At 71.6% G+C, this 56,061-nt stretch carries 54 protein-coding genes (1 of these 54 running past the window's edge); 32 read left to right on the forward strand and 22 right to left on the reverse strand.

Going from position 1 to position 56,061, the window contains the following annotated elements; genetic code table 11:
* A protein-coding gene (locus AB0M18_RS00855) for a Zn-dependent alcohol dehydrogenase (RefSeq protein WP_365754384.1) crosses the window boundary here: on the forward strand, window positions 1-918 show its 3' portion. Its footprint begins 132 nt before the window's first position; only the last 918 of its 1,050 coding nucleotides appear in the window; the start codon falls outside the window, past its left edge; the stop codon is at window positions 916-918.
* Between the two features lie 19 nt (window positions 919-937).
* Here the strand turns inward: AB0M18_RS00855 and AB0M18_RS00860 are convergent, their stop codons facing one another.
* Window positions 938-1,924: a helix-turn-helix domain-containing protein gene (locus tag AB0M18_RS00860; protein ID WP_365754386.1), complete on the reverse strand. Its 987-nt coding sequence runs from the start codon at window positions 1,922-1,924 to the stop codon at window positions 938-940.
* 144 nt (window positions 1,925-2,068) lie between these two features.
* On the opposite strand from AB0M18_RS00860, the gene AB0M18_RS00865 reads away from it, so the two are divergent.
* From AB0M18_RS00865 to AB0M18_RS00875, 3 genes are all read left to right on the forward strand, one after another.
* Window positions 2,069-3,289, forward strand: coding sequence for an MFS transporter (locus tag AB0M18_RS00865; protein WP_365755012.1), 1,221 nt, complete (start codon window positions 2,069-2,071; stop codon window positions 3,287-3,289).
* A 99-nt stretch (window positions 3,290-3,388) separates the two neighbouring features.
* A complete protein-coding gene (locus tag AB0M18_RS00870) occupies window positions 3,389-4,681 on the forward strand; it encodes an MFS transporter (RefSeq protein WP_365754388.1) in 1,293 nt (430 codons plus the stop codon).
* Window positions 4,682-4,705: 24 nt separating this feature from the next.
* Window positions 4,706-5,236 carry a hypothetical protein gene (locus tag AB0M18_RS00875; protein ID WP_365754390.1) on the forward strand — a complete coding sequence of 177 codons (531 nt, stop codon included), beginning with the start codon at window positions 4,706-4,708 and terminating at the stop codon, window positions 5,234-5,236.
* 5 nt (window positions 5,237-5,241) lie between these two features.
* On the opposite strand, the gene AB0M18_RS00880 is transcribed toward AB0M18_RS00875, so the two are convergent.
* The 6 genes from AB0M18_RS00880 to AB0M18_RS00905 all read right to left on the reverse strand — a co-directional run bounded on the left by AB0M18_RS00880 (window position 5,242) and on the right by AB0M18_RS00905 (window position 11,596).
* Window positions 5,242-5,844, reverse strand: coding sequence for a flavin reductase family protein (locus AB0M18_RS00880; RefSeq protein WP_365754391.1), 603 nt, complete (start codon window positions 5,842-5,844; stop codon window positions 5,242-5,244).
* A 52-nt stretch (window positions 5,845-5,896) separates the two neighbouring features.
* On the reverse strand, window positions 5,897-6,100 hold the full coding sequence (locus AB0M18_RS00885) for a hypothetical protein (protein ID WP_365754393.1): 204 nt from the start codon (window positions 6,098-6,100) through the stop codon (window positions 5,897-5,899).
* 126 nt (window positions 6,101-6,226) lie between these two features.
* The gene (locus tag AB0M18_RS00890) at window positions 6,227-7,015 is read right to left on the reverse strand and encodes an enoyl-CoA hydratase-related protein (protein WP_365754394.1); all 789 of its coding nucleotides are present in this window, start codon (window positions 7,013-7,015) and stop codon (window positions 6,227-6,229) included.
* A gap of 14 nt (window positions 7,016-7,029) precedes the next feature.
* Complete coding sequence (locus AB0M18_RS00895; RefSeq protein ID WP_365754396.1) at window positions 7,030-9,264, reverse strand: acetate--CoA ligase family protein; 2,235 nt, start codon at window positions 9,262-9,264, stop codon at window positions 7,030-7,032.
* A 139-nt stretch (window positions 9,265-9,403) separates the two neighbouring features.
* The gene (gene bla, locus AB0M18_RS00900; RefSeq protein WP_365754398.1) at window positions 9,404-10,300 is read right to left on the reverse strand and encodes a class A beta-lactamase; all 897 of its coding nucleotides are present in this window, start codon (window positions 10,298-10,300) and stop codon (window positions 9,404-9,406) included.
* 84 nt (window positions 10,301-10,384) lie between these two features.
* The gene (locus AB0M18_RS00905) at window positions 10,385-11,596 is read right to left on the reverse strand and encodes an NAD(P)/FAD-dependent oxidoreductase (protein WP_365754399.1); all 1,212 of its coding nucleotides are present in this window, start codon (window positions 11,594-11,596) and stop codon (window positions 10,385-10,387) included.
* A 181-nt stretch (window positions 11,597-11,777) separates the two neighbouring features.
* Between AB0M18_RS00905 and AB0M18_RS00910 the strand changes: the two genes are divergently transcribed.
* Together AB0M18_RS00910 and AB0M18_RS00915 are read left to right on the forward strand one after the other, a co-directional pair.
* Window positions 11,778-12,239: a DoxX family membrane protein gene (locus tag AB0M18_RS00910; RefSeq protein WP_365754401.1), complete on the forward strand. Its 462-nt coding sequence runs from the start codon at window positions 11,778-11,780 to the stop codon at window positions 12,237-12,239.
* Window positions 12,239-12,649 (forward strand): OB-fold domain-containing protein, encoded by a 411-nt coding sequence (locus AB0M18_RS00915; RefSeq protein ID WP_365754402.1) that lies wholly within the window; start codon window positions 12,239-12,241, stop codon window positions 12,647-12,649. The genes AB0M18_RS00910 and AB0M18_RS00915 overlap by 1 nt, the downstream gene beginning before the upstream one ends.
* On the opposite strand, the gene AB0M18_RS00920 is transcribed toward AB0M18_RS00915, so the two are convergent.
* A complete protein-coding gene (locus AB0M18_RS00920; protein ID WP_365754404.1) occupies window positions 12,630-13,514 on the reverse strand; it encodes an AraC family transcriptional regulator in 885 nt (294 codons plus the stop codon). The genes AB0M18_RS00915 and AB0M18_RS00920 overlap by 20 nt on opposite strands.
* A gap of 202 nt (window positions 13,515-13,716) precedes the next feature.
* Between AB0M18_RS00920 and AB0M18_RS00925 the strand changes: the two genes are divergently transcribed.
* Window positions 13,717-13,935 (forward strand): hypothetical protein, encoded by a 219-nt coding sequence (locus tag AB0M18_RS00925; RefSeq protein WP_365755046.1) that lies wholly within the window; start codon window positions 13,717-13,719, stop codon window positions 13,933-13,935.
* Between the two features lie 121 nt (window positions 13,936-14,056).
* On the opposite strand, the gene AB0M18_RS00930 is transcribed toward AB0M18_RS00925, so the two are convergent.
* The 4 genes from AB0M18_RS00930 to AB0M18_RS00945 form a co-directional block, all read right to left on the reverse strand.
* On the reverse strand, window positions 14,057-14,680 hold the full coding sequence (locus AB0M18_RS00930; protein WP_365754405.1) for an HAD-IA family hydrolase: 624 nt from the start codon (window positions 14,678-14,680) through the stop codon (window positions 14,057-14,059).
* Window positions 14,681-14,736: 56 nt separating this feature from the next.
* Window positions 14,737-15,249, reverse strand: coding sequence for a DUF664 domain-containing protein (locus tag AB0M18_RS00935; RefSeq protein WP_365754407.1), 513 nt, complete (start codon window positions 15,247-15,249; stop codon window positions 14,737-14,739).
* A 17-nt stretch (window positions 15,250-15,266) separates the two neighbouring features.
* Window positions 15,267-17,246 carry a serine/threonine-protein kinase gene (locus AB0M18_RS00940; protein ID WP_365754408.1) on the reverse strand — a complete coding sequence of 660 codons (1,980 nt, stop codon included), beginning with the start codon at window positions 17,244-17,246 and terminating at the stop codon, window positions 15,267-15,269.
* Between the two features lie 91 nt (window positions 17,247-17,337).
* Window positions 17,338-17,742 carry a DUF1992 domain-containing protein gene (locus AB0M18_RS00945; protein ID WP_365754409.1) on the reverse strand — a complete coding sequence of 135 codons (405 nt, stop codon included), beginning with the start codon at window positions 17,740-17,742 and terminating at the stop codon, window positions 17,338-17,340.
* Between the two features lie 170 nt (window positions 17,743-17,912).
* Here AB0M18_RS00945 and AB0M18_RS00950 point away from each other — a divergent pair, with 170 nt between their 5' ends.
* Window positions 17,913-18,758, forward strand: coding sequence for a M23 family metallopeptidase (locus AB0M18_RS00950; RefSeq protein ID WP_365754411.1), 846 nt, complete (start codon window positions 17,913-17,915; stop codon window positions 18,756-18,758).
* A 144-nt stretch (window positions 18,759-18,902) separates the two neighbouring features.
* Here the strand turns inward: AB0M18_RS00950 and AB0M18_RS00955 are convergent, their stop codons facing one another.
* On the reverse strand, window positions 18,903-19,106 hold the full coding sequence (locus AB0M18_RS00955) for a cold-shock protein (RefSeq protein WP_046908818.1): 204 nt from the start codon (window positions 19,104-19,106) through the stop codon (window positions 18,903-18,905).
* A gap of 350 nt (window positions 19,107-19,456) precedes the next feature.
* Here AB0M18_RS00955 and AB0M18_RS00960 point away from each other — a divergent pair, with 350 nt between their 5' ends.
* The gene (locus AB0M18_RS00960; RefSeq protein ID WP_365754412.1) at window positions 19,457-20,326 is read left to right on the forward strand and encodes a menaquinone biosynthesis protein; all 870 of its coding nucleotides are present in this window, start codon (window positions 19,457-19,459) and stop codon (window positions 20,324-20,326) included.
* A gap of 23 nt (window positions 20,327-20,349) precedes the next feature.
* Here AB0M18_RS00960 and AB0M18_RS00965 read toward each other — a convergent pair whose 3' ends face one another.
* Complete coding sequence (locus AB0M18_RS00965) at window positions 20,350-21,426, reverse strand: alpha/beta hydrolase-fold protein (RefSeq protein WP_365754414.1); 1,077 nt, start codon at window positions 21,424-21,426, stop codon at window positions 20,350-20,352.
* A gap of 169 nt (window positions 21,427-21,595) precedes the next feature.
* Here AB0M18_RS00965 and mqnC point away from each other — a divergent pair, with 169 nt between their 5' ends.
* The 4 genes from mqnC (at window position 21,596) to AB0M18_RS00985 (ending at window position 25,551) form a co-directional block, all read left to right on the forward strand.
* Window positions 21,596-22,795 carry a cyclic dehypoxanthinyl futalosine synthase gene (mqnC, locus tag AB0M18_RS00970; protein WP_365754416.1) on the forward strand — a complete coding sequence of 400 codons (1,200 nt, stop codon included), beginning with the start codon at window positions 21,596-21,598 and terminating at the stop codon, window positions 22,793-22,795.
* Window positions 22,796-22,802: 7 nt separating this feature from the next.
* Window positions 22,803-23,402 carry a hypothetical protein gene (locus tag AB0M18_RS00975; protein WP_365754418.1) on the forward strand — a complete coding sequence of 200 codons (600 nt, stop codon included), beginning with the start codon at window positions 22,803-22,805 and terminating at the stop codon, window positions 23,400-23,402.
* Window positions 23,403-23,480: 78 nt separating this feature from the next.
* On the forward strand, window positions 23,481-24,173 hold the full coding sequence (locus tag AB0M18_RS00980) for a demethylmenaquinone methyltransferase (protein WP_365754420.1): 693 nt from the start codon (window positions 23,481-23,483) through the stop codon (window positions 24,171-24,173).
* 88 nt (window positions 24,174-24,261) lie between these two features.
* On the forward strand, window positions 24,262-25,551 hold the full coding sequence (locus AB0M18_RS00985; protein WP_365754422.1) for a geranylgeranyl reductase family protein: 1,290 nt from the start codon (window positions 24,262-24,264) through the stop codon (window positions 25,549-25,551).
* Here AB0M18_RS00985 and AB0M18_RS00990 read toward each other — a convergent pair.
* A complete protein-coding gene (locus AB0M18_RS00990; RefSeq protein WP_365754424.1) occupies window positions 25,517-25,753 on the reverse strand; it encodes an AraC family transcriptional regulator in 237 nt (78 codons plus the stop codon). The two genes, AB0M18_RS00985 and AB0M18_RS00990, sit on opposite strands and share 35 nt — an antisense overlap.
* 216 nt (window positions 25,754-25,969) lie before the next feature.
* Here AB0M18_RS00990 and AB0M18_RS00995 point away from each other — a divergent pair, with 216 nt between their 5' ends.
* Window positions 25,970-26,905: a hypothetical protein gene (locus AB0M18_RS00995; protein ID WP_365754426.1), complete on the forward strand. Its 936-nt coding sequence runs from the start codon at window positions 25,970-25,972 to the stop codon at window positions 26,903-26,905.
* Between the two features lie 57 nt (window positions 26,906-26,962).
* Here the strand turns inward: AB0M18_RS00995 and AB0M18_RS01000 are convergent, their stop codons facing one another.
* Complete coding sequence (locus AB0M18_RS01000; protein ID WP_365754427.1) at window positions 26,963-27,790, reverse strand: C40 family peptidase; 828 nt, start codon at window positions 27,788-27,790, stop codon at window positions 26,963-26,965.
* 696 nt (window positions 27,791-28,486) lie between these two features.
* On the opposite strand from AB0M18_RS01000, the gene AB0M18_RS01005 reads away from it, so the two are divergent.
* Genes AB0M18_RS01005 through nuoN form a run of 14 tightly spaced genes read left to right on the forward strand, consistent with a single transcriptional unit; the run spans window position 28,487 to window position 44,263 of the window.
* Window positions 28,487-28,846 carry an NADH-quinone oxidoreductase subunit A gene (locus AB0M18_RS01005; protein ID WP_030494815.1) on the forward strand — a complete coding sequence of 120 codons (360 nt, stop codon included), beginning with the start codon at window positions 28,487-28,489 and terminating at the stop codon, window positions 28,844-28,846.
* 17 nt (window positions 28,847-28,863) lie between these two features.
* Window positions 28,864-29,418 carry an NADH-quinone oxidoreductase subunit B family protein gene (locus AB0M18_RS01010; protein ID WP_265863904.1) on the forward strand — a complete coding sequence of 185 codons (555 nt, stop codon included), beginning with the start codon at window positions 28,864-28,866 and terminating at the stop codon, window positions 29,416-29,418.
* Entirely contained in the window at window positions 29,415-30,146 is a 732-nt protein-coding gene (locus AB0M18_RS01015) for an NADH-quinone oxidoreductase subunit C (protein ID WP_365754429.1), read from the forward strand. The genes AB0M18_RS01010 and AB0M18_RS01015 overlap by 4 nt, the downstream gene beginning before the upstream one ends.
* Entirely contained in the window at window positions 30,143-31,468 is a 1,326-nt protein-coding gene (locus AB0M18_RS01020) for an NADH-quinone oxidoreductase subunit D (protein WP_365754431.1), read from the forward strand. Before AB0M18_RS01015 ends, AB0M18_RS01020 begins: the two co-directional genes overlap by 4 nt.
* A complete protein-coding gene (gene nuoE, locus AB0M18_RS01025) occupies window positions 31,465-32,205 on the forward strand; it encodes an NADH-quinone oxidoreductase subunit NuoE (protein WP_365754433.1) in 741 nt (246 codons plus the stop codon). Before AB0M18_RS01020 ends, nuoE begins: the two co-directional genes overlap by 4 nt.
* Window positions 32,205-33,554, forward strand: coding sequence for an NADH-quinone oxidoreductase subunit NuoF (nuoF, locus tag AB0M18_RS01030; RefSeq protein WP_365754435.1), 1,350 nt, complete (start codon window positions 32,205-32,207; stop codon window positions 33,552-33,554). Before nuoE ends, nuoF begins: the two co-directional genes overlap by 1 nt.
* A complete protein-coding gene (locus AB0M18_RS01035) occupies window positions 33,551-36,034 on the forward strand; it encodes an NADH-quinone oxidoreductase subunit G (protein WP_365754436.1) in 2,484 nt (827 codons plus the stop codon). The genes nuoF and AB0M18_RS01035 overlap by 4 nt, the downstream gene beginning before the upstream one ends.
* 8 nt (window positions 36,035-36,042) lie before the next feature.
* Complete coding sequence (gene nuoH, locus AB0M18_RS01040; protein ID WP_365755014.1) at window positions 36,043-37,404, forward strand: NADH-quinone oxidoreductase subunit NuoH; 1,362 nt, start codon at window positions 36,043-36,045, stop codon at window positions 37,402-37,404.
* A complete protein-coding gene (gene nuoI, locus AB0M18_RS01045; RefSeq protein ID WP_365754438.1) occupies window positions 37,379-37,975 on the forward strand; it encodes an NADH-quinone oxidoreductase subunit NuoI in 597 nt (198 codons plus the stop codon). Before nuoH ends, nuoI begins: the two co-directional genes overlap by 26 nt.
* Window positions 37,972-38,814: an NADH-quinone oxidoreductase subunit J gene (locus tag AB0M18_RS01050; RefSeq protein WP_365754440.1), complete on the forward strand. Its 843-nt coding sequence runs from the start codon at window positions 37,972-37,974 to the stop codon at window positions 38,812-38,814. Before nuoI ends, AB0M18_RS01050 begins: the two co-directional genes overlap by 4 nt.
* Complete coding sequence (nuoK, locus tag AB0M18_RS01055; protein ID WP_362523502.1) at window positions 38,811-39,110, forward strand: NADH-quinone oxidoreductase subunit NuoK; 300 nt, start codon at window positions 38,811-38,813, stop codon at window positions 39,108-39,110. The genes AB0M18_RS01050 and nuoK overlap by 4 nt, the downstream gene beginning before the upstream one ends.
* Before the next feature lie 10 nt (window positions 39,111-39,120).
* Entirely contained in the window at window positions 39,121-41,022 is a 1,902-nt protein-coding gene (gene nuoL, locus AB0M18_RS01060) for an NADH-quinone oxidoreductase subunit L (RefSeq protein ID WP_365754442.1), read from the forward strand.
* 5 nt (window positions 41,023-41,027) lie between these two features.
* Window positions 41,028-42,617: an NADH-quinone oxidoreductase subunit M gene (locus AB0M18_RS01065; protein WP_365754444.1), complete on the forward strand. Its 1,590-nt coding sequence runs from the start codon at window positions 41,028-41,030 to the stop codon at window positions 42,615-42,617.
* Window positions 42,614-44,263 (forward strand): NADH-quinone oxidoreductase subunit NuoN, encoded by a 1,650-nt coding sequence (gene nuoN / locus AB0M18_RS01070; protein ID WP_365754446.1) that lies wholly within the window; start codon window positions 42,614-42,616, stop codon window positions 44,261-44,263. The genes AB0M18_RS01065 and nuoN overlap by 4 nt, the downstream gene beginning before the upstream one ends.
* A gap of 57 nt (window positions 44,264-44,320) precedes the next feature.
* Here nuoN and AB0M18_RS01075 read toward each other — a convergent pair whose 3' ends face one another.
* Window positions 44,321-44,890, reverse strand: a complete 570-nt coding sequence (locus tag AB0M18_RS01075) for a hypothetical protein (protein WP_365754448.1) — start codon at window positions 44,888-44,890, stop codon at window positions 44,321-44,323.
* A gap of 187 nt (window positions 44,891-45,077) precedes the next feature.
* Between AB0M18_RS01075 and AB0M18_RS01080 the strand changes: the two genes are divergently transcribed.
* Window positions 45,078-45,557 carry a hypothetical protein gene (locus tag AB0M18_RS01080; RefSeq protein ID WP_365754449.1) on the forward strand — a complete coding sequence of 160 codons (480 nt, stop codon included), beginning with the start codon at window positions 45,078-45,080 and terminating at the stop codon, window positions 45,555-45,557.
* Here AB0M18_RS01080 and fahA read toward each other — a convergent pair.
* Complete coding sequence (gene fahA, locus AB0M18_RS01085) at window positions 45,554-46,783, reverse strand: fumarylacetoacetase (protein WP_365754450.1); 1,230 nt, start codon at window positions 46,781-46,783, stop codon at window positions 45,554-45,556. The two genes, AB0M18_RS01080 and fahA, sit on opposite strands and share 4 nt — an antisense overlap.
* A gap of 302 nt (window positions 46,784-47,085) precedes the next feature.
* Here fahA and AB0M18_RS01090 point away from each other — a divergent pair, with 302 nt between their 5' ends.
* Entirely contained in the window at window positions 47,086-48,357 is a 1,272-nt protein-coding gene (locus AB0M18_RS01090; RefSeq protein ID WP_365754451.1) for an LPXTG cell wall anchor domain-containing protein, read from the forward strand.
* An 83-nt stretch (window positions 48,358-48,440) separates the two neighbouring features.
* Here the strand turns inward: AB0M18_RS01090 and AB0M18_RS01095 are convergent, their stop codons facing one another.
* The gene (locus tag AB0M18_RS01095; RefSeq protein ID WP_365754452.1) at window positions 48,441-50,471 is read right to left on the reverse strand and encodes a CocE/NonD family hydrolase; all 2,031 of its coding nucleotides are present in this window, start codon (window positions 50,469-50,471) and stop codon (window positions 48,441-48,443) included.
* A gap of 208 nt (window positions 50,472-50,679) precedes the next feature.
* Between AB0M18_RS01095 and AB0M18_RS01100 the strand changes: the two genes are divergently transcribed.
* Both AB0M18_RS01100 and AB0M18_RS01105 read left to right on the forward strand, forming a co-directional pair.
* Complete coding sequence (locus tag AB0M18_RS01100) at window positions 50,680-51,690, forward strand: polyprenyl synthetase family protein (RefSeq protein WP_365754454.1); 1,011 nt, start codon at window positions 50,680-50,682, stop codon at window positions 51,688-51,690.
* A 158-nt stretch (window positions 51,691-51,848) separates the two neighbouring features.
* The gene (locus tag AB0M18_RS01105; RefSeq protein WP_365754455.1) at window positions 51,849-53,060 is read left to right on the forward strand and encodes a DUF2092 domain-containing protein; all 1,212 of its coding nucleotides are present in this window, start codon (window positions 51,849-51,851) and stop codon (window positions 53,058-53,060) included.
* 87 nt (window positions 53,061-53,147) lie between these two features.
* Here the strand turns inward: AB0M18_RS01105 and AB0M18_RS01110 are convergent, their stop codons facing one another.
* From AB0M18_RS01110 to AB0M18_RS01120, 3 genes are all read right to left on the reverse strand, one after another.
* Entirely contained in the window at window positions 53,148-54,485 is a 1,338-nt protein-coding gene (locus tag AB0M18_RS01110) for a M28 family metallopeptidase (protein ID WP_365754456.1), read from the reverse strand.
* 354 nt (window positions 54,486-54,839) lie between these two features.
* Window positions 54,840-55,820: a HEAT repeat domain-containing protein gene (locus tag AB0M18_RS01115; RefSeq protein ID WP_365754458.1), complete on the reverse strand. Its 981-nt coding sequence runs from the start codon at window positions 55,818-55,820 to the stop codon at window positions 54,840-54,842.
* Window positions 55,821-55,858: 38 nt separating this feature from the next.
* Window positions 55,859-56,056 (reverse strand): hypothetical protein, encoded by a 198-nt coding sequence (locus tag AB0M18_RS01120; RefSeq protein ID WP_365754459.1) that lies wholly within the window; start codon window positions 56,054-56,056, stop codon window positions 55,859-55,861.
* Window positions 56,057-56,061: the final 5 nt, after the last annotated feature.

Raw genomic sequence — 56,061 nt, forward strand, 5'->3', positions numbered from 1 at the left:
GACGGGACCATTCCCTTCCCCGCGCCCGTCGTCCTCGGCCACGAGGGCGCCGGGGTCGTCGAGGCCGTCGGCCCCGGCGTCACGCACGTCGCGGCCGGCGACCACGTCGCCCTGTCCACGCTCGCCAACTGCGGCGCCTGCGCCGACTGCGACCGCGGCCGCCCCACCATGTGCCGCAAGGCCATCGGCAGGCCCGGCCGGCCCTTCTCGCGGGCCGGCAACCCCCTCTTCCAGTTCGCCTCCAACTCCTCCTTCGCCGAGCGGACCGTCGTCAAGGCCGTCCAGGCGGTCAGGATCCCGGAGGACATCCCGCTGACCTCCGCCGCCCTCATGGGCTGCGGCGTCCTGACCGGCGTCGGCGCCGTCCTCAACCGGGCGAAGGTGGCGCACGGCGAGACCGTCGTCGTCATCGGCACCGGCGGCATCGGCCTCAACGTGATCCAGGGCGCGCGGATCGCCGGCGCGGGCACGATCGTCGCCGTCGACACCAACCCGGCCAAGGAGGACCCGGCCCTGCGCTTCGGCGCCACGCACTTCCTCACCTCGACGGACGAGGTACGGGAGGTGCTTCCCACCGGCGCCGACCACGTCTTCGAGTGCGTCGGCCACACCGGACTCGTCCGCACCGCGATCGACCTGCTCGACCGGCACGGCCAGGCGATCCTGCTCGGGATGACCGCGCCCGCCGCCGAGGCGAGCTTCCCGCCCGCCGCGATGTTCCTGGACAAGTCGATCCTCGGCTGCCGCTACGGCTCCTCGCGTCCCCAGAAGGACATCGCGCTGTACGCCGAGCTCTACCGCTCCGGCCGGCTCCTGCTCGACGAACTCGTCACCGCCACCTACCCGGTGGAGGAGTTCGCGCGGGCCGCGGAGGACGCCGAGCAGGGGAAGGTGGCCAGGGGCGTGCTCACCTTCTGAGCCTCACGGACCCGCGGGCTCAGGCCGCCGGCGCACCCGCCGTCGCCGTACGGAAGGTGCGCCGGTACGCCGTCGGCGTGACCCCGATCGCCGCCTGGAGGTGCGTCCGCAGCGACTGGGCGGTGCCGAAGCCGGCGTCACGGGCGATCTGGTCGACCGGCAGGTCCGTGGACTCCAGCAGGTGCCGGGCGCGCTCCACCCGCTGCTGGGTGAGCCACTGGCCGGGGCTGACGCCGACCTCCTCGCGGAAGCGGCGGGTGAAGGTCCGTACGCTCATCGACTCCCGTACGGCCAGGTCGCGCAGTTGGATCGGCTCGTGCAGGTGGGCGAGGGCCCAGGCCCGGGCGGCGGTCGTGGTCGAGCTCCCCGGCTCGGGCACGGGCCGCGCGATGTACTGCGCCTGCCCGCCGTCCCGGTGCGGCGGCACCACCGTGCGCCGGGCCACCTCGTTGGCGACGGCCGTGCCGTGGTCGCGGCGCACGATGTGCAGGCACAGGTCGATCCCGGCGGCCACCCCGGCCGAGGTCAGCACGTCCCCGTCGTCCACGAACAGCACGTCCGCGTCGACCCGCACCTTCGGGAAGATCCGCTGGAAGTGCTCGGCGGAGGCCCAGTGCGTGGTCGCCGGGCGCCCGTCGAGGAACCCGGCCGCGGCGAGCACGTACCCGCCGGTGCAGATGGAGACCAGGCGCGTGCCGGGCCGGATCCGCGCGAGCGCGGCGGCCAGCTCGTCGGTGAGCCGCCCCTCCTCGTACACCGGCCCCAGCTCGTACGAGGCGGGCACGACCACCGTGTCGGCGGTGGCCAGCGCCTCCGGGCCGTGCTCGACGTGGATGGCGAAGTCGGCGTCCGTCCGGACCGGGCCGGGGACCGGGGCGCAGGTGACGATCTCGTACAGCGGCCGGCCCTCCGGGTCCTTGGCGCGGCCGAAGATCCGGTGCGGGATGCCAAGTTCGAAGGGCAGCAGCCCGGGCAGGGCGAGGACGGCGACGCGGTGCGCCCGCATGGCGAGCTCCCTCCGGAAAGCGGTTGCGTAAAGCAGTGGTGGTCCAGACCACCTTGCTGGTACGTGTGTGTGTTCGTGACGGACAACACGTTCAAGGACAACACGTTCAAGGCCAACACGTACAAGTCTGGGACCACCGAGCGGATTCCCGAAGCGGCCTCTGCCGCGGCGGGGCCGCCCGCGCTCTGGAACCGCGACTTCCGGCTCTTCTTCGTCGCCCGCGCCGTCGCCGTCCTCGGCGAGGGCATGGTCCCGGTCGCCTTCGCGGCCGGACTCATCGGCGCCGGCCACTCCGGCTCCTCCGTCGGCTACGCGCTCGGCCTGTGGACGGCGGCCTTCGCCGTCTTCGTGCTGTTCGGCGGGGTCCTCGCGGACCGCTTCACCGCCCGCCGGATGATGGTCATCGCCGATCTGCTGCGCCTCCCCGGGGCGCTGCTCCTCGCGGTCGCCTTCGCGCTCGGCAGCCCGCCGCTGTGGGCGGTGTACGTGCTGTCCGCCGTCGCCGGCGTCGGCGCCGCGCTGTTCCAGCCGGGCGTCGCGTCCACCATCCCGCGCATCGCGCCCGACGTGCAGCGCGCCAACGCCGTGCTGCGGGTCGTCGAGGCGCTGATGACCATGGCGGGACCGGCCCTCGCCGGTCTGCTCGTCGCGCTCTGGAACGCGGGCGCGGCCTTCGCCGTCAACGCCTCCACCTTCGCCGTCAGCGCCGTCTGCTTCGTCCTGCTGCGCGTTTCCCCGGTGCCGTCCGACGCCGCCCCGCGCGGCTCGCTGCTCTCCGAAATGGCCCTCGGGTGGCGGGAGTTCCGGGCCCGGAGCTGGCTGTGGGGGGTCATCGCGATCTGGACGGTGTACGGCCTGACGGTCGCCGGGCCGATGGTGCCGCTCACCGCGAGCCTGATCACCGAGGAGTACGGCTCCGCCACCTACGGCGTGCTGATGGCCGTCAACGGCGCGGGCAGCGCCGCCGGCGGCCTCCTCGCGCTCCGGCTGCGGCCGGTGCGCCCGCTCGCGGCCGGCGCGGTGGCGCTGCTCGGCCTGCCGGTGAACCTGCTGCTGCTCGGGATCGGGGCGCCGGTGGCGTGGCTGCACTCGGGCGCGTTCCTGGCGGGTGCGGCCTTCGCGTTCTGGCTGGTGATGTGGTCGACCTCGGTGCAGACCCATGTGCCGCAGGACGCGCTGAACCGGATGCACGCGTACGACGTGGCCGGATCCCTGCTGATGATGGGCGTGGGCCGGGCGCTCTCGGGTCCGGTGGCGGCGGTGGTGGGAGCGGAGCGGGTGCTGGTGGTGGGGGCGGGGATCGCGGTGCTCGTGGTGGCGGCGCTGCTGGTGGTGCGCCCGATCAGGACGCTGCCGCGCGTCTGAGTGGCCCGATCCCTAGGCCCGATCGTTTGGCCCGATCCTTTGGAAAGCTGTCATTCGGGCCAATGGCGGGAGCGGGGGTCCGCTCGGGATGCTGGTGACGTGACCCAGACAACCGAGCCCCTTGCCGCCTCAGTCCGCCCGCCGGTCCGCACCCCTCGTATCCACCGCGCATGGTTCGTCGCGGCCGTCACCTTCGTCACGATCATCGGCGCGGCGGCCTTCGCCTCGCTCCCCGGACTGCTCATCGAGCCGCTGCACGGCGAGTTCCACTGGTCGCGGGGCACGATCGGCTTCGCGGTGTCGGTGAACCTCGCGCTGTACGGCCTGACGGCGCCGTTCGCCGCCGCGCTCATGGACCGCTTCGGCATCCGCCGGGTCGTCGCCGTGGCGCTCACGGTCATCGCGGCCGGCTCACTGCTGACCGTCTGGATGACGGCGGCCTGGCAGCTGATCCTCTTCTGGGGCGTCCTGGTGGGCCTCGGCAGCGGCTCCATGGCGCTCGCCTTCGCCGCGACCGTCACCAACCGCTGGTTCACCGCCCGGCGCGGTCTGGTCACCGGCATCCTGACGGCGGCGGGAGCCTCCGGCCAGCTGATCTTCCTGCCGCTCCTCTCCTGGCTGGTCGAGCACCACGGCTGGCGCCCGGCCGCCGTGACCGTGGCGCTCGCCGCGCTCGCCGTCGTCCCGTTCGTCTGGCTGCTGCTCCGCGACCACCCGGCGGACGTCGGGCTCGCCCCGTACGGCGGGGAGTACGCCGAGAAGCCCGCGCCCGTCACCGGAGCCGCCCGCCGCGCGGTCACCGTCCTCTTCAAGGCGGCCCGCACCGGCCCCTTCTGGCTGCTCGCCGGCACCTTCGCGATCTGCGGCGCCTCGACGAACGGCCTGGTCAAGACCCACTTCGTGCCCGCCGCCCACGACCACGGCATGCCGGTGACGGCGGCCGCCGGACTCCTCGCGGTGATCGGCGTCTTCGACGTCGTCGGCACGGTCGCCTCCGGCTGGTTCACCGACCGCTTCGAGGCGCGCCGCCTGCTCGCCGTCTACTACGCGCTGCGCGGCATCTCGCTGCTCTTCCTCCCGATGCTGCTCGCGCCCGCCGTGCACCCGCCGATGCTCTTCTTCATCGTCTTCTACGGCCTCGACTGGGTCGCCACCGTCCCGCCCACCATCGCGCTGTGCCGCGAGCACTACGGCGAGGACAGCGCCATCGTCTTCGGCTGGGTCCTCGCCTCCCACCAGGTCGGCGCCGCCGTCATCGCCTTCGCGGGCGGCCTGGCCCGCGACCTCTTCGGCTCCTACGACATCGTCTGGTACGCCTCGGGCGCGCTCTGCGCGGCGGCGGCCCTGATGGCGCTGGTGATCCGGCGCAGGCCGGTGGGCGCCATGGCGTAGGCTGCGGTGCCGGAGGGGATTTGAATGCGTTCAGAACAGGAAGACCGCACGTTCTGGCGGATGCTCCGGGTCTCGATGCTCGTGCTGTTCCTGGAAGCGGCGCTCGCGCTGGTCCTGGGGGTGGTGTTCGGCGAGACCCGGGAGCCCGAGCCGGGGGAGGAGGGGATCAGCGCGTGGTCGTTCGTGTTCTTCCCGTTCTTCACGGTGTTCGCGCTGCTGGCCACGGCCGCGGTGTCGGCGGCTGTGGTGGCGCCGTCCGTGCTGCTCGGCGAGGCCGCCGGGCGCCGGGCCGGGGGCCGGGCCGGGGGGCAGGTCGGGGGCCGGCCGCTCGGGTGGCAGCTGCTCCTGACGGGCGTCGCGTGCGTGCTCCTCTGGCCGTTCGCCGGATGGCGCGGCTGGCTGGTGGCGTGGGCGTGCCTGGGCGTGGCGACGGCCGTGGCCCGGCACGCGCGGCGGGGGTACTTCGTGCGGGTGCTGGTGTGGGGGACGCTCGTGATCCTCGCCGTGTTCGGCCTCGGCGGCATCGGTCTGTGGGCGGGCGTCATCGACTCCTGACGGCGTCAGCTCTCGAAGCGCCCGAAGCGGCCCCGGTGGAAGAGCAGCGGCTCGCCCTCCTCGTCCGTAGCGCCCAGGGACTCCACCCGGCCCACGACGAGCAGGTGGTCGCCGCCCGGGTGGACCGCCGCGATCGTGCAGTCCACCCAGGCCGGGGCGTCCGGCAGACGGGGTGAGCCGGTGGTCGGGGCCGGGGTCCACGGCACGCCCGCGAACTTGTCCGCGCCGCTCACCGCGAAGGCGCGGCACAGTTCGGCCTGCCCCGCGCCGAGGATGTTCACGCAGAAGCGGCCCGCGCGGGCGATCCGGGGCCAGGTGGTCGACGTGCGGGCGACCATGAAGACGACCAGGGGCGGGTCGAGCGACAGCGAGGAGAAGGACTGACAGGCGAAGCCTGTCGGGCCGCCCTCGTCCAGGGCCGTCACGATCGTGACACCGGTCGCGAAGTGCCCGAGGACGCGCCGGAACCCGCCCGGATCGACGGGCATCCGCTCGTCGTCCCGAACCGCCCGGAGCGCCGGGCGGGGCAGTGGCTCCACGGCCGTGGGCGCTCCGGCCGACCTGAGGTATCGGACGGCGGTGGCCGCCATCCCAGCGTGTCCCATCATGTCCGCCATTGAAGCTGACGCATCGTCAGATGAGAAGGTCCGTGCGAGCGGTTCAGAAACTCCGCACGATGAACCAGGCGGCGACGCCCAGTACCGCCAGGACGCCGCCGATCGAGACGATCCGCCCGAGGACGTCGTTCACGTACTCGCCGATCACATTCCCGAGGATGCCGACGAGCGGCGCCCCGAAGATGATCAACATGATGCCGATGAAGTGGTACGCCATGGCCGGCTTGCCCTCTCCGGAAAGGACCACCCCCCGTGATCCAGGAGCAAGATCGTAAGGCCGCCTGTACGCATTCGGCCAGGCCCGGGAGTGCGGCGTCCCGAGCTCGGAGGGCTCGGAAGGCTTGGAGGGGCTCGGAGGCCTCGGAGGAATCGGTCAGCGGCCCTCGTACGACGGCGTCCGCCGCTCCACGAACGCCGCCACCCCCTCCCGCGCGTCCCGGGTCGTCATGCACAGCTCCTGCGCCGTCGCCTCCGCCGTGAAGGCGGTGGCGCGGTCGGTGTCCAGGGAGGCGTTGACGAGGTGCTTGGTGAGGGCGAGGGCGCGGGTGGGGCCCTGGGCGAGGCGTTCGGCCCACGCGCGGGCCGTCTTCTCCAGGTCCTGCGCCGGGACCACCCGGTTCACCAGGCCCATCGCCCGGGCCTCCGCCGCCGGCAGGGCGTCGCCGAAGAACATCAGCTCCTTCGCCCGCTGCGGGCCGACGAGCCGCGGGAGGAGATACGCCCCGCCGCCGTCCGGGACGATCCCGCGTCGTACGAACACCTCCACGAACGTCGCCTGCTCCGCCGCGAGCACCAGGTCGCAGGCGAACGCGAGATGCGCGCCGAGCCCGGCCGCCGTGCCGTTCACCGCCGCGATCACCGGCTTCTCGCAGTCGAGGACGGCGGAGACGAAGCGCTGTGCGCCCTGGCGGATCATCCGGGAGACGTCGCCCTGCACCCTCTCCCCGCTCGCCGAAGGCCCGCCCCGCAGGTCCGCGCCCGCGCAGAAGCCGCGGCCGGTGGCCGTGATCACCACCGCGCGGACCGCCGGGTCGGCGGAGGCCTCCGCAAGGAGCGTGATGATCCGCTCCCGCTGGTCCCAGGTGACCGCGTTCATCGCCTCCGGGCGGTTGAGCGTGATCCACGAGACGCCGTTCTCGACGGCATGCAGCACATCCGGCACGGGAAGCCCCTCGGTTATCGGCAGACCGCGAGCGCGTCCAGGGCCACCGCCCCCTGCCCCCGCGGCAGCACCATCAGCGGATTGATGTCCAACTCGGCCAGGTCCTCGTCGAGTTCGAGCGCCATGCGCTGCACCCGCAGGACCACCTCCACCAGCGCGTCCACGTCCGCCGCCGGCGCCCCCCGCACCCCGTCGAGCAGCGCCCGGCCGCGCAGCTCGCCGAGCATGCCGCGGGCCTCGCGCTCGCCGAACGGCGGCACGCGCACGGCCGCGTCGTTCAGGACCTCCACCAGGACCCCGCCCAACCCCACCGTGACCGTGGGCCCGAAGAGCCGGTCGTGCGTGACGCCCACCACCATCTCGACCCCGCGCCCGACCATCTGGCACACCAGGATGCCGTCGAGGTCGATGCCCTCGTAACGGGCGATGTCGGTCAACTCCCGGTAGGCGTCCCGGATCTGGCTCGCCGAGGTCAGTCCGACCTTCACCAGGCCGAGCTCCGTCTTGTGCGCGAGCCGCGGCCCCGAGGCCTTCATCACGACCGGGTAGCCGACGAGCCCGGCCGCCCGCACCGCCGCCGCGGCGCTGGTCACCAGCTGCTCGCGGGGCACCCGTATCCCGTACGCGCGAAGCAGCTGCTTCGCCGCGTGCTCGCTGAGCCGGTGGCCGGGCCGCATCAGGGCCCGTGCCTTGCGCAGGGACGGGGACGGGGTGCGCGGGGCCTCGTCGAAGGGGGAGCGGTAGCCGGTGGTGAAGCGATGGTGGTCGAGATAGGCCTTGACCGCGCCGATGCAGTTGCCGAAGGTCCGGAAGGTGGCGACGCGGGAGGAGCCGAGGAGGGTGGTGCGGTAGGCCTCCTCGGTCCCGACCGGCGACCCCCACACCACGCACACCAGCTTGTCCGTCTGCTCGGCGGCGTCGACCAGGTCCTGTGCGAGTCGGTCGCTCATGGGCGGGAAGGGGCCGGTGATGGGACAGATCAGCACCCCCACCGCCGGGTCGGCGAGGATCGCGTCGATGATCTTCCGGCCGCGCCAGTCGCCCACCGGGTGCCCGCCGTTGTCGACCGGGTTGGCCACGCTCAGGTAGTCGGGGATCCACTGGTGCAGCTCGTCCTGCCTGGCCTGCGAGAGGGCCGGGAGCCGCAGTCCCGCCGCCGTGGCGAGGTCGGCGAAGTGGGCACCCGTACCGCCGGAGATGGAGTAGACGACGACCCCGTCCGCGACCGGCCTACGCGCCCGGGCGAGCAGCGCGGCGGTGTCCTGGAGCTGGTCGAGCCCGTCGACCCGGATCACCCCGAACTGGCGCATGGCCGCGTCGACGACCTGGTCGGCCCCGGTGAGCTTCCCGGTGTGCGAGGCGGCCATCCGCGCGCCGGCCTCGGTGCGGCCGACCTTCACGGCGACGACGGGCACCCCGCGCCGTGCGGCCTGGTCGGCGGCGAGCAGGAACGACCGGCCGTCCTTCAGCCCCTCCACGTAACAGGCGATGGCCCCGACCTCGGGCCGGTGCGCGAAGTACGAGATGAAGTCGGCGGTCTCCAGGTCGGCCTCGTTGCCGGTGGGCGCCCAGTGCGAGAGCCGGACACCCAGCTCCTGGAGGGTGAACACGGGCCGGCCCTGGTGCCCGGACTGGGTGATCAGGGCCACCGCCGGGCCTTCGAGGTCCTCGCGGAAGCGCTCGAAGGCGTTGAGGTTGGTGTTGGGTCCGAGGAGGCGGATCCCGGAGCGCTCGACGGCCGCCGCGAGGCGCTCCTGGGCGCGGGCCCCCGCCTCCCCGGTCTCGGCGAAGCCGGAGGCGAAGGCGACCGCGAACCTCACCTTCGACTCGGCGAGCCGCTCGATCACCGGCAGCGGGTCGGCGACGAGCAGCACGGCCAGGTCGACGGGCGTGTCGAGGGTGCCGAGCTCGGCCACGGACGGCACGCAGTCGATCCCGAACACGGCCGTACGGGTCGGGTGCACGGGCACCACCCGCGCCCCGACCCGCCCGGCCCAGTCGAGCAGTTGCCTGGTGATCCCGGTGTTGGGCCGCCCCTCGGTGTCCGAGGCCCCGACCACCGCCACCACCTCGGGCCGGAAGAACCGGTCGAGCTCGGGCACCGGCGCGTACAGCGGGCGCCCGCTGACGTCCGTGTCGCCCTCGACGGCGGTGACGCCGTGCACGACGGTCCGGTCGGGTTGCTCCCCGCAGGCGACGACCCGCGCCCGGAGGTCGGTGGTGAAGGTCCCGTGAGTCGATCCCAGCATCGTCGTCCGCACCGCCCATCCCGAAGCCCGACCGATCTGACGATGAGTCAGATTACTCAACTGACGGTCAGTCAGGAATAGGTCGTGCGGAAACCGGTGGCCGTCCGGCCCGCGCGCCCCTTGCGGTGCTACCCGGCGCTCACGGCGTGCTCACCGCATCGGCCAGGATCCCCGCCGCCCGCGCCACCAACACGTCGTCGGCCACCGCGTCCTCGGCCGGCTTCGTCGTCAGGACCGTCAGCACCACCGGCGGGCGCCCCGGCGGCCAGGCGACCCCCGCGTCGTTGTTGCCTCCGTACCGCCCGCCGCCCGTCTTGTCGGCCACGGTCCAGTCCGCCGGCAGCCCCTTGCGGAAGCGCTGCTCGCTGGTCGTGTTGGCGAGCAGCCAGTCGGTCAGCAGCCGCCGGTCGTCCGGCGCGAGCGCGTCGCCCAGGACGAGGCGTCCGTACGTGCGCCCGAGCGCGCGCGGGCTGGTCGTGTCCGTCGTCCGCCACGGCTCGGCCGAGTTCAGCTCGGGCTCCCAGCGGTCGAGCCGGGTGACCGGGTCGCCGACCGAGCGCGCGAAGCGCGTGATCGACGTGGGCCCGCCCAGCTCGCGCAGCAGCAGGTTGGCGGCGGTGTTGTCGCTGTGGGTGATCGAGTACCGGCACAGTTCGGCGACCGTCATCCCGTCGCCGACATGGTCCTTCGTGACGGGCGACCAGCCCGAACGCGTCACGTACTCCTGCGTGTAGCGGATCCGCCGCCCCAGGAACTCCCCGTCCCGGTCCAGGTCCCGCAGGACCGCCGCCGCGCCGAGCGTCTTGAACGTGGAGCACATCGGGAACAGTTCGTCCGCGCGGTACGTGACGAGCCGCCCGCTCCCGGTGTCGTACGCGTACGCCCCGAGCCGCGCCCCGTGCTCCCGCTCCAGGGCGCGTAACCGCTGCCGGGCCCGACCCCCGGTCCCGGCATGTGCGGGGGCGGCGGGCAGGGCGGCCGCGAGGGCCGCCCCGGCGCCTGCGGCGAGGACGGCCCGACGGTTGGTGTGTCGCATGATCCGGTGCCTTTCGAACGGATACAGAACACCCCCGAACCTACGGCGCTCGGCGCCCCCGTCCCGCGACCGGCACGCGCCGCATCACGCGCGGTGCCTGGCGATCCGCCCCGCGATCTTCTCCGCGTCCCGCGCCATCTCCCGGAACATCCCGCTGATCGGATTGGTGAACCCGGTGAAGTACAGCCCCGGCGGCAGCGCCTTGCCGGTCTTGCCGCTCTTGCCGGCCTTGCCCGTGACCGGGCGGCCGCGCTCGTCGAGCACGCCGAGGTGCCCGAGGAGCGGCTCCAGGGCGCGGTGGTAGCCGGTGGCCGCGACGACCGCGTCCGGGGTGATGCGCGAGCCGTCCGCGAGGACGACCTCGGGGCCGTCGAAGGAGGCGACGGCCGCCACCGGTTCGACCTGCCCGGAGCGTACGGCGGCGACCAGGCCCACGTCCTGCACCGGGATCGCCCCGGCGCGCACGCGGGAGTAGAGGCCGCCGGTGGGCCGGGGGAGGCCGTACGCGGAGAGGTCGGCCGTCATGACGCGGCCGAGCAGCCCGGTCAGCCGGTCGACCAGGCCCACCGGGAGGCGGCGGATCAGGATGCCGCTGCGCTGGGTGGGCCAGCCGAGGGTGGAGCGGCGCACGATGTACGGGGGCGTGCGCACCGCGAGCCGGACGCGCGCGGCGCCGCCGCCGGCCAGGTCCGCCGCGATCTCCGCGCCGGTGTTGCCGGCGCCGACGACGAGGACGTCCCGTCCCTCGTACGGCGTGGGGTTGCGGTACGCGCTCGCGTGCACGAGGTCGGCCTTCGCCGTGTACGTGTCCAGGCCGGGCCAGTCCGGCAGCCGGGGCGTGTGGTTGTAGCCGGTGGCGACGACGACGGCGCGGCCGACGAGCCGCCGCCCGCCGGTCGCGTGCAGGACCCAGTTCGCGTCCGCCGTGCGCGACGTGCCTGCGGTGTCCGCCGCGTCCTGCCGCACTTCCTCGCGCTCGATCCGGGTCACCTCCACACCCGTCACGATCTCCAGGTCGTGGAACTCGGCGTACTTCTCCAGGTAGCGCACCACGTCCGCGCGGGCCACCCACCGCCCGAAGGAGCGCGGTATGCGCAGCCCGGGCAGCGAGGAGAGGCGCCGGGTGGTGTGCAGCCGCAGCCGGTCGTAGTGGTGGCGCCAGGAGGCGCCGACGGCGTCCGATTTCTCCAGGACGACGGCCCGTACGCCCCGCGCGCGCAGGGCGGCGGCGACGGCGAGGCCGCCGGGGCCTGCGCCGACGACGTAAACGGGGTGGGGCTGGGGGGTGACGGTCATGAATGCTGAGCGTAATGACGCGTACACGCCGTGGGTCTCGGTCAAGAGGGAGTTCGGTTGCGAATCGATCACGCCCGCAGAGGTCTTGCGAAGAGGCATCGACATCCGCTGAACTGACGGCCTGTCAGATTCCGTGTCGGGATTCATGCCGGAGTCCATGTCCGAAGGGCGGTCGGGGCACATGCAGACGCAGACGCAGACGATCTGGCTCACCGGCGCCGAATGGCTCGCCGTCCTCCGCATCGGCCTCGGCCTGTGGTGGCTGGAGAGCTGGCGCCACAAGGACAGGAAGGGCTGGTTCGAACGCGGCACGGGCATCGCCTGGGCGGCGGACGTCGCGGAGAAGCACCGCTGGGCGGCGGTGCGCACCGGCTTCCGGAGCGTGGTGGCCCCGCGCCCCAGGCTCATGGCGTACGTGGTCGTCTACGCCGAACTCGCCCTCGGCCTCGGCCTGATCACCGGCCTGCTCACGCCCGTCGCCCTCGCCGGCGGCCTGCTGCTCAACCTCTTCTACCTCGTCCTGATGATCCACGACTGGGCCGAGCAGGGACAGAACGCGATGATGGCGCTCATATCGGTCGTCGCCCTGTTCGCGATGTCCTGGCAGACCTGGTCCCTCGACCACGCGATCGGACTCTTCTGATGACCGCCGTGCCCGCGAGCGTCCCGGACGTCGACGCCTTCACCCGGCCCTACTGGGACGCCGCCGCCGAGGGCCGCCTCCTGATCCGCCACTGCACCGCCTGCGACCGGCCCCACCACTACCCGCGCGAGTTCTGCCCGCACTGCTGGAGCGAGGAGGTCGTATGGCGCCGGGCGGAGGGCCGCGCGGTGCTCTACACCTGGTCCGTCGTGCACCGCAACGACCTCCCGCCGTTCGGCGACCGCGTCCCGTACGTCGCCGCCGTCGTCGACCTCGCCGAGGGGCCCCGGATGATGACCGAGATCGTCGACTGCCCGGAGGCGGAGCTGCGGATCGGCATGGACCTGGAGCTCGCCTTCAGGCCGGAAGGCGAGCTCCAGGTGCCCGTGTTCAGGCCTCCGGGTTCGTGATCCGCTCGACCGGGATCCACAGCTCGGAGTCCGTGTTCTCGCCGACCGTCACCGGCTGGGTCCGCAACAGCTCCGGACCCGGCCGGCTCGTGTACGGATTCGACGGGAACCACTGCGTGAACACGTCCCGCCACAGCTCCTGGAGGGCGCTCGGGTAGGGACCGTGGTTCTCGAAGACCGCCCAGGTCCCGGCCGGCACGTCGAGGCCGTCGAGCTCTTCCGCGGGCGCCGTGTCCGGCCCGGTCGCGACGCCGATCCAGTAGTCGACCTCGGCGCCCTCCTCGCGGCTCTCGGTCAGATGCTCCACGGCCGACAGGACCCCCGCCGGCTCCCGGTCGGACAGCGCCTTCATCCGTACGACCGCCTCCGTGCCCAGGCTCTCCACGAACGCGGCGCCGGCCGGGTTGACCCCCTCGTGGACGAGCGGGATCCGGGCCTTCCGCCCGACCAGACGGAACGCGTCGTGCTCGATGATCCGGTATCGCATGCTGCTGCTCCCTTCGACGACGACTCGGAAGGACATCCGCGGCTGCGAGACGAGCTCGGCGCCGGTGCGCCGGGCCTCGCCCGGCCCGATGCCGTGCACGGAGCGGAACGCGCGGGCGAAGGCCTCGCCCGAGCCGTAGCCGTACGACACGGCCACGTCCAGGAGGGTCCGCTCGCCGGACAGCACCTCGGCCCCGGCCAGCGTCATCCGCCTGCGCCGCACGTACACCGACAGCGGCATCCCGGCGAGCGCCGAGAACAGGCGCCGGAAGTGGTACTCCGAAGTCGCCGCGATCCGCGCGGCCTCGGCGACGTCCACCTCGTGCTCGGCGAGACGGCGCTCCACATGGTCCAGCGCCCGGTTCAGCCCCTCCAGCACCTCGCGCCTCCGCTCTTCCTTCCACCCCGGAGCTCCCGGGGTGTCTTCACCGTAGGAACCCCCACCCTCCCAGCACCCGACGATCCGTGCCCGGAACGATCGGGTGGCGCCCCGGGCGGAAGCCGGGCGAGAAGGGGTGTCCGCACCGTGACCTTGTCGTTATCCACGGCGTACTGATCGCCGATGAAAGGCAGGACCCCCCATGAAGCCCCTCAAGGTTGCCGCCGTCGTGCTCGGCTCCCTCGCCGTCGCCGGTGCCGCCGCGCCCGCGTTCGCCGCGGAGGGTTCGCCGCTGGGCCAGGTGACGGAGAAGGTCGGCGGCCTCACCAGCGCCACCAAGGCCCTGCCGCTCGACGGCGCCACGACGTCGGGCCTCGGCGGCGTGACGGACCTCGGTGCCGGACTGCCGATCGGCAAGTAGCTCCCGCAGGGCGGAACCTGGCGACGAATCGCGGGCGGGGGGTGGGGCGGGTGTGAACGGTGCGACCGCGGAGCCGGTCGCAGCCCCCTCCACCCCGGGATTCACGCCGGCCGGCGGCGGCTCACACCCACGCCAGGATCTCCGGCGCCGCCTCCGCCAGCGTCGTGAAGTGCCGGTGCGAACCCTCCGCCGCCGTCGCCGTGTTGACCGTCCAGACCGTCATCCCGGCCGCCCGCCCCGACCGCACCCCCGACGGCGCGTCCTCGATCACCAGACAGCGGGCGGGGTCGGCCCCCAGGATCTCCGCCGCCCGCAGGTACGGCACGGGCGACGGCTTGCCCTCCGCCACGGACGCCGCGTCCACGACGACCTCGGGCACGGGCAGGCCCGTCCGCCCGAACCGCCCGCGCACCCGGTGCTCGTAGTTGGAGGTGACGAGCGCCCAGCGGCCCGCCGGCAGCCCCTTCAGGAGCTCGGCGGCGCCGGCGAACGCCTCGTACACCCCCGTCCGTACGTCCTCGTCCTCCAGCGCGTGCAACAGCGCCAGACACTCCTCCGGGTCCGCCCCGGGCGCCACGGCCGCGAAGGTCTCCACCGGCCGCGTCCGCAGCGCGACGGCATACACCTCGTCCCCGTCGAGCCCGTGCCGCCCGGCCCACGCGTGCCAGACGCGCCGCTGGTTCTCGACGGCGTCCATCAGGGTGCCGTCGACGTCGAAGAGTACGAAGGTGTTCTCGCTGGTCACGCGGGGAGGTTACTCCGACGGGTCTCGGGGGCCCGGTGCCGGCCGCCGGACAGGCCTCAGCCCGCCCGCCGCTCCACCACGCCCCGCACGTACGCCGCCTGCCCCGCGTGCTGGTTGTCCTCGGCGACCACGCTGATCAGGCGCACGCCGAGGGTGACGTGCGGGGTCCAGCGGGTGTCGACCACGCGGTCGAGGTCGGCGTTCGTGAGGGCGGCGAGGTGGGCGAGGCTGCGGGCGTGGACCGCGTCGTAGTAGGCCAGGAGCAGGTCGGCGGGGGCGCGGACGGCGGCGACCTGGGCACTGCTGTGGCCGAAGCCGGTGGCGTCCTCGGGGAAGGGGAGGCCGAAGCGGCCGGAGAAGCCGTCCGAGGTCCAGATCTGCTCCGTGCCGAACGCGTCGGCCATGTGGTCGTCCTGAATCCGCGTCAGGTGCCACACGAGCCAGGCGATCGTGTTGGCGTCGGGATCGACACGGGTGGTCAGCTCGTCGTCAGACAGGCCTTCGACGGCCTCGTGGACGGCCTCCTGGATGCGGCCGAAGGCGTCAAGGAGAAGCTCCGCGCTCTTCATGGCGTCACGGTACGCGCTCAGGCGCGCTCGTAGTGGTAGCCCTCGCCGTGGGCCGGGCCGACGTCGTGGGTGAGGCCGGTCGGCACGGCGAGTACGAACGCGGACGCGTCGCCGTTCGTGCAGGACGGGTAGCCGCTGGACTTGGCCTGATCGAGGATGTTGGTGCCCAGGTTGATGCGCTTGCCGCCGTCGGTGATCGAGACCAGCTTGGCCACGTGCTCGCAGTGGGCGCCGTTGATCTCCGTGATCATCCGGGCGGCGATCTGGCCGGGAGAGACGCGGTAGATGTACACGGTCTTGGGCTGGCCGATGTTGTACGCGCTCGTGTACTTCCAGGTGCCGACGAACGCCGACGGGACCTGACCGGTGCTGCTCGGGGCGGTGGTCTTGGGTGCGGTGGTGGCGGGCGGCCTGGTCGTCGTACCGCCACTCGTGGTGGACGAGCCGCCGGAGGACCCGCCGGAGGACCCGCTGGAGGATCCGCCGGACGTGGTCGAGGACCCGCCTCCGGAACCGCCTCCCGAGGTCGTGCCGCCACTGCCGGCGGGCAGACCGCCGACTGTGCCGCCGCCCCCGGCCGCCGCGTCCCCGGGCGGCGGCGTGGCCGCCGTCGGGCTCTGGCCCGGGGGCGTGGCGGCAGTGCCGGGCGGGGGAGCGGACGAGGGGCCGGTGGTGGTCGTCGCGGGCGGCGGGGCGCTGCTCGACGCGCCCGGCGTGCCCGCCAGGTCCCGCTCCCGGGCGTTGTCGTCGATGAGCTTCACGACGGTGCCGCTGATGCCGAGGACGGCGAAGACGGCCGCGACGATCATCCAGATCCGGGAGGCGCGGCGCGGCTCGCGGCGCACGGCGACCGGGGTCACGCTCATCGGGTCCGGGGTGGCGGAGGCATCAGCGGCCCCCGGGGCCCCCGGGGCCTTCGAGGCCTTCGGGCGCAGCCCGACCGTCCCCGTGTCCGGCTCCTCGCCCCCGGCGGTCGCCGCCTCCCGCTCCAGCTCCTCCGACAGCGCCTCGACGTCGAGGAGCCGGGCCGCCTGCCGGGCGAGCCGGGCCACGAGGTCCGGCGGCAGCCAGGCGCCGCCCGTCGCCGGGCCGCGCCCGGACTCCTCGCCCGGGAGCGCCGGGTCCGCGAGCAGGGCGGCGATGGTGGGGCGCTCGGCGGGGTCCTTGATCAGGCAGCGGGCGAGGAAGGCGCGCAGCGCCTCGGACTCGACCCGGTCGAGCTCGGGCTCCGCCTCCACGATCTGGAACATGATCGCGTGCTGGTTGCTGGCACCGTGCCCGAACGGCAGCCGCCCGGTCACCGCGTACATCAGCACGCAGCCGAGCGCGAAGACGTCGGCCGCCGGGCCGAGGGACTCGCCGCGGACCTGCTCGGGGGCCATGAAGCCGGGCGAGCCGACGACCATTCCGGTGCTGGTCAGGAGCGATTCGACGGAGGGCTCCAGGGCCCGCGCGATGCCGAAGTCGATCACCCGGGGGCCCTCGACGGTGAGCATCACGTTGGACGGCTTGAGATCCCGGTGCAGGATCCCGGCGCCATGGATGCCCTGGAGGGCCCGCAGCAGGCCGAGCGCGAGCGTCAGGACGGAGTCGGCGGGCAGCGGCCCGTGCTCCCGGACCACCTGCTCCAGGGACGGCCCGGGCACGAAGCCGGTCGCGACCCAGGGCCGGTCGGCCTCGGGGTCGGCGTCGAGGACGGGCGCGGTGTAGTGCTCGCCGACCTTGCGCACGGACTCGATCTCCCGGCGGAAGCGGGCCCGGAACTGCGGGTCCTGCGCGTGCTCGGCGTGCACGATCTTGACCGCGACGGTCCGCCCGCCCTCGGAGCGCGCCAGATACACCCGCCCCATCCCGCCGGACCCGAGCCGGCCGAGCAGCCGGTACGCCCCGATCACCCGCGGATCACCGGCCCGGAGCGGTGTCATCCCGCTCTCGCCCGCGGGCGTGCCTTTCCCGTTGTCGCCGCTCATGCCGGTCCGGTCCCCCTGGTCAGTCACACCTGATGCATGGTCAAGTCGATCGCGCCTCAGGGTAGATGAGGACTCACGAGCAGGGGATGCCGGTTCCGGACGGGCGCCGGCGGGCGCCTCAGTGCCCGGGGTGCGCCCTTCGCCACTCCTCGGCCGCCGCCTCCACGTCGAAGGGCCGCAGGTTCAGCGGCGGGCCGGCCGGCGGGCGGGCCAGGGCTTCGAGGATCTTGGTGTTGATGTCGCCGAGGACACGGCGGAGCCGGGACTCGGAGACGGCGGTACGGGCCGCCTCGGCCGCGTCCTCGGCCTCCTTGCGCAGGGCCAGGGCGGGCGGCAGCGCGGACATGCCCTCGCGGTGCATCTTCCGCTTGATCCACCACAGCTCGTCGTACGGCGCGGTGTCGTCGTCGAGGGGCTTGCCGAAGCCTTCGAGCCGGGCGAAGTCCCCGCGCTCGGTCGCCTCGCGGATCTGCTTGTCGACGAATGACTCGAAGCTGACTCCGGGCGGTTTCCGTTCGGTCATGCGTCCAGCGTACGGACCGGGGCGGGCGTACGGGGGCGGGGCGGGAGAGGGGGCGAGAGCGGGGCGGGAGCGCGGTCGGCCGTGCGGGCGGTCTCGTCGCCGACGCGATCTTCCGGCACGCTGTCCTCCGTTCAACGCGCGTCGACCCCTCAGGAACAGGAGTACGGCCCATGCGTTCCAGACCTCACCGCACCACCGCCCTCGGCGGGCTGCTCGCCCTGCTCGCCGGGCTGCTCACCGTCCTCGTCGCCGCACCGGCGGCCCAGGCCGCGCCCGTCTTCAAGGCGCCGTTCCCCTGCGGACAGCAGTGGACCTACAGCCACCACTCGGCCGAGGTGCGCCAGGCGCTCGACTTCGTCAGGTCCGACGGCGGGACCACCGCGGGGACCCCGGTCCTCGCGTCCGCCGCCGGGACCGCGTACCGCTACTACGAGGCGAACGGCGCCGGCAACTACATCGTGATCGACCACGGCGGCGGCTGGAAGACGTACTACTTCCACCTCGCCGCGTACTCCGTCGCCCACGGCGCCTGGGTCGGCCAGGGCCAGCAGATCGGAACCACCGGCTCCACCGGCAACAGCTCCGGCGCCCACATCCACTACGAGCAGCTCTACAACGGCGTCGGCCAGCCCGTCGTGATCAACGGGAGCTCGCTCGCCCCCTACCCCTCCTCGTACTACGCCAAGTACCTGACCAGCGACAACGGCTGCTCGGGCGGCGGCACCGGGAAGTACTGGGTGGACACCTTCGCCAACGCCGTCGGCTACGCGCAGCCGAACACCGCCGACCCGCAGGGCGTGCTGTACGCGGGCACGAACTACGTCTACTGCAAGGTCTGGGGGCAGGAGGTCAGGGACGGCGCCGGCAACTTCAACCACTGGTGGCTCAGGACCGACCTGGACTCCGTCTACGCCGGGAAGAACGGGCGCGGAGCGTATGTCTCCGCCTACTACCTGTCGCGCTGGGGCAACGACGAGGCCCGGGACAACAACGGAACCGTGATCCCGAACTGCTGAGACCCGACGAGACCCGACGAGACCCGACGAGGTCCGCCGTCGGGCCCGGAAACGGGCAGGAGCCCCGCTCGTGCACGTCGCGCGCACGGAGCGGGGCTCCTTGGGTACAGCTCTAGAGGATCGCGATCGTCGACCCGGGGGTCCTTAGACCGGGGTGACGTTCTCCGCCTGCGGGCCCTTCGGGCCCTGGGTGACGTCGAAGTTCACCTGCTGGTTCTCCTCGAGGGAGCGGAAACCAGACGCGTTGATCGCGGAGTAGTGGACGAAGACATCCGGGCCGCCGCCTTCCTGGGCAATGAAGCCGAAGCCCTTTTCAGCGTTGAACCACTTCACGGTTCCGGTAGCCATGAGCCCTCCTATGGGCCAAAGGGTCGCCCTGCTCCAGAACCTGCAACCAAGTCTGAAAACTACAAAAGCCTGCGGGTCACATGCTCCGCAGGCTCTGTACTGCAAGGGAAACCAAACTGCAACTTGCGTCGAGCGTAGCACGCAGCGTGCGCGAAGCGGTAGAGGGAAAGATCACGTCACCCACATGTTTGACGCGCTTCGGATGAGCACACGATGTGCGCGCGATCCGAGGGCCATGTGCGGGCGATGTGCGGGCCGCGAGGCCGCGAGTTGTGCTCGCGCGGAGGGGGCGGCGCGCCCGGCGCGGCCCCGGCGATGTCCATCGTTCGAGACGGGTCTAGCCTCGCGATGTGGACAATGCAACCGATGACCACCAGCGGAGCCGGCCCCGGGTCGGCCACATCCAGTTCCTGAACTGTCTGCCCCTCTACTGGGGGCTGGCCCGTACGGGGACGCTGCTCGACCTGGAGCTGACGAAGGACACCCCGGAGAAGCTCAGCGAGCGGCTGGTCCGCGGCGACCTCGACATCGGTCCCATCACCCTCGTCGAATACCTCCGGCACGCGGACGAGCTGGTCGCGCTGCCGGACATCGCCGTCGGCTGCGACGGGCCCGTCATGTCCTGCGTGATCGTCTCCCAGCGGCCGCTGGCCGAGCTGGACGGCGCGCGGGTCGCGCTCGGCTCCACCTCGCGCACCTCCGTGCGTCTGGCCCAGCTGCTGCTCGCGGAGTCGTACGGAGTGACGCCCGACTACTTCAGCTGCCCGCCCGACCTCGGTCTGATGATGCAGGAGGCGGAGGCGGCGGTGCTGATCGGCGACGCCGCGCTGCGGGCCTCGCTGCACGACGCGCCGCGGCTCGGGCTCCAGGTCCACGACCTGGGGCTGATGTGGAAGGAGTGGACGGGCCTTCCGTTCGTCTTCGCGGTGTGGGCGGTCCGCAAGGACTTCCTGGCGCGCGAGCCGGAGACCGTCCGTGACGTGCACCGGGCGTTCCTGGCCTCGCGTGATCTGTCCCTTGAGGAGGTCACCAAGGTGGCCGAACAGGCGGCGCGCTGGGAGTCCTTCGACGCGGAGCTGCTTGAGCGCTACTTCCGTACGCTCGACTTCCGCTTCGGGCCCGAGCAGCTCGCGGGGGTGCGGGAGTTCGCCCGCCGGACCGGTCCGACGACCGGTTTCCCGGCGGACGTACGGGTGGAGCTGCTCGACCCGCGCGCCTGACCCCGTAGGGCGTCGGGGGAGGGTTACGACGTGGAGTCCGGTGTCTGCACCGGCACCGGACCCTGCAGATGGGCGCTCAGCCACGCCATGCTGCCCTCGTCCATGCCCCGCATGTACGAGTCCGGGTTGTGCTCGCCGTCCTGGACGACCTGGAGCCGGGTCTTGACCGGGCCCTTGGTGTAGTCGCGCATGAAGGCCTGCACCTTCTTCTTGAGCCCCACTTCCTTGGTGCCGACCTGGAAGGCGAGGAAGACCTGGTTGCCGGGCGTGTCGCGCTTCCGGCCGAGGGCGGCGGCCAGCCGCTCGGGGTTGTTCGCCTGCCGCTCCTTCTCGTGCCCCTTCCACAGCGGCGAGTCGGGCACGAGGTCGGGGCCGGAGGCGATCACGGCCTTGAACCGGTCCGGCCTCTGCAGCACCGACTTGAGGCCGACGAAGCCACCCGAGGACGAGCCCATGAAGGCCCAGCCGTCCCGGGACGTGAAGGTGCGGAAATTCGCCCGGACGAAATCCGGCACGTCCTCGGTCAGCCAGCTGCCCATTTTCGGATGGCCCGGAATATCGCTTCCGTCGTAGTAGAACTTGGCGTCCGGGTTGAGTACGGGCATCACGACGATGAACGGAAGGCCCTTTCCCTCGTCGACCCATCGGCTGATGTGTCCGGGGAAGTCGATGTCCTCGCGCGCCCAGTAATTCGTCGGGTAGCCCCTTCCGCCGGGCAGGGCGATGAGCACCGGGAAGCCGGTCTCCGCGTAGGCCGGGTCGAAATACTGTTTGGGTGCCCACACCCACACGCGACCGGTGAATCCCGACTTTCCGCCCCGGAGCTCGGTCACCCCGATCCTGGTGCCGTCGTCGAGTTCGCGCTGCACCGTGAAGGAGGCCTTCGGGCCGGTGGGGAAGACGGTCTCGGGCACCGTCGGCGTGTCCCTGCCGTGCTGCTGCTGTGAGGCCTGCTGCGGGTGACGGCCGCCCCGGGGCGTGTCGAACGAGAACGGGTCACCGCCCTCGTCGGACGAGGCGCAGCCGGCGACCAGGGCGAGGGTGGAGCCGAGGGCGACGAGGGCCGCGAGGGTCCTGGTCGGGCGGCGACGGCGTGTCATGACGTGCTCCGGGTGCGATTCGGGCGATACGGAGGATTCCGGAGAGGGAGAGTGCCGCGGCGGCGGTTCGGTTGGCTCGGGACCGCCACGAATCCGCCGGAGGGCCCTGGCGTAGGCTGGCCGGGTCCGAGAAGCACGCGTCCGCACCCCTCCGAAAGGGACACACCCGGTGACCGAGAAGGCCGATCTGCAGTCCGTTCTCGACCGCGCCGCCGCGGGTGGCCGGATCACCCCCGAGGAGGCGCTCGACCTGTACCGCTCGGCGCCGCTGCACGCGCTGGGCGCCGCCGCCGACGCGGTGCGCCGCCGGCGCTACGCGGGGACCGAGCACATCGCGACGTACATCATCGAGCGCAACATCAACTACACGAACGTCTGTGTGACGGCGTGCAAGTTCTGTGCCTTCTACGCGGCCCCGAAGGACACCAAGAAGGGCTGGACCCGCGACCTCGACGACATCCTGCGCCGCTGCGCGGAGACCGTGGAACTCGGCGGCACCCAGATCATGTTCCAGGGCGGCCACCACCCCGACTACGGCGTGGAGTACTACGAGGAGCACTTCTCGGCCATCAAGAAGGAGTTCCCGGAGCTGGTCATCCACTCCCTCGGCGCGTCCGAGGTCGAGCACATGGCCCGGATCTCCAAGGTCTCCGTGGAGGAGGCCATCACCCGGATCCACCGGGCCGGTCTGGACTCCTTCGCGGGCGCGGGCGCCGAACTGCTCCCGGAGCGGCCCCGCAAGGCCATCGCCCCGCTGAAGGAGAGCGGCGAGCGCTGGCTGGAGATCATGGAGATCGCCCACGGCCTGGGCGTCGAGTCGACCTCCACCATGCTGATGGGCACCGGCGAGACCAACGCCGAGCGCATCGAGCACCTGCGGATGATCCGTGACGTGCAGGACCGGACGGGCGGCTTCCGGGCCTTCATCCCCTACACGTACCAGCCGGAGAACAACCACCTGAAGGGGCGGACGCAGGCCACCCTCTTCGAGTACCTGCGGATGATCGCGATCGCCCGCCTCTTCCTCGACAACGTGGCGCACATCCAGGGCTCCTGGCTCACCACCGGCAAGGAGGTCGGCCAGCTGTCGCTGCACTACGGCGCGGACGACCTCGGCTCGATCATGCTGGAGGAGAACGTGGTCTCCTCGGCCGGCGCCAAGCACCGCTCCAACCGCCTGGAGATCATCGACCTGATCCGCAAGGCGGGCCGGGTGCCGGCGCAGCGCTCGACGACGTACGAGCACCTGGTCGTCCACGAGGACCCGGCGAACGACCCGGTCGACGAGCGGGTGGTCTCGCACATCTCCTCGATCGCGATCGAGGGCGGGACGGCGCACCCCGAGCTGAAGCTCCTCGACGCCAACTGAGGCCCGGATGCTCACCCTGCACGCCGCCGACGCCTCGCCCGAGACCGCGCTCCTGGTGGACGGGTCGCGGATCGCGGCCGTCGGCCCGTACGAGGAGCTGGCCGCCGCGCACGAGGACGCGCGGCTGCGCCGCTGGCCCGGCATCCTGACGCCCGGGCTGCTCAACCCGTACGGTCCCGAGCTGCTCGAACACACCTACCACCCCGATCCGCGCGAGGCCGACACGTACGGCACGGAGCCGGTCACCGGGGAGCGGGGGCGGGAGATCCTGCGCACCGACCCGGTGCGGCTCGGCGCCAGCGCCCGGCGCGGGGTGCAGCGTCTCCTCGCGCACGGCACCGTCGCCATCGGCGGCGAACTGCGCGCCCGTGCCGCGCAGGACGCGGTGCGCCGGGCCGGCCTCGCGGTCGGACAGCGCCCGCCGAACCTGCCGGGCCCGCCGTCCCTGTGGCCGAAGCCGCTCGTCCTGCTGCCCGCCCTGGCGGCGGGCGGCCCGGCGCGCTTCGCCGTCTTCGACGTGGCAGACCGCGCGGACCTGGTCCGGCGGGGCCCGGCCACGTGCGTGGCGACGGTCATCGGCGGGCGGCTGGTGTACCGGGCCCGCTGACCGGCTCCGTAGACCCGCCCTGCGACAATGCGGGCGTAACGTCATCCCGCCGTACGACACAAGGTGAGGCGAACACCAGTGACCCGCGCAACCCTGGACAAGCAGCCGCACGAAGTCGCCTCGATGTTCGACGACGTCGCCGCGAACTACGACCTCACCAACGACGTGCTGTCGCTCGGCCAGGACCGGCGCTGGCGCAAGGAGGTCGCCAAGGCGGTCGACGCGCGGCCCGCGCAGAAGATCCTGGACCTGGCCGCCGGCACCGCCACCTCCTCGCAGCCCTTCGCGCGCGCCGGGGCGTACGTCGTGCCCTGCGACTTCTCGCTCGGCATGCTGCGGGTCGGCAAGAAGAACCACCCGTGGATGCCGTTCACGGCGGGCGACGGCACGAAGCTGCCCTTCAAGGACGACGTCTTCGACGCCGTCACCATCTCCTTCGGCCTGCGCAACATCCAGGACACCGACCAGGCGCTGCGCGAGCTGTACCGGGTGACGAAGCCCGGCGGCCGGGTCGTCATCTGCGAGTTCTCGCACGCCACCTGGGGCCCGTTCCGCACGGTGTACGAGGAGTACCTGATGCGCGCGTTGCCGCCGATCGCCCGCGCCGTGTCGTCCAACCCCGACGCGTACGTGTACCTCGCCGAGTCCATCCAGTCCTGGCCCGACCAGCCGGTCCTCGCGGCCATGATGCAGAAGGCGGGCTGGGAGCGGGTGGCCTGGCGGAACCTGACGGGCGGCATCGTCGCGATGCACCGCGGCTTCAAGGCGTAGGTCCCGGACCGGCCGCAAGGCCCCACCCATAGACTTCCCCCGCCCCTTCCTCGACCCTCGACCCTCGACCCCCTCGGGAGACCCCGCCGTGACCGAGCAGCAGCCCCTCTCCGAGCACAGCGCGGACGTGATCGTCGTCGGGGCCGGCCCGGCCGGCTCGACCACCGCGTACTACCTGGCCAAGGCGGGGCTCGACGTCCTGCTCCTGGAGAAGACCGCGTTCCCGCGCGAGAAGGTCTGCGGCGACGGACTCACCCCGCGGGCCACCAAGCAGCTGGTGTCGATGGGCATCGACATCTCCGAGGAGGCCGGCTGGCTCCGCAACAGGGGCCTGCGGATCATCGGCGGCGGCGTGCGGCTGCAGCTGGACTGGCCGGATCTCGCCTCCTACCCGGACTACGGACTCGTCCGCAAGCGCGACGACTTCGACGAGATGCTGGCCCGGCAGGCGCAGAAGGCGGGCGCCCGGCTGTACGAGCGCTGCAACGTCGGCGCGCCGATCACCGACGACCGCACCGGGCGGATCACCGGCGTGCACGCCAAGCTCGGCGAGGAGAAGCGCGAGGTCACCTTCCACGCGCCGCTCGTCGTCGCCGCCGACGGCAACTCGACCCGCCTGTCGCTCGCGATGGGTCTGCACCGGCGCGAGGACCGGCCGATGGGCGTCGCCGTCCGCACGTACTTCACGACCCCGCGGCACCAGGACGACTACCTGGAGTCCTGGCTGGAGCTGTGGGACCGGCGCGGCCCGCAGGACCGCCTGCTCCCCGGCTACGGCTGGATCTTCGGCATGGGCGACGGCACGTCCAACGTCGGCCTCGGCATCCTCGACTCCTCCAAGGCCTTCCGCGAGCTGGACTGGCGCGAGGTCCTCAAGGCCTGGTGCGCGTCCATGCCGGAGGACTGGGGCTTCACGCCGGACAACATGACCACCCCGATCCGCGGCGCGGCCCTGCCGATGGCCTTCAACCGGCAGCCGCACTACACCAAGGGCCTGCTGCTCGTCGGCGACGCCGGCGGCCTGGTCAACCCGTTCAACGGCGAGGGCATCGCCTACGCGATGGAATCCGGCCAGATCGCGGCCGACGTCATCGTCCAGGCGCACGCCCGCGCCACCCCCGCCCAGCGCGAACTGGCCCTGCGGAACTACCCGCAGATCCTCAAGGACACCTACGGCGGCTACTACACGCTCGGCCGCGCCTTCGTGAAGCTCATCGGCAACCCGAAGATCATGAAGATCGCGACGCAGCGCGGACTGACCCACCCGCTGCTCATGAAGTTCACCCTGAAGATGCTGGCCAACCTCACCGACCCGACGGGCGGCGACGCCATGGACCGCATCATCAACGGCCTGTCGAAGGTGGCCCCGAAGGCGTGAGTGCCGCCCCGGGGAAGCGGGCCCGGTAGGCGGTCGGGGACACCCCGACCGCCCGGGTGAAGTGGCGGTGGAAGGTGCGCGCGCTCATCCGGGCCCGGCGCGCCGGCTTGTCCACGGTCAGCGGCTCGCGCAGGTGCGCCACCGCCCACTCCAGGGCCGGCCCGAGCGGGTCCGCCTCGTCCGCCGGAAGCAGCGCCGCCACGAACTGCGGCCGGTCGCCCGCCCGTTGTGCCGGGACGACCAGCCGGCGCGCGAGCGCGCCCGCGACCGCCGCGCCCGGTGGCCGAGCACGGCGCGGACTCGTACGCCCGGATCATCGAGGCCTTCCGGAAGTAACCCCCGTAACCCCCTAACCCCCTTGGCCTGTGATCTGCTTCCGATCACCGGCCCGCACCCGACCGAAGGACCCGGAAGACCCGTGTACGACCGCATGACAGACGACGAGGACGACCAGCCGGAGGACGGCCCCGAGCGCCTGGAACCGGCCGGCTTCCCCAAAGGGGCGCAGGGGGACCGGGTCCGGGCGGCGGCGCTCTTGGTCGTCCGCTACTGCTCCCTCCTGGAGCCTGTCGTGGCGACGCCGTGGTTCGGTCCGGTGCGCAACTGTCTGACCCGGGCGCGCGGTACGGCCGAGATCCTGCTGCGGCAGGGTTATGGCCCGGAGGGTCCGGTCAGCGCCTTCGACATCGGGCTCACCCGCTGGATGCTGCGGGGCGTGACCGAGCTGCCGGAGGCCGCCCGCCGCCCCGAGGTGTCCGTCGACGGGCAGCGGGCGCTGGCCCGTGCGGTCTACGACGTCATCGCCGACCCGGCCGACGAGGAGCGTTTCGCCGAGGCGTGCGCCCTCGCCGAGCGGCTCGCGGGACCGGAGCAGGCCGCCGAGGAGCGCGCGCACCGGGCCCGGGACCTCGCGGAGCTCGCCGCGGCGCGGGAGAGCGGCCGGGAGCCGGACGCCGAGGCGCTGTGGGCGCGCGGCGACGCCTTCGCCCGGCGTCACGCGGACCGGCTCCGGGCCGAGCTGCGGGCCCGCGGGCACCACATCGGCGAGATGATGACCGACTTCCCCGTCCCGGTGACCGAGCGGGGCGCGGACACCGTGCGCCACATCGTCGCGGCGCTGGCCGGCCGGTTCGGGGTGTCGGAGGAGGAGGCCCGCATCCGGGTCTTCGACTATTTCGCGGACTGGGATCTCACGGACGAGTCCGAGGTCGGCGATCTGGACTACATCGGTCACCAGACGCCGGAGGAGTGGGCGGGCCGCATCTATCTCGGCCTGGAGTTCCACGAGGTGGGGCCGGCCGCCGATCTCAGCGGTCACGCGCCCTGGCCGCTGCCGGAACGGCCCCGGTCGTGACGCAGGGCCGTCGCTCCCCCGAGGAGTGACGGCCCTTCGCCATGGGTGTGGGTGGGATCAAAGGATCCGCACGGCGCCCGACGGCATGTCCCAGTCCAGGGAGCGCTCGACGACACCGGTCGACGGGTTCTGTGCGCCGACGTACTTGCCGCCGCCGACGTAGATCGCGACGTGGTACGAGCCGCTGCGCGAGCCCCAGTAGAGGACGTCGCCCGGCTGGAGGTTGCTCAGGGAGACGGAGGTGCCCATGCTCGACTGGGAGCCGGAGACGCGCGGCAGGTCGATGCCGGCCTGGCGGTAGGCGGCCTGGACGAGGCCGGAGCAGTCCCAGGAGTTGGGGCCGGTGCCGCCCATCACGTACGCGTCGCCGACCTGGGCCCTGGCGAAGGCCACGATCGCGGCGGCGGAGCCGGTGGCGACCTGCGAGCTGCTGGAGGAGCCGCCCACGGCGTCCGCGGAGGACGAGGACTTCGCCGAGAGGGTGGTGCGGGCCGCGGTGCGGGAGGCGCGCTCCCGGGCCTCGGCGCGGGCCTTCTCGGCCTTCTCCGCCTCGGCCTTGCGGTCGGCCTCCGCCTTCGCCTTCTTGGCGTCCTTGGCGGCCTTCTCGAGGGCGGCCTTCTCCTGGGCCGCGAGGCTCTGGTCCAGGGCCTCCTGCTGGCTCGCCTCGGCGGAGGCGGAGACGGCGCTGGCGAGGTCGGCGTCGAGGGAGCCCAGGGTGGGCATCTCGAGGGTCTTCTCGGTCAGCGGCTCGGCGTTCGCAGGGCCGGCGGCACCGGCCACCGCGATGGTGCTGAGGACGCCACCGGCAACTCCGGCCCGGAGCGCGAGCTTCGAGGCGCTCTGGCGGGGCTTCCGGTGGCTACGTATGGGAGCGGTCTGGGACATGGGAACAACCGCTATCAGGGCTTCAGGGTTCCCTTCAAGAAACGTGGGTTGCGCCACAGTTACGTTCGGAACCATCGAATCCGCTTCTTGTGCGCCCTTATTGACGCCGTAACGGGCAAATCGGGCACGCCTCAATGCGGCCTTGATCACGGGTTTTCGAGGAAAGGTCCGAATTGCCCGCCACTTACCACCTCTTCACGTCCATGGCCAAGCCCCGTTCTTCCGGCGGGCGGGACGGTGTGGTGCAGGTCACATTCTCGTCACGGTCCCGCTCGTGAACGCGTGCACGTGTCCACTCGCGTCCGCGTGACCCCTCGACCGGGCGATGGCTGGATCCTTTACCACTCGCACGCGTACCATCGCCAATTTGCTTGTAGCCCCCAACGCTTGATAGTGCAACACCCGCTCCGACCAGCGATTTCCGGTGTGGATGTCACATCTGGTGATCACCTGGGCGCTTCGAGTGGCAAGATCACCGCTCATCCGACTTCATGATCCTTCGTCAGGTGGTGGAGATCACAAAGTCCTTGGTGTACCCCGTGTCGCAGATCACAGAGGGGCGGGCTTAAGATACGCGGACGTCGGGCTTGTGAACTGCCTCACATGGGAGCGATCTTCAATGGCGCGCCCCGGTGGGACTCCGCGGATCCGACGGTGCGGTCCAACGGTCAAGGACGACTGGAAGGAGCGAGGAGCGTGAATGCGTACGCGCCCATCCTCGTGCTCGGTGCCCTGGGAGCGGGGTTTGCGATCTTCTCCGTGGTCATGGCCACGCTTATCGGGCCAAAGAGGTACAACAGGGCGAAACTTGAGGCGTACGAGTGCGGCATCGAGCCCACGCCGACGCCGGCCGGGGGCGGTCGCTTCCCGATCAAGTACTACCTGACGGCGATGCTCTTCATCGTCTTCGACATCGAGATCGTCTTCCTCTACCCCTGGGCCGTCACCTTCGACGCCCTGGGGCTTTTCGGGCTCGTGGAGATGCTGCTCTTCGTGCTCACCGTCTTCGTCGCCTACGCGTACGTGTGGCGGCGCGGCGGCCTGGAATGGGACTGAGGGGCTGAGGGGTACCCATGGGACTCGAAGAGAAGCTGCCGAGCGGTTTTCTGCTGACGACCGTCGAACAGGCCGCGGGCTGGGTCCGGAAGGCCTCCGTCTTCCCCGCGACCTTCGGCCTCGCCTGCTGCGCCATCGAGATGATGACGACCGGCGCCGGCCGCTACGACCTGGCGCGCTTCGGCATGGAGGTCTTCCGCGGCTCGCCGCGCCAGGCCGACCTGATGATCGTGGCCGGCCGGGTGAGCCAGAAGATGGCGCCCGTCCTGCGGCAGGTCTACGACCAGATGCCGAACCCCAAGTGGGTCATCTCGATGGGCGTCTGTGCCTCGTCGGGCGGAATGTTCAACAATTACGCGATCGTGCAGGGTGTGGACCACATTGTCCCGGTCGACATCTATCTGCCCGGTTGTCCGCCCCGCCCCGAGATGCTGATGGACGCGATCCTCAAGCTCCACCAGAAGATCCAGGGCTCCAAGCTCGGCGTGAACGCGAAGGAAGCGGCCCGCGAGGCGGAGGAGGCGGCGCTCAAGGCGCTGCCGACCATTGAGATGAAGGGTCTGCTCCGGTGAGCGACGAGACACCGAACCCCGAGAAGGAGCTCAGCGCGCAGAACCTGCCGGGCCAGCGCGGGGAGCACGGCGAGGAGGTCCGCGTCCAGCGCGGCATGTTCGGCGCCAACAACGGCGGCGACACCTCCGGCTACGGCGGCCTGGTCCGCTCGATCCGGCTCCCCGGCGAGGCCACCCGCCCGTACGGCGGATGGTTCGACGAGGTCGCCGACGAGCTGGAGGGCGCCCTGGAGGAGCAGGGGCTCGTCCCCGAGAACGCCATCGAGAAGACGGTGGTGGACCGGGGCGAGCTCACCTTCCACATCGCGCGCGAGCACCTCGTCCGGGTCGCCCGCACCCTGCGCGACGACCCCGCCCTGCGCTTCGAGCTCTGCACCGGCGTCTCCGGCGTCCACTACCCCGGCGACAAGGGCCGCGAGCTGCACGCGGTCTACCACCTGCGCTCGCTCACCCACGGCCGGCTGATCCGCCTGGAGGTCTCGGCGCCGGACGCCGAACCGCGGATCCCGTCGCTCGTCACGGTCTACCCGACCAACGACTGGCACGAGCGCGAGACCTACGACTTCTTCGGCATCGTCTTCGACGGCCACCCCGCCCTGACCCGGATCATGATGCCGGACGACTGGCAGGGCCACCCGCAGCGCAAGGACTACCCCCTCGGCGGCATCGCCGTCGAGTACAAGGGCGCCCAGATCCCGGCTCCGGACCAGCGGAGGTCGTACTCGTGAACACCCCGAACGAAGCGCCCGCCCGGGAGACGACCGAGGGCAGCGTCTACACCGTCACCGGCGGCGACTGGGACGAGTTCGTCCAGTCCGCCGCCAAGGCCGACGACGAGCGCATCGTCGTCAACATGGGCCCCCAGCACCCGTCCACGCACGGTGTGCTCCGGCTCATCCTGGAGATCGACGGCGAGACCGTCACCGAGGCCCGCTGCGGCATCGGCTACCTCCACACCGGCATCGAGAAGAACCTCGAATACCGGACCTGGACGCAGGGCACCACCTTCGTCACGCGCATGGACTACCTCACCTCGTTCTACAACGAGACGGCGTACTGCCTCGGCGTGGAGAAGCTGCTCGGCATCACCGACCAGGTCCCGGACCGGGCGAGCGCCATCCGCGTGATGCTGATGGAGCTCAACCGGCTCTCCTCGCACCTGGTCGCCATCGCCACCGGCGGCATGGAGCTCGGCGCCACCACGATCATGATCTACGGCTTCCGGGACCGCGAGATGATCCTGGACCTGTACGAGCTGATCACCGGCCTGCGCATGAACCACGCGTTCATCCGCCCCGGCGGCCTCGCCCAGGACCTCCCGCCGGGCGCCGTCGACGCCGTGCGCGAGTTCGTGAAGACCATGAGGAAGAACCTGCCGGAGTACGACAAGCTCGCCACCGGCAACCCCATCTTCAAGGCCCGCATGCAGGACGTCGGCTACCTCGACCTCACCGGCTGCATGGCGCTCGGCGCCACCGGGCCGATCCTGCGCTCCGCGGGCCTCCCGCACGACCTGCGCAAGACCGACCCGTACTGCGGCTACGAGAACTACGACTTCGAGGTCCCCACCGCCGACAGCTGCGACGCCTACGGGCGCTTCCTCGTCCGCCTGGAGGAGATGCGCCAGTCGCTGCGGATCGTCGAACAGTGCCTGGACCGCCTGGAGCCGGGCCCGGTCATGGTCGGCGACAAGAAGATCGCCTGGCCCGCGCAGCTGGCCCTCGGCCCCGACGGCCTCGGCAACTCCCTCGACCACATCAAGAAGATCATGGGCACCTCCATGGAGGCCCTGATCCACCACTTCAAGCTGGTCACCGAGGGCTTCCGGGTCCCCGCCGGGCAGGCGTACGCGGCCGTCGAGTCACCCAAGGGCGAGCTCGGCGTCCATGTCGTCTCCGACGGCGGCACCCGCCCCTACCGGGTCCACTTCCGCGACCCGTCGTTCACCAACCTCCAGGCCATGGCCGCGATGTGCGAAGGCGGCCAGGTAGCCGACGTCATCGTCGCCGTCGCCTCCATCGACCCCGTGATGGGAGGCGTCGATCGATGACCGAGAACGTCAGCCTGGGGATGCCCCAGCTCCCCGCGCCCAGCTACCCGGCGGACGTCCACGCCCGCCTGGAGGCGGACGCCGAGGAGATCATCTCCCGCTACCCCGACTCCCGCTCCGCGCTCCTGCCGATGCTGCACCTCGTGCAGTCGGAGGAGGGCCATGTGACGCGTACGGGCATGCGGTTCTGCGCCGACCTGCTCGGCCTGACCACGGCCGAGGTCACCGCCGTCGCCACCTTCTACACGATGTACCGGCGCAGGCCGTCCGGCGACTACCAGGTCGGCGTCTGCACCAACACCCTGTGCGCGGTCATGGGCGGCGACGCCATCTTCGAGGAGCTCAAGGAGCACCTCGGGGTCGGCAACGACGAGACCACCGCGGACGGCAAGGTCACCCTCGAACACATCGAGTGCAACGCGGCCTGCGACTTCGCGCCCGTCGTGATGGTCAACTGGGAGTTCTTCGACAACCAGACGCCCGAGTCCGCCACCCGGCTCGTCGACGACCTGATCGCCGGGCGGCCCGTCTCGCCCACCCGCGGCGCGCCCCTGTGCACCTTCAAGGAGACCGCCCGCATCCTGGCCGGCTTCCCCGACGAGCGCGAAGGCGCCGTCGAGGCCTCCGGCGGCGCCGGACCGGCCTCCCTGGTCGGCCTGCGCCTCGCCAAGGGCGAGGCCCCGCACACCCGAATCGTCCACCCGCGCGGCGAGGCAGCCAGTGAGGAGGGGGAGTGATGACCTTGGCGGCCGAGATCAACAACAGCAGCCCCGAGAAGCTGCTCTCACCCGTCCTGTCGGCCTTCTGGGACCAGCCGAACTCCTGGACCCTGGAGACCTACCGCCGGCACGAGGGGTACGAGGGCCTGCGCAAGGCCCTCGCGATGTCGCCCGACGACCTCATCGCGTACGTCAAGGACTCCGGTCTGCGCGGTCGCGGCGGCGCCGGCTTCCCCACGGGCATGAAGTGGCAGTTCATCCCGCAGGGCGACGGCAAGCCGCACTACCTCGTCGTCAACGCCGACGAGTCCGAGCCGGGCACCTGCAAGGACATCCCGCTCCTCTTCGCCAACCCGCACGCGCTCATCGAGGGCATCGTGATCGCCTGCTACGCGATCCGCTCCAGCCACGCCTTCATCTATCTGCGCGGCGAGGTCGTCCCCGTACTGCGCCGCCTGCACGAGGCCGTGCGGGAGGCGTACGCGGCGGGCTACCTCGGCGAGAACGTCCTGGGCAGCGGCCTGGACGTCGAGCTCACCGTGCACGCGGGCGCCGGCGCGTACATCTGCGGTGAGGAGACCGCGCTGCTCGACTCGCTCGAAGGGCGCCGCGGCCAGCCCCGGCTGCGACCCCCCTTCCCCGCGGTCGCCGGTCTGTACGCGTGCCCCACTGTGGTGAACAACGTCGAATCCATCGCCTCGGTTCCCGCGATCCTGAACCGCGGCAAGGACTGGTTCACCTCGATGGGCAGCGAGAAGTCCCCGGGCTTCACGCTCTACTCGCTCAGCGGCCACGTCGCCTCGCCCGGCCAGTACGAGGCCCCGCTCGGCATCACCCTGCGCCAGCTGCTCGACATGAGCGGCGGGATGCGGCCCGGGCACCGGCTGAAGTTCTGGACCCCGGGCGGCTCCTCCACCCCGATGTTCACCGAGGAGCACCTCGACGTCCCGCTCGACTACGAGGGCGTCGGCGCCGCCGGCTCCATGCTCGGCACCAAGGCGCTGCAGTGCTTCGACGAGACCACCTGCGTGGTCCGGGCCGTCACCCGCTGGACCGAGTTCTACGCCCACGAGTCCTGCGGCAAGTGCACGCCCTGTCGCGAAGGCACCTACTGGCTGGTCCAGTTGCTCCGCGACATCGAGGCCGGCAAGGGCGTCATGTCCGACCTCGACAAGCTGAACGACATCGCCGACAACATCAACGGCAAGTCCTTCTGCGCCCTCGGCGACGGCGCCGCCTCGCCGATCTTCTCGTCGCTCAAGTACTTCCGCGACGAGTACGAGCAGCACATCACGGGCAAGGGCTGCCCCTTCGACCCCGCCAAGTCGACGGCCTGGGCGGACAAGCACCGGGAGGTGAACGCATGACGGTCACCACGTCCGCCTCCGATGGGGGCGGGAACGCGGCGGTGCCGCCGGAGGATCTCGTCACGCTGACGATCGACGGCATCGAGGTCTCCGTCCCCAAGGGGACCCTGGTGATCCGGGCCGCCGAGCAGCTCGGCATCGAGATCCCCCGGTTCTGCGACCACCCGCTGCTCGACCCGGCCGGCGCCTGCCGCCAGTGCATCGTCGAGGTCGAGGGCCAGCGCAAGCCGATGGCCTCCTGCACCATCACCTGCACCGACGGCATGGTGGTCAGGTCGCAGCTGACGTCGCCGGTCGCGGAGAAGGCCCAGCACGGGGTGATGGAGCTGCTGCTCATCAACCACCCGCTGGACTGCCCGGTCTGCGACAAGGGCGGCGAGTGCCCGCTGCAGAACCAGGCCATGTCGCACGGGCAGGCCGAATCCCGCTTCGACGGGAAGAAGCGGACCTACGAGAAGCCGATCCCGCTCTCCACCCAGGTGCTGCTCGACCGCGAGCGCTGCGTGCTGTGCGCGCGCTGCACCCGCTTCTCGCAGCAGGTCGCCGGCGACCCGATGATCGAGCTGATCGAGCGCGGCGCGCTCCAGCAGGTCGGCCTCGGCAACAGCGACCCCTTCGAGTCGTACTTCTCCGGCAACACCATCCAGATCTGCCCGGTCGGGGCCCTGACGTCGGCGGCGTACCGCTTCCGCTCCCGCCCCTTCGACCTGGTGTCCTCGCCGAGCGTGTGCGAGCACTGCGCCGGCGGCTGCGCGACCCGCACCGACCACCGGCGCGGCAAGGTCATGCGGCGGCTCGCGGCCGAGGACCCCGAGGTCAACGAGGAGTGGATCTGCGACAAGGGGCGGTTCGCGTTCCGGTACGCGCAGCAGCGCGACCGGCTCACGACCCCTCTGGTACGGAACGAGGCGGGCGTCCTCGAACCGGCGTCCTGGCCCGAGGCCCTGGAGGCCGCCGCGCGCGGGCTCGTCCGCGGGCGCACCGGCGTCCTGAGCGGCGGCCGCCTGACGGTCGAGGACTCCTACGCGTACGCCAAGTTCGCCCGGGTCGCCCTCGACACCAACGACGTCGACTTCCGGGCCCGGGTCCACTCCGGCGAGGAGGCCGACTTCCTGGCCTCGGTCGTCGCCGGGCGCGGGCGCGACCTGGACGGCAGCGGTGTCACGTACCGGTCCCTGGAGGGCGCCCCGGCGGTGCTCCTGGTCGGCCTGGAGTCCGAGGAGGAGGCGCCCGGCATCTTCCTGAAGCTCCGCAAGTCCTGGCGGAAGAAGGGCCAGCGGACCTACGCGGTCGCCTCGCACGCCACCCGCGGCCTGGAGAAGGCGGGCGGCACGCTCCTGCCGGCAGCGCCCGGCACCGAGACCGAGTGGCTCGACGCCCTCACCTCCCGGGTGGGCCTCTCGGCGGACGGCCTGGCCGCCGCCGAGGCGCTGCGCGAGGACGGCGCCGTGATCGCCGTCGGCGAGCGGCTCGCCGGAGTGCCCGGCGCGCTCACCGCCGCCGTCCGGGCCGCCACCGCCACCGGCGCGAAGCTGGTGTGGATCCCGCGCCGGGCCGGCGAGCGCGGCGCCGTCGAGGCCGGTGCCATCCCCGCCCTGCTGCCCGGCGGGCGGCCCGCGACCGATCCACGCGCGCGTGAGGAGGTCGCCGACGTCTGGGGCGTCCGCGAACTCCCGCACGGCTACGGCCGCGACACCGGCCAGATCGTCGAGGCCGCCGCCACCGGCGAACTCACCGCACTGCTCGTCGGCGGCGTCGACGTCGACGACCTGCCGGACCCGGCACGCGCGCGTGAGGCACTCGACGCGGCCTTCGTCGTCTCCCTGGAGCTGCGCCCCGGCGCGGTCACCGAGCGCGCCGACGTGGTCCTGCCGGTCGCGGCGGTCGTCGAGAAGCCCGGCACCTTCCTCAACTGGGAGGGCCGCGCCCGCCTCTTCGAGGCGGCGCTGAAGCCCGAGCAGATGACCAGGTCCCTGGCTCCCGCCGACGCCCGCGTCCTGCACATGCTGGCCGACGCCATGGACGCCCATCTGGCGCTGCCCGACCTGCGGTCGATCCGGCGCGAGCTGGACCGGCTCGGCGGCTGGACCGGCGAGCGGGCCACCGAGCCGGCCGAGCCCGGCCAGGCCGCCGCCCGCCCCGGCGACGGCGAGGCCGTCCTCGCCGGACACCGGCTGCTCCTCGACCTCGGCCGGCTCCAGGAGGGCGACGAGGCGCTGGCCGGCACCCGGCACGCCGCCGTCGCCCGGCTCTCCGCGGAGACCGCCGAGGACACCGGCGTCAAGGACGGCGACCTGCTCGAAGTCACCGGCCCGGCCGGTGCGGTGACCTTCCCGCTGGCCGTCACCGAGATGCCCGACCGGGTGGTCTGGCTCCCGCTGAACTCCGCGGGCCGCGGCGTCCTCGCCGACACCGGCGCCCGCCCCGGCGACCTGGTCCGGATCGGTCCGGCCACCACCACGAAGGAGGTGCAGGCGTGACCACCGGCGTGAACACCCTGCTCGCCGCCGAGGACCTCTCCCTGTTCGGCACGGACCCCTGGTGGCTCGTCGCGGTCAAGGCGGTCTTCTGCTTCGCGTTCCTGATGGTGACCGTGCTCTTCTCCATCGTGTGGGAGCGCAAGGTCGTCGCCTGGATGCAGCTGCGCATCGGCCCCAACCGGCACGGCCCCTGGGGCCTCCTCCAGTCCCTCGCGGACGGCGTCAAGCTGATGCTGAAGGAGGACCTGGTCGTCAAGCGGGCCGACAAGGTCGTCTACGTGCTCGCCCCGGTCGTCGCGGCCATCCCGGCCTTCATGGCGATCGCGGTGATCCCGTTCGGCCCGGCCGGCAACGAGGTGTCGATCTTCGGCCAGCGCACCACGATGCAGCTCACCGACCTGCCGATCGCGATGCTGTACATCCTCGCGGTCGCCTCCGTCGGCATCTACGGCATCGTCCTGGCCGGCTGGTCCTCCGGCTCGACCTACCCGCTGCTCGGCGGACTCCGCTCGGCCGCGCAGATGATCTCGTACGAGATCGCCATGGGCGCCGCCTTCGCCTCCGTCTTCCTCTACTCCGGGTCGATGTCGACCTCGGCGATCGTGGAGGCGCAGGCCGACCGCTGGTACATCGTCCTGCTGCCGGTCTCCTTCCTCATCTACATCGTCACCATGGTGGGCGAGACCAACCGCGCCCCCTTCGACATGCCGGAGTCCGAGGGCGACCTCGTCGGCGGCTTCAACACCGAGTACTCGTCCATCAAGTTCGCGCTGTTCATGCTCGCCGAGTACGTGAACATGGTGACCGTCTCGGCCGTCTCGGTGACCCTGTTCCTCGGCGGCTGGCGGGCCCCGTGGCCCGTCTCCGGATTCTGGGAGGGCGCGAACCACGGCTGGTGGCCGATGCTCTGGTTCGTCCTCAAGGTCCAGCTGCTGCTGTTCTTCTTCATCTGGCTGCGCGGCACCCTGCCCCGGGTCCGCTACGACCAGCTGATGAAGCTCGGCTGGAAGGTGCTCATCCCGGTCTCGGTGGTCTGGCTGATGCTGGTCGCCACCGTCCGGGCGCTGCGCAACGAGAACTACGACTTCCAGACGATCGTGCTGTACGTCGCCGGGGCCGTGCTCGCGGTGCTGCTGCTGTCCTTCGTTGCGGACGTCTTCCGCGACAAGAAGGCCAAGGGGCAGGCGCCCTCGGGCGACGGGACCCGCGAGTTCGACCCGATGGCGGGCGGCTTCCCCGTACCGCCCAAGCCCGGACAGTCCCTGCCGCCCGTACCGCGGCGCCGGTCCCGCGGCGAGCGGGAGCTGATTGTCAGTGGTGGCCCCGATACTGCTACTGCGAGTGATGGAAAGGAGACGGACGGTGTCTGATTTCCAGAATCCGGTGGCCGGCTTCGGCGTGACCTTCAAGGCCATGTTCAAGAAGCGGCTGACCGAGCAGTACCCGGAGCAGCAGAAGACGACGGCGCCCCGCTTCCACGGCCGGCACCAGCTCAACCGTCACCCCGACGGTCTGGAGAAGTGCGTCGGCTGCGAACTGTGCGCCTGGGCCTGCCCGGCCGACGCCATCTACGTGGAGGGCGCCGACAACACCGACGAGGAGCGCTACTCGCCGGGCGAGCGGTACGGGCGGGTGTACCAGATCAACTACGCCCGCTGCATCCTGTGCGGACTCTGCATCGAGGCCTGCCCCACCCGGGCGCTCACGATGACCAACGAGTTCGAGCTCGCCGACTCCTCCCGCGAGAACCTGATCTACACCAAGGAGCAGCTGCTCGCGGGTCTGGAAGAGGGCATGGTCGACAGCCCGCACGCCATCTACCCGGGCACGGACGAGCAGGACTACTACCGGGGCCGGGTCACCGAGGCCGCGCCCGGGACGGTCCGCCAGGTCGCCGTCTCCAAGGGGGAGAAGGGCGAACCGGAGGAGGTGGACGCATGAGCGCGCTCGCCGCGAACACCCTCGCCGCGTACACGACCTCCACGGGCGAGGCGTTCCAGTTCTGGGTGCTCGGCACCGTCGCCGTCATCGGCGCCCTGTGCACGATCCTGATGCGCAAGGCGATCCACTCGGCGCTCTGCCTGGCCGGCACCATGATCGTCCTGGCGGTGTTCTACCTCGCCAACGGCGCCTACTTCCTGGGCATCGTGCAGATCGTCGTCTACACCGGCGCGATCATGATGCTGTTCCTCTTCGTGGTCATGCTCGTCGGCGTCACCGCCGCCGACTCCGTGAAGGAGACCATCAAGGGCCAGCGCTGGTGGGCCGCCGCCTGCGCGCTCGGCTTCGGCGTCCTGCTGATCGCCGGCATCGGCCACGCCTCCCTGACCCGGTTCAACGGGCTCGGCGCGGCCAACGGGGCCTACGGCGGAAACGTGGAGGGCCTCGCCGCCCTCGTCTTCACCAAGTACGTCTTCGCCTTCGAGATCACCGGCGCCCTGCTCATCACCGCCGCCGTCGGCGCGATGGTGCTGACCCACCGCGAGCGCACCGAACGCGCCCGCACCCAGCGCGAACTGGCCGAGCAGCGGGTCCGCGAGGGCACGCACGTGCCGCCGCTCCCCGCGCCCGGCGTCTACGCCCGGCACAACGCGGTGGACATCGCCGGACTGCTGCCCGACGGCACCCCCGCCGAGCTGACCGTGATCTCCACCCTGCGCAAGCGGGGCCAGATCCGCGACGTGTCCGGGGAGGCGCTCGCCGACCTCAAGGCGCTGGAACAGCGCTCGGCCGAACGCCTGGGGCGGAAGGCCCGTGACGGAGAGGAGGCCTCGCGGTGAATCCCGTCAACTACCTGTACCTCGCCGCACTGCTGTTCACCATCGGTGCCACCGGGGTGCTCATCCGGCGCAACGCGATCGTCCTCTTCATGTGCGTCGAGCTGATGCTCAACGCCTGCAACCTCGCGTTCGTCACCTTCTCCCGTATGCACGGCAACCTCGACGGCCAGGTCATCGCCTTCTTCACGATGGTCGTGGCCGCCGCGGAGGTCGTCGTCGGACTCGCGATCATCGTGTCCGTCTTCCGTGCCCGTCACTCGGCCTCGGTCGACGACGCCAGTCTCATGAAGCTGTGAGGGGCTGACCGTGGACAACCTCATCGCGCTGCTCGTCGCGGCGCCCCTGCTCGGAGCGGCCGTCCTGCTGTGCGGCGGACGGCGGCTCGACAAGGCCGGGCACTGGCTCGGCACCCTGCTCGCCGGCTCGTCCTTCGTGATCGGCCTGGTCCTGTTCGCCGACATGCTCTCCAGGAGCGCCGACGACCGGACCCTGTACCAGAGCCTGTTCAGCTGGATCCAGGTCGGGAGCTTCCAGGCGAACATCGCCTTCCAGCTCGACCAGCTCTCGATGACCTTCGTCCTGCTCATCACCGGGGTCGGCACGCTCATCCACGTGTACTCGATCGGGTACATGGAGCACGACGAGCGGCGGCGCCGCTTCTTCGGCTACCTCAACCTGTTCGTCGCGGCGATGCTGCTGCTCGTCCTCGCCGACAACTACCTGCTCCTCTACTTCGGCTGGGAGGGCGTCGGCCTCGCCTCGTACCTCCTGATCGGCTTCTGGCAGCACAAGCCCAGCGCGGCCACCGCCGCCAAGAAGGCCTTCCTGGTCAACCGGGTCGGTGACATGGGCCTGTCGATCGCGATCATGCTGATGTTCACCACCTTCGGCACCTTCACCTTCGGCCCGGTCCTGCAGTCCGCGGCCCACGACGGGGCGAGCGAGGGCAAGCTCACCGCCATCGCGCTGATGCTGCTGCTCGCCGCCTGCGGCAAGTCCGCCCAGGTGCCGCTGCAGTCCTGGCTCGGCGACGCGATGGAGGGCCCGACCCCGGTCTCGGCCCTCATCCACGCCGCGACCATGGTGACCGCCGGTGTCTATCTGATCGTGCGCTCCGCCGCCGTCTTCAACGCGGCGCCGGACGCCCAGCTCGTCGTCACCGTCGTCGGCGCCGTCACGCTCCTCTTCGGTGCGATCGTCGGTTGCGCGAAGGACGACATCAAGAAGGCGCTGGCCGGCTCGACGATGTCGCAGATCGGCTACATGATCCTGGCGGCCGGCCTCGGCCCCATCGGCTACGCCTTCGCGATCATGCACCTGGTCACCCACGGCTTCTTCAAGGCCGGGCTCTTCCTCGGCGCCGGTTCGGTCATGCACGGCATGAACGACGAGGTCGACATGCGGCACTACGGCGGCCTGCGGAAGTACCTGCCGGTCACCTTCGCCACCTTCGGCCTCGGCTACCTCGCGATCATCGGCTTCCCCGGCCTGTCCGGCTTCTTCTCCAAGGACAAGATCATCGAGGCGGCCTTCGCCAAGGGCGGCACCGAGGGCTGGATCCTCGGCGCCTGCGCCCTCCTGGGCGCCGCCATCACCGCGTACTACATGACCCGCGTGATGCTGATGACCTTCTTCGGCGAGAAGCGCTGGCAGCCCGACGACAAGGGCGAGCTGCCGCACCCGCACGAGTCGCCCAAGGTGATGACGATCCCGATGATCCTGCTGGCCTTCGGCTCGGTGTTCGCGGGCGGCTTCTTCGGCATCGGCGACCGCTTCGTGACCTGGCTGGAGCCGGTCACCTCCTTCGAGCACGGGCACCCGCCGATCAGCGCCGGGGCGATCACCGCCTCCACCGTGGTCGTCATGGTCCTCGGCGTCGGACTCGCCTGGCTCCAGTACGGGCGCCGCCCGGTGCCGGTCGTCGCCCCGCGCGGCTCCCTGCTCACCCGGGCCGCCCGCCGCGACCTGCTCCAGGACGACTTCAACCACGTCGTCTTCGTCCGCGGCGGCACCCACCTGACCCGCTCCCTGGTCTACGTCGACCACAGCCTCGTCGACGGCGTGGTCAACGGCACCGCGGCCTCCGTCGGCGGGCTCTCCGGCCGGCTGCGCAAACTCCAGAACGGCTACGCCCGGTCGTACGCGGTCTCCATGTTCGGAGGCACGGCCGTGCTCATCGCCGCGACCCTGCTGATGAGGGCGGTGTGACTGCCATGTCCCAAGTGGTCAACGCGGGCTTCCCGATCCTGACGTTCACGGCGGCCGTTCCGGCCGTCGGCGCGGTGCTCACCGCCGCCGTCCCGGCCGCCCGCCGCACCGCCGCCAAGTGGCTGGCACTGCTCGTCTCGCTCGCCACGCTGGCGCTCGCCGCGGTCGTGTTCTTCGCCTTCGAGCCCGGCGGCGACCGGTACCAGTTCGTCGAGTCGCACGCCTGGATCAAGGACTTCGGCGTCCGCTACGAACTCGGCGTGGACGGCATCGGGGTGGCCCTCATCGGGCTCACCGCGCTGCTCATCCCGTTCATCGTGCTCGCCGGCTGGCACGACGCCGACCCCCTGGAGACCGCCTCCAAGCGGTGGCGGCCCACCCAGGGCTTCTTCGCCCTGATCCTCATGGTCGAGGCGATGGTGATCCTCTCCTTCGAGGCCACCGACGTCTTCCTCTTCTACATCCTGTTCGAAGCCATGCTCATCCCGATGTACTTCCTCATCGGCGGCTTCGGCGACCGCGCGCACAGCGGCACCGACGAGAACGCGGCGGCCCAGCGCTCGTACGCGGCGGTCAAGTTCCTGCTCTACAACCTGGTCGGCGGCCTGATCATGCTGGCCGCGGTCATCGGGCTCCACGTCGTCGCCGGAAACTTCTCCCTCACGGAGATCGCCGAGGCGCGCGCCAACGGCAGCCTGGAGATGGCGACCAGCACCGAGCGGTGGCTGTTCCTCGGCTTCTTCTTCGCCTTCGCGGTGAAGGCGCCGCTGTGGCCGCTGCACACCTGGCTGCCCAACGCGATGGGGGAGTCCACCGCTCCGGTCGCCGTCCTCATCACGGCCGTCGTCGACAAGGTCGGCACCTTCGCGATGCTCCGCTACTGCCTCGGGCTCTTCCCCGAGGCGAGCAAGTGGGCCACCCCGGCGATCGTCGTCCTGGCGCTGATCAGCATCGTCTACGGGGCACTGCTCGCCGTCGGCCAGCGCGACATCAAGCGCCTGGTGGCCTACGCGTCGATCTCCCACTTCGGCTTCATCATCATGGGCATCTTCGCGATGACCAGCCAGGGCCAGTCCGGCGCCACGCTCTACATGGTCAACCACGGCATCTCGACCGCCGCCCTGATGCTGGTCGCCGGCTTCCTGATCTCCCGGCGCGGCTCGCGGCTCATCGCCGACTACGGCGGTGTGCAGAAGGCCGCGCCGGTGCTCGCCGGCACCTTCCTGATCGGCGGTCTGGCCACCCTGTCGCTGCCCGGACTCGCCCCGTTCGTCAGCGAGTTCCTGGTCCTGGTCGGCACCTACTCGCGCTATCCGGTGGCCGGGATCATCGCCACCACCGGCATCGTCCTCGCCGCGCTCTACGTCCTCGTCCTCTACCAGCGGACGATGACCGGCCCGGTGAAGGAGGAGACCCGCGCCATGCCGGACCTGCGGGTCCGCGAGCTCGCGGTGGTCGCCCCGCTGATCGCGGTGCTGATCTTCCTCGGGGTCTTCCCCCGGCCGCTGACGGACGTCGTCAACCCGGCGGTCCAGCACACCATGTCCGATGTCCAGCAGACGGACCCCGAGCCCGAAGTGGAGGCGGCCAAGTGACTTCCACGGCTGTCCACACCCTGTGGACGACGGCCGCCGGGCCGATCGACAAGATCCCGGCACCCCACATCGAGTACACCCAGCTGGCGCCCGTCCTCATCGTGGTCGGCGCCGCCGTGGTCAGCGTCCTCGTCGAGGCCTTCGTGCCGCGCAAGGGCCGCCACCACACCCAGGTGTTCCTGAGCGTCCTCGCGCTCGCCGCCGCCTTCGCGGCGGTCGTCGGCCTCGCCGCCGGCGGCTACGGCTCCACCAAGGCCCACATCGCGGCCATGGGCGCCATCGCCGTCGACGGACCCGCCCTCTTCCTCCAGGGCACCATCCTGCTCGCCGCCGTCCTCGCGGTGCTCACCTTCGCCGAGCGCAGGCTCGACCCGGCCGACCACGGCCACAAGGTCGACTCCTTCGCCGCCGAAGCCGCCGCCGTGCCCGGCAGCGAGCAGGAGAAGGCGGCCGTCAAGGCCGGCTTCACCACCACCGAGGTCTTCCCGCTGGTCCTGTTCGCGGTCACCGGCATGCTGGTCTTCCCGGCCGCCAACGACCTGCTGACCCTCTTCATCGCCCTGGAAGTCTTCTCGCTGCCGCTCTACCTGCTGTGCGCCGTCGCCCGCCGCAAGCGGCTGATGTCGCAGGAGGCCGCGGTCAAGTACTTCCTCCTCGGCGCCTTCTCCTCGGCGTTCCTGCTGTTCGGCATCGCCCTGCTCTACGGCTACGCGGGCTCCGTCTCGTACGCCACCATCGCCGACGTCGTCAGCGGTGACGTCCCCGCGATCGACCCGGCGCTCGCCGGCACCATGGGCAACGACGTGCTGCTGCTCATCGGCTTCGCCATGGTGCTGATGGGCCTGCTCTTCAAGGTCGGCGCCGTCCCCTTCCACATGTGGACCCCGGACGTCTACCAGGGCGCCCCGACCCCGGTCACCGGTTTCATGGCCGCGGCCACCAAGGTCGCCGCCTTCGGCGCGATGCTGCGCCTGCTGTACGTGGTGCTGCCGGGCCTCACCTGGGACTGGCGGCCGGTCATGTGGGGCGTCGCCATCGTCACCATGCTGGGCGGTGCGATCGTCGCCATCACCCAGACCGACATCAAGCGGCTGCTCGCCTACTCGTCGATCGCGCACGCCGGCTTCATCCTGGCCGGTGTCATCGCGGCCACGCCCAGCGGCGTCTCCTCGGTGCTGTTCTACCTGGGCGCCTACACCTTCGTGACGATCGGCGCCTTCGCCGTCGTCACCCTGGTGCGGGACGCGGGCGGCGAGGCCACCCACCTGTCCAAGTGGGCCGGTCTGGGCCGCCGTTCGCCGCTCGTCGCGGCGGTCTTCGCGGTCTTCCTGCTCGCCTTCGCCGGCATCCCGCTGACCTCCGGATTCTCCGGCAAGTTCGCGGTCTTCAAGGCGGCGGCGGACGGCGGCGCGGGCGGGCTCGTCGTGGTCGGTGTGATCTCCTCGGCGATCGCCGCGTTCTTCTACATCCGGGTGATCGTGCTGATGTTCTTCAGCGAGCCGAAGGCGGACGGCCCCACGGTCGCCGTGCCCTCCGGACTCACCTCGGTGGCGATCACGGCCGGTGTGGTCGTGACCCTCGTGCTCGGCTTCGCGCCGCAGTACTTCCTGGACCTGGCAGGCCAGGCGAGCGTGTTCGTGCGCTGACGGCAGGACAGAGGGCCCGGTCTCCGCGTGCGGGGGCCGGGCCCTTCGTCGTACGCCCTACGGCTTCTCGTGCTTCTCGGTGCACGGGGTGCAGTGCACGCGCGGGTTGTACGGGGTGAAGACGCCCTTCGGGTTCTTCTTGAAGATCCAGGCGTGCAGCGAGTAGTGGGGCCCCACGGGCTCGAAGTCGAAGGGTCCGTCGAAGCCGCGGTCGAAGATCCGCGGCCTGGGCTGGCCGGTGTTGGGGACGACCCACTCGACGGCGACCAGTTCGCGCTTGCCGGTCTTGTGGTTCGGTGCGTACAGCACGGCGGCCGGCTTGGTCGGGTCGGTGGAGCCGACGTTCGCGGGCTTCACGTAGTGGTAGCCCATGCCGCCGAGCTTCGGGTCCTCCACGCAGTCGTCGGTGCGCAGATAGCCGTCGTCGATGGCCGCCTGCTCGGACTTGTACTTCTTGGTGGCCTCGTACGTCTTCTGCAGGTCCGGGTGCGGGAAGTCGTGGCCCTTCGGGTCCTGCGCCTTCGTCACGGGTGCGGCGGCCGAGACGGCCGGGGCGGCCCCCAGGGCCAGCGAGGTCGCGGCGGCCAGCGCGAGCGCGGCCATGAGGGGGCGGGGTCGTGCGGACATGTGTGTCTGCTCCTCGGGAGGGGTGGGCGTGCCCGGAGCGGGCCGCCTGACGCGGGCGGGCTCTCCCCGGGCACCCGCCGTCCCCTGAAGCCTCACCCGCGGGCCGGGGAGGCCGCACGCGGGGGTGACCCATTGGAGGTCGCCGAGGAGCCCGCCCTACCCTGATGCGGAACCAGGGGGTGGGCGGATGACGACCGAGCCGACGGAGACGGAACCGGTCTGGCTGGTGGCCGCGAACGTGGTGGCCTGGCGCCGCTGCGGAGAGGGCGGCCAGGAGCTGCGCAACGGCACGAAGGCGTTCCGGGGCGGGGCGAAGGTGTACGTCCTGCGGGCCTATTGGGGGCCCGGAGGCGACCGGCTCACGGCGCTCGGCCGGGAGCGGCACACCAGCCGGTGGGTCGTCGTCGATCTGGCGACGCGCCATCTCTACAACTTCCGGGCCAAGCAGGTGCACAGCCCGCGCGTTCTGGAGCGCATCGCCGCACACCGGTACGGCGGCGGGTTCGGCACGGCGGAGCGGGCGGGCGAGATCGCCGGGACGCTGGAGCGGTACGCGCGCCGGGACCGGGCCGCGATCTCGCCGCACAGCCCGCACCCGGAGCACTGCCTGTGCCATGTGTGCCTCACGGGGGAGGCACACAGGGCGGCAGCGGAAGCGGAAGGCTAGACCGGGTTCGGGACGATCCGGCCGGTGACCTCGCCGAGGGCGACGCGGGTGCCGTCGGGGCCGGGGGCCCAGGCGGTCAGGGTGACCTCGTCGCCGTCCTCCAGGAACGTGCGCTTGCCGTCGGACAGGTCGAGGGCGTCGCGGCCGTTCCAGGTGAGTTCGAGGAGCGAGCCGCGCTGGGCGACCTCGGGGCCGGAGACCGTACCGGAGCCGTAGAGGTCGCCGGTACGGAGCGAGGCGCCGTTGACGGTCATGTGGGCGAGCTGCTGGGCCGCCGTCCAGTACATGGAGGCGAACGGCGGCTCGGCCACCACCTCGCCGTTGATGGCGACGCTGATCCGCAGGTCGAAGCCGCCGGGCTCCTCCTCGGCCGAGTCGTCCAGGTACGCCTGGAGCTCGAAGTCCCGCGCGGGCGGGGCGACCCGGGCCGCGTCCAGGGCCTCCAGGGGGGTCACCCAGGCGGACACGGAGGTCTGGAAGGACTTGCCGAGGAACGGGCCGAGCGGCACGTACTCCCAGGCCTGGATGTCCCGCGCCGACCAGTCGTTGAGCAGGGACAGACCGAAGACGTGCTCGCGGAAGTCGGCGAGCGGGACGGGCGTGCCGAGCGTGGACGGGGTGCCGACGAGGAAGCCGACCTCCGCCTCGATGTCCAGCTTGACCGACGGCCCGAAGACGGGCGCCGGGTCGGTCGGGGTCTTGCGCTGGCCGGCCGGACGGACGACGTCGGTGCCGGAGACGACGACGGTGCCGGCGCGCCCGTGGTACCCGATGGGGAGGTGCTTCCAGTTCGGGGTGAGCGCGTCGCCGTCGGGGCGGAACATCCTGCCGACGTTGGTGGCGTGGTGCTCGCTCGCGTAGAAGTCGACGTAGTCGGCGACCTCGTACGGCAGATGCAGGGTGACCGCGTCGAGCGGGTGCAGCAGCGGCTCCACGACCGGCCGGTGCGCGGGCACGGTGACCCAGCCGACGAGCGCCCGCCGCACATCGCGCCACGCGGTGCGGCCGGCCGCGAGCAGCGGGTTGAGGCTGGGCCGGTCGAGCAGCGCGGCATACGGCGACCCGAGGGCGTGCGCGGCGGCCCCGGCGTCGAGCACGTACCCGCCGATCCGGACACCGACCCTCCGGCGGTCCGGCTCGTCGGCGGTGGAGAAGACGCCGTACGGAAGGTTGTGCGGGCCGAAGGGGTCGCCCTCGGGCAGGTCGAGCGGGCTCTGCTCGGGCATCGGTGCTTGCCTCGCTTTCCAGGTGTGTGGGGGACACGTTACGGGGCGTGCGCCGAGGCGCTGATGACATGTGTCACACAGAAAGTGCGGCCTCCGTGGGCAACTGTCCGGGTTGGCGTTCTTTGTGGAGCCGGTGAAGGCGCTGTGTCGACTTAGCGCCTGTCGCGGACTCGTCAATCTCGCTGTTCCGGGCCTTATTCCGGTCATACGATCGGGCAATGTCGCGCCGCGTGACGTATCCGCGGGCGCGATCCCCACAACTCTGTTTGTTTTCCCTTTGGTCCTACCAGAAAAGGTCCATCTTGAAGATCCGCCGCATTCTCGCGACCGCCGTGGCCGCCGCCGTGACCACGCCGGTCGTGCTCCTTTCCGCCGCGCCCGCGTTCGCCGACACGAAGCCGGCCGCGCAGACGCAGGACCAGCAGCCGACGATCGAGGAGCTGAAGCTCGCGGTCGCCAAGGCGCAGGCCGCGTACGACGCCGCTGTCATTGCCGAGCAGAAGGCTGTGGAGGCCGTCGAGGCCCTCGCCAAGGCCGGCAACCCGCTGTACGACGCCGCCACCGCGGCGAAGAAGGCGTCCGACGAGGCCGCCGCCGCGAAGACCGCCGCCGACGCGAAGCTGGAGCAGGCCAAGAAGGACCTGGCCGCCCTGCCCGAGAACGCGACGGAGGAGCAGAAGACCGCCGCCCAGCAGGCCGTCACCGCCGCCGAGGCCGACGCCGCCACGGCCAAGACCACCGCCGAGACCAAGGCCACCGCCGCCGCCCAGGCGCAGACCGCCCTGGACGACGCGCGCGTCGCCGCCGCCCGTGAGATCGGGAAGGCCCAGGACGCCAAGAAGAAGGCGGCCAAGGAGCTCGACGCCGCCAAGAAGGCGCTCGCGGACGCCCTGGAGGAGGAGCCGGGCGAGGAGTGCGAGGTCGACAAGAACCTCGTCACGTCCGTGACCGGCCCGAAGAAGATCACCGCCGGTGCCAGCGGCGTCTTCACCTTCCGCGTCACCAACAAGGGCAAGGTCGAGCTGGGCGAGGTCGGCGGCTACGCCGAGGCCTTCAACATGAGCGACGACCTCGACAAGTACCTCCACCTCACCTGGTCCTCCGCCACCAGCCCGAAGTGGCAGGCGGTCGACAACGAGGAGGGCTTCTCCAGCCTCTCCTCCCTCAAGCCGGGCAAGTCCTTCGACTTCAAGCTGAAGGTCGCGGTCGACGCCAAGGCCCCCGCCGGTGACGGCGTCGTGGTCGCCGGCGGCGCCTACATCAACGAGGACGGCTCCTGCGGCTGGGCCGAGGACGGCTCCTACGCGGAGTTCGGCATCGTCAAGGCCGGCAAGCCCAGCACGGGCAACGGCGGCTCGACCGGTGGCAACGGCAACACCTCCCAGCAGGGCGGCCAGTCCACCACCCCGGTGACCACCGGCACGTCCGGCTCGTCGACCACCGGCGGCTCGCTCGCCAAGACCGGTGCGGGCTCCTCCACCATGCCGATCGCCCTCGCGGGCGGCGCGGCCGTGGTGCTCGGTGCCGGTGCGATGGTCATCGTCCGCCGCCGTAAGGCCGGTTCGGACGCCTGATAGCGCAGCGCGATAAAGGGCCCGCATTCCGTCACGGAATGCGGGCCTTTCCGCGTGTCATTACCCGTTCGTTCAAACGGAATTCAGCCCGCCGTGCGCGGAATGCGTTCCTCCCACGTGCGGTGGAAGACGACCTCGTCGCCCTCCTTGCAGATCACCTCGTCCGACGTGAGGAACGCGTCCGCGTCGCAGGAGATCTCCGAGCGGGTCTCGATCCGCACGTCCCAGGCCAGTTCCGGGCGGTGCAGCCGGATCGTCCAGTCGGAGCGGGTGCGGGCGGTCAGCGGGCCGGAGTCGGCGATGGTGTACGTCTCGGTCGCCTCCTCCGTGTACTCCAGGCCGTCCGGGTGGACCCGGGTGCCGCCGGGGCGCGGGTCGACCTCCAGGCGCCATTCGCCCTTGGCCACGTCCCGGACCACCACCCGCTCCGGTCGCGGCTCCTCCAGCGTGCGCGGGTAGCTCACGCCGAGGGGTTCGGACTGCTCGGGCTCCGCCCACTCGACGGCGTCCTCGGCGGGCGCGCGGACCGGGAGGGTGAGGGAGGAGCCGGCCGGGTCGAGGGTGAAGCCCGCCGCGTCCGGCTGCGGCCAGATCCAGGGCCAGTACGTGGAGGAGACGGCCAGCCGCACCCGGTGCCCGGGCGGGAAGGCGTGGCCGGCGCCGTCGAGATCGAAGACGTACGACTCCCACTCGCCGATCTGCGCCTCGACCGCGCGGTCCGCGCCGTAGCGGGCGGAGAGGTTCAGCATGCCCCGGGTGACCAGGGTGGAGGAGCCGTCCGGCGCCACGTCGCAGAGCCGGGCGACGACTTGGCCGGTGGGCGCCGGTGTCATCAGGCGGAGGCTGACGGAGGGCCGCCCGAGGATCTCCAGGGGTGCCCCGCCCTCCAGGCCTGCGCCCGTGCCCGGCACCGGGAAGTCGAAGCAGGCCGAGTGCGCGTCCTCGTCCCGCTGGTCGGGCGGCAGGTCGGCGTCGTTGCCGCGTGGTACGAAGCGGCCCGCGTCGAGCCCGGTCCGCTGCGGCGAGTCCACGACGACCGGGGCCCCCTGGAAGGCGTACGTCACGGGGGTGACGTTCGGCGACGGCCAGGACGGGTCGGCGACCCAGCGGCCCGGCAGCTCCTCGTACACCGGGGCGGGCGGATGCGACGCGCTGATCCAGGAGCGCAGCAGCGGCTCGGCCATCACGTCGTTGTCGACGCCCTTGAGGTGGTGGTCCCACCAGCGCAGGGTCTCCTGGAGGAAGCCGATAGCCGGGCCGGGCGGCAGGCAGCGGTCCGGGTACTGGTGCGACCAGGGCCCGACGATGCCGCGCACCCGGTCCTGCGGCAGGTGCTCGACGAGCCGCAGCACGGTGTCCCGGTACGGGTCGTGCCGGCCGCCGACGGCGAGCACGGCCGCCCTGATCGAGGCGTGGTCCTCACGGACGCCGCCGTGCCGCCAGTAGGCGTCACGGGTCTGGTGGGAGAGCCAGGTGTGCACGAACGGGCGTACCGCCTCCATGCGCCGCAGCCACAGATCGCGCCATTTCTCGCCGGCGTACTTCGGGTCCGGCGGCCGTGACACGAAGGCGAGCAGCGATGCGGCCCGGGCGTGCATGGCGCCGGCGAGGACCGAGCCGCCCCGGTAGTGCGCGTCGGCGTCGTAGCGGTCGTCACTGGAGCAGACGGCCACGACCGCCTTCAGCGGCTCGGGCGCGAGCGCGGCGATCCGCAGGCTGCCGGTACCGCCCCAGGCGATGCCGAACATGCCGACCCTGCCGGTGCACCAGGGCTGCTCGGCGAGCCAGTGCACCACCGCCACGCCGTCGGCGAGCTCGACCGCGTCGTACGCGTCGCCGGGCAGCCCCTCGCTGTTGCCGTGCCCGCGCACGTCCACCCGTACGGAGGCGTAGCCGTGGCCCGCGTACCAGGGATGCCGCTGCCGGTCGCGCGGCGCGGTCGCGTCGGTGAGGCGGTGCGGCAGGTATTCGAGCAGGGCCGGTACGGGCTCGTCCGTGACCGGCCGCCACACGCGCGCGTACAGCCGGGTGCCGTCCGGAAGGGGGATGCGGACGTCCTCGTGGCGGGTCTCGTAAGGGAAGTCGGTACGGATCCACGGCTTCGTTCTGGACATAACGCCTACTCCTGGTCGTATCGACTGATCACGAACATACCGGGGGTGACGGGAAGGCGCCCACGGTGATCGAAACGTGACCGGATACGCTGGCTTGAGTGAGTGGACCGACACATCGACAATCCCTGTCACCGGGGTGTCGCAGACGCGCGGTCCGGCAAGCGTCAGGGCAAGCGTCAGTAGGCGTCAGCAGACAGGAGAACCCCTCGTGACCGTCGTCGGGCCGTTCGGCCTCAGCGTGCGGGACCAGGCCCTCGAAGCCGACGTCCAGACCGGTCTCGCCGCCGTGGAGGCCGGCCTCCTCGACGCCACCAAGAGCGACGTGCCGTTCATCACCGAGGCCGCGCAGCACCTGGTGCTCGCCGGCGGCAAGCGGTTCCGGCCGCTGCTCGTGATGCTCGCCGCCCAGTTCGGCGACCCGTACGCGCCGGGCGTCGTGCCCTCCGCCGTCGTCGTCGAACTCACCCACCTCGCCACGCTCTACCACGACGACGTCATGGACGAGGCGGCCGTACGGCGCGGTGTCGACAGCGCCAACAGCCGCTGGGGCAACTCGCTCGCCGTCCTCACGGGCGACTTCCTCTTCGCCCGCGCCTCGCACACCCTCGCGGACCTCGGCCCCGAGGCCGTACGCATCCAGTCCGAGGCGTTCGAGCGGCTCGTCACCGGCCAGATCCTGGAGACCGCGGGCCCGCAGGAGGGCCGCGACCCGGTCGACCACTACCTCGACGTGCTCGGCGGCAAGACCGGCTCGCTCGTCGCCGTCTCCTGCCGCTTCGGCGCGATGATGTCCGGCGCCGACGAGTCCGTCGTCGAGATCCTCACCCAGTACGGCGAGCGGCTCGGCGTCGCCTTCCAGCTCGCCGACGACGTCCTCGACATCGCCTCCGACTCCCACGAGTCCGGCAAGACCCCCGGCACCGACCTCCGCGAGGGCGTCCCCACCCTGCCCGTCCTCCACCTGCGCGCGGCCGCGGCCGCCCACGGCCGCCCGGAGGACCTGGAGCTGCTGGCCCTGATCGAGAGCGACCTCACCGACGACGCCCGCCACGCCGAGGCCCTGCGCCGCCTGCGCCTCCACCCGGCCCTGGAGCAGGCCCGCCGCGACACCGTCCGCTACGCGGAGGAGGCCCGCTCGATGCTCTCCCCGCTCCCCGAGGGCTACGCGAAGGCGGCCCTGCAGGAGATGTGCGACGCGGTGGTGCACCGGGCGGGTTAGCCTCTGCGCGCCCTCGCCGTACGGGGGGCCGCCCTAGGGGTGGGTCATCCTGGAGGGGTACGGCAGGTTGATCCCGGGGGCTGACGATTCGCCGGCGCCGTCCTGGTGAGATGGATCCATCAAGCAGGGTCCATGAGGGCACGGAGGGAACGCAGACCATGGCAGCACAGCGCAAGGCGAGTCGGTACGTCGTCCCGGTCGCGGTGGCCGGAGTGGCCGCTGCGACCATCGGCCTGGTGCCGGCGCTCGCCGCGTCCGGCGACCCGGATCTGCCGGAGATCACGGCACAGCAGCTCATCGAGAAGATCGCCGCCTCGGACACGCAGACGCTGTCCGGCACGTTCAGGATCAGCACCGACCTGGGGCTGCCGTCCGTCGCCGGCCTGTTCCCGTCCGCCGTGCCGTCCGGGCCCGGCGGGTCCTCGACCGCCGACCCCTCGGCGAAGCTCGCCGAGCTGGTCTCGGGCTCGCACACGCTGCGGGTCGCGGCCGACGGCCCGGACCGGCAGAAGCTCACGGTCCTGGACGGTTCGGACGAGTACAGCCTGATCCACAACGGGGACGACGTCTGGGCGTACGACAGCACGTCGAACGAGGTCTTCCACGAGAAGACCGAGAAGGCGGAGAAGGCGGAGAAGGGCGCGCGGGGCGGGGCCCCCAAGCACGAGAAGCTGCCGGCCACGCCCAAGCAGCTCGCCGACGAGGTCCTGAAGGCGGCCGGCGACACCACCTCGATCACCGTCGGCGGCACGGCCAAGGTGGCCGGCCGGGACGCGTACCAGCTGGTGATCAAGCCCAAGCAGTCCGGCTCGACGGTCGAGTCGGTCAAGATCGCGGTGGACGCGTCCACCGGTACGCCGCTGAAGTTCACCCTCGACTCCGTCAGCGGCGGCAAGCCGGTCGTCGACGCGGGCTTCACCAAGGTGGACTTCGCCAAGCCGGCTGCCGACACCTTCGACTTCAAGGCGCCGAAGGGCGCCAAGGTGACGGAGGGCGCGGCGGACCGGGCCGGCAAGGACGCCGAGGACGAGTTCGGCAAGGAGTTCGGTGGCGGCCTCGGCGGGCTCATCCCCGGCCTGGAGCAGGGCGGCAAGGGCGGCGCCGACGGTTCCGGTCCGGAGATCATCGGCGAGGGCTGGACCACCGTCGCCAAGCTGAACACGGGCGCCCCCGCGCCCAAGACGGACGAGGCGCCGAAGGAGGTCCAGGGCTTCCTGGACGCCCTCGGCGACAAGGTGAGCGGGAAGTTCGGCTCCGGCACCGTCTTCAAGACGAAGATCGTCAACGTCCTGATGACGGACTCCGGCACGGTCTACGTCGGCGCGGTCACGCCCGACAAGCTCGTCAGCGTGGCCGACTCGGCCAAGTAGGCCAAGTAGGCCAAGTAGGCCTGGAGTAGCACTGGTTGGGACCCCGGGTGGGTCGGGGCGATGGTCACCGACCCACCCGGGAGTCTCTTACGGGAACGTCAGCTTGAAGCTGTTGATGTAACCCGTGTCGGCGCTGGCCTTGTCCTGCACGCGCAGCTTCCACACGCCGTTCGCGACCTCGCTCGACGCGTTCACCGTGTAGGTCTGGTTGATGTTGTCCGTGCTGCTGCCGGTCCGGTTGTGCAGGTTGTAGACCGAGCCGTCCGGCGCGACGAGGTCGACGACCAGGTCGCCGATCCAGGTGTGCACGATGTCGACGCCGACGGAGAGGTTGCTCGGCGCGTTGCCGGCCACGCCGCTGACGGTCACGGAGGAGGTCACCGCGGCGCCGGGGGAGTCCGGGATGGAGACGTCGGCGGTGTTCTCGAAGACCGTGCCGGTCGGCGGGGGAGTGGTGGAGCCGCTCGACAGGTTCCAGATCGCGTACGCGACGGCGTCCGAATTCCGGTCCAGGGCCGTGTCGTTGATGTTCGCCGTCGTGTCGCACGAGGAGTGGTAGCAGCGGTCGAAGGCCTGGCCGGCCGTGCCGCCCCACTTCTGCGCCTGCGCCGAGGTCTTCGTGTAGTCGGCGCCGGAGAACAGGCCGCCGACCGGGACGCCCGCGTTCTTGAACGGCGCGTGGTCCGAGCGCCCGTCGCCCTCGGTCTCGATCTCGGTCGGGATGCCGAGACCCGCGTAGTACGCCTTGAAGGTCTGCTCGATCGTCGGGTCGTCGTCGTAGACGAAGTAGCCCGGGTTCGGCGAGCCGATCATGTCGAAGTTCAGATACGCCTTGATCTTGGCGCGCTCGGTGGACGGCGTGTTGTTCACGTAGTACTTCGAGCCGACCAGGCCCAGCTCCTCGGCGCCCCACCAGGCGAAACGCAGGTGCTTCGTCGGCTGGAGCTGGGCGCGGGAGACGGCGAGCGCGTTCTCCAGGATGGCGGCGGAGCCCGAGCCGTTGTCGTTGATGCCGGGCCCGGAGGTCACCGAGTCCAGGTGCGAGCCGGACATGACGACCTGGTTGGGGTCGCCGCCCGGCCAGTCGGCTATCAGGTTGTAGCCGGTGGAGCCGTTGTACGAGAACTGCTGGATGGCGGTGGTGTACCCGGCCGCGTCGAGCTTGGCCTTCACGAAGTCGATCGACGCCTTGTAGCCGGTACGGCCGTGGGCGCGGTTGCCGCCGTTGGCGTTGGCGATCGACTGGAGGTCGGCGAGGTGCTGCTTGACGTTGGTGACCGAGATGTCGGGCGGCGTGACGGCGGCGGTGCCGGACTGCACGGCCGGCGAGGCCGGCGCGGCGATCGCCGGGACGGCGCCCGCGAAGGCGCCGAGGACGAGGGCCGAGGCACCGGCCAAGGCGGAAAGTCTCGCGGAGAGATTCATGTGGGGGCTCCGGATTCCGAACTGGGGATGGGACGGAACGTGCGAGCGCCTCGCGCCGTGGGTGACGCGAGGCGTGGAGCTGTGCGGAAAGCGCCGAACGACTGCGCTTTTGTGGGACGAATGTTCAGTGAGAGTTTGACTCCCCGTCAAGAGCAGAATCCGGTCAGAGCTGTTCGCTCTCCGGACAGCCCAGCGTCCGCAGCCTCAGTGTCGACAGCGCGTCGTTGACGGGATGAGCTCCGCTCCACCGCATGAGGTTGATGGCGATGGACATCTGGCGGCGGGGCCTGGACCTGACCGACCTGACGGGCCTGACGCGGGCGCGGCTGGCCCCGACGGCGTGGCGGCTGCTGCCTACTCCTCGGTGAGCGCGGCCACGGTCTCGCGCACCCGCTCGTCCGGGTCGTCGGCCAGGACCCGCAGCAGGGCGTCCGCCTCGGGTGTCTCGCGGTGGACGAGGCCCTCGACCACGATGTCGCGCACGCCGGGGTCGGGGTCGCGGGCCAGGTCGGTCAGGAGGGCGTCGGCGCCGGGGGTGTCGCGGTACGCGATGCTCTCGGCCACGGCCTGGCGCACCGCCGCGTCGGCGGTGTCGCCCGCCAACTCCCGCAGCAGCGCGTCCACTCCGGGCGTGGTCCATCGCGCCACCGCCCGGGCGAGCTCCTGCCGTACCCCCGGGTACGGATGCCCGGCGAGGCGCGCGAGCCGGGCCACCGGGCCGCGCCTGCGGAGCCGGTACCAGCGCAGGGTCTCGCACAACGCCGCCGTGTCGTCGCGGAGTTCGGCCCGGTCGAGGCGGGCGAGCAGCAGGCGGGAGGCGGGCGCGGGACCGTACTCCGGGCGCGCGTGCCGTTCCCGCGTGCGCCGCGCGTTGTAGCCGCCGGGCACCCGGCAGGCCTCGCAGGCGCAGGGCGCGGTGCCGTGCGCGTCCGGCTTGTACCGCCAGCCGTTGACCTGCCGTACCTCCCGCACGTACCGGATCTCCCCGGGCGTGACCGCGCGCGGCAGGAACACCTCCCACCCTCGCGCGTCCGCCAGCCCGCCGATCCGCCCCACGGCCCCGGCCGCCGTCGTCACCTCGGGCTCCCGCTCCCCGTACCGCCCGACGGTCACCGCCTCCCCGTCCGGCAGCCGCACATGCACGGCCACCATCCCACGCGTCCCGGGCCGCCGCGCCAGCTCGCGCAGCCACTGGTGGGTCAGCGTGTACGAGGGCAGCACGGGAAACAGATACACCCCGCGCCCGGGCGCTTGGGCAGGCCCCTGGGCCTTGATCCCGCCGCGCCGGATGCGGGCGGCGTGGACGGCGGGGGTCAGGTGTACGAAGGTCGCCATGCGGCGATGCTAGGCGCCGCCACCTGAGCCCGTGCCGGCTAGCCCGCCAGAGCCGCCATCCACAGGTAGACGAATGCGAGCACCGCGCCGGCGCAGAAGGCGATGACCGCGATCAGTGCGCAGCCCAGCGTCCCGGTTGTCGTGGCGATCGCCGTCCAGCCGAAGCGGGTCGCGCGTTCGGCGCGGCGGACCGCGTCGTCGTAGGCGCTGTCGTCGCCCCAGTCGCGCTCGTTCACGTTTG

Source organism: Streptomyces sp. NPDC051909, assembly GCF_040681095.1.
GTDB lineage: Bacteria > Actinomycetota > Actinomycetes > Streptomycetales > Streptomycetaceae > Streptomyces.

What these genes read in the sequence shown, in the direction of transcription:
- AB0M18_RS00860 (WP_365754386.1), bottom strand. Translation starts at nt 1,924, where the DNA reads ATGCGGGCGCACCGCGTCGCCGTCCTCGCCCTGCCCGGGCTGCTGCCC.
- AB0M18_RS00875 (WP_365754390.1), top strand. Translation starts at nt 4,706, where the DNA reads ATGCGTTCAGAACAGGAAGACCGCACGTTCTGGCGGATGCTCCGGGTC.
- AB0M18_RS00880 (WP_365754391.1), bottom strand. Translation starts at nt 5,844, where the DNA reads ATGATGGGACACGCTGGGATGGCGGCCACCGCCGTCCGATACCTCAGG.
- AB0M18_RS00895 (WP_365754396.1), bottom strand. Translation starts at nt 9,264, where the DNA reads ATGCTGGGATCGACTCACGGGACCTTCACCACCGACCTCCGGGCGCGG.
- bla (WP_365754398.1), bottom strand. Translation starts at nt 10,300, where the DNA reads ATGCGACACACCAACCGTCGGGCCGTCCTCGCCGCAGGCGCCGGGGCG.
- AB0M18_RS00905 (WP_365754399.1), bottom strand. Translation starts at nt 11,596, where the DNA reads ATGACCGTCACCCCCCAGCCCCACCCCGTTTACGTCGTCGGCGCAGGC.
- AB0M18_RS00910 (WP_365754401.1), top strand. Translation starts at nt 11,778, where the DNA reads ATGCAGACGCAGACGCAGACGATCTGGCTCACCGGCGCCGAATGGCTC.
- AB0M18_RS00915 (WP_365754402.1), top strand. Translation starts at nt 12,239, where the DNA reads ATGACCGCCGTGCCCGCGAGCGTCCCGGACGTCGACGCCTTCACCCGG.
- AB0M18_RS00925 (WP_365755046.1), top strand. Translation starts at nt 13,717, where the DNA reads ATGAAGCCCCTCAAGGTTGCCGCCGTCGTGCTCGGCTCCCTCGCCGTC.
- AB0M18_RS00935 (WP_365754407.1), bottom strand. Translation starts at nt 15,249, where the DNA reads ATGAAGAGCGCGGAGCTTCTCCTTGACGCCTTCGGCCGCATCCAGGAG.
- AB0M18_RS00945 (WP_365754409.1), bottom strand. Translation starts at nt 17,742, where the DNA reads ATGACCGAACGGAAACCGCCCGGAGTCAGCTTCGAGTCATTCGTCGAC.
- AB0M18_RS00950 (WP_365754411.1), top strand. Translation starts at nt 17,913, where the DNA reads ATGCGTTCCAGACCTCACCGCACCACCGCCCTCGGCGGGCTGCTCGCC.
- AB0M18_RS00955 (WP_046908818.1), bottom strand. Translation starts at nt 19,106, where the DNA reads ATGGCTACCGGAACCGTGAAGTGGTTCAACGCTGAAAAGGGCTTCGGC.
- AB0M18_RS00965 (WP_365754414.1), bottom strand. Translation starts at nt 21,426, where the DNA reads ATGACACGCCGTCGCCGCCCGACCAGGACCCTCGCGGCCCTCGTCGCC.
- AB0M18_RS00975 (WP_365754418.1), top strand. Translation starts at nt 22,803, where the DNA reads ATGCTCACCCTGCACGCCGCCGACGCCTCGCCCGAGACCGCGCTCCTG.
- AB0M18_RS01000 (WP_365754427.1), bottom strand. Translation starts at nt 27,790, where the DNA reads ATGTCCCAGACCGCTCCCATACGTAGCCACCGGAAGCCCCGCCAGAGC.
- AB0M18_RS01010 (WP_265863904.1), top strand. Translation starts at nt 28,864, where the DNA reads ATGGGACTCGAAGAGAAGCTGCCGAGCGGTTTTCTGCTGACGACCGTC.
- nuoE (WP_365754433.1), top strand. Translation starts at nt 31,465, where the DNA reads ATGACCGAGAACGTCAGCCTGGGGATGCCCCAGCTCCCCGCGCCCAGC.
- nuoF (WP_365754435.1), top strand. Translation starts at nt 32,205, where the DNA reads ATGACCTTGGCGGCCGAGATCAACAACAGCAGCCCCGAGAAGCTGCTC.
- AB0M18_RS01035 (WP_365754436.1), top strand. Translation starts at nt 33,551, where the DNA reads ATGACGGTCACCACGTCCGCCTCCGATGGGGGCGGGAACGCGGCGGTG.
- nuoI (WP_365754438.1), top strand. Translation starts at nt 37,379, where the DNA reads ATGGAAAGGAGACGGACGGTGTCTGATTTCCAGAATCCGGTGGCCGGC.
- AB0M18_RS01050 (WP_365754440.1), top strand. Translation starts at nt 37,972, where the DNA reads ATGAGCGCGCTCGCCGCGAACACCCTCGCCGCGTACACGACCTCCACG.
- AB0M18_RS01065 (WP_365754444.1), top strand. Translation starts at nt 41,028, where the DNA reads ATGTCCCAAGTGGTCAACGCGGGCTTCCCGATCCTGACGTTCACGGCG.
- AB0M18_RS01075 (WP_365754448.1), bottom strand. Translation starts at nt 44,890, where the DNA reads ATGTCCGCACGACCCCGCCCCCTCATGGCCGCGCTCGCGCTGGCCGCC.
- AB0M18_RS01080 (WP_365754449.1), top strand. Translation starts at nt 45,078, where the DNA reads ATGACGACCGAGCCGACGGAGACGGAACCGGTCTGGCTGGTGGCCGCG.
- fahA (WP_365754450.1), bottom strand. Translation starts at nt 46,783, where the DNA reads ATGCCCGAGCAGAGCCCGCTCGACCTGCCCGAGGGCGACCCCTTCGGC.
- AB0M18_RS01095 (WP_365754452.1), bottom strand. Translation starts at nt 50,471, where the DNA reads ATGTCCAGAACGAAGCCGTGGATCCGTACCGACTTCCCTTACGAGACC.
- AB0M18_RS01105 (WP_365754455.1), top strand. Translation starts at nt 51,849, where the DNA reads ATGGCAGCACAGCGCAAGGCGAGTCGGTACGTCGTCCCGGTCGCGGTG.
- AB0M18_RS01110 (WP_365754456.1), bottom strand. Translation starts at nt 54,485, where the DNA reads ATGAATCTCTCCGCGAGACTTTCCGCCTTGGCCGGTGCCTCGGCCCTC.
- AB0M18_RS01115 (WP_365754458.1), bottom strand. Translation starts at nt 55,820, where the DNA reads ATGGCGACCTTCGTACACCTGACCCCCGCCGTCCACGCCGCCCGCATC.